Source organism: Solitalea canadensis DSM 3403, assembly GCF_000242635.2.
GTDB lineage: Bacteria > Bacteroidota > Bacteroidia > Sphingobacteriales > Sphingobacteriaceae > Solitalea > Solitalea canadensis.
The window spans coordinates 1614801-1672471 of sequence record NC_017770.1; the positions used below are offsets into that span (position 1 = coordinate 1614801).

49 protein-coding genes and 1 tRNA gene (2 of these 50 cut by a window edge) are annotated in these 57671 nt (G+C 37.2%); 21 read left to right on the forward strand and 29 right to left on the reverse strand.

Annotated elements, in window-relative coordinates; translation table 11 throughout:
• Window positions 1–215, forward strand: partial view of a 3'-5' exonuclease gene (locus SOLCA_RS06535; protein ID WP_014679656.1) — the 3' portion only. It extends 598 nt beyond the left edge of the window; only the last 215 of its 813 coding nucleotides appear in the window; the start codon falls outside the window, past its left edge; it ends in the stop codon at window positions 213–215.
• 200 nt (window positions 216–415) lie between these two features.
• On the opposite strand, the gene SOLCA_RS06540 is transcribed toward SOLCA_RS06535, so the two are convergent.
• The 3 genes from SOLCA_RS06540 to queG form a co-directional block, all read right to left on the reverse strand.
• On the reverse strand, window positions 416–820 hold the full coding sequence (locus tag SOLCA_RS06540; protein ID WP_014679657.1) for a response regulator: 405 nt from the start codon (window positions 818–820) through the stop codon (window positions 416–418).
• Window positions 807–1952, reverse strand: coding sequence for a PAS domain S-box protein (locus SOLCA_RS06545; protein ID WP_014679658.1), 1146 nt, complete (start codon window positions 1950–1952; stop codon window positions 807–809). The genes SOLCA_RS06540 and SOLCA_RS06545 overlap by 14 nt, the downstream gene beginning before the upstream one ends.
• A 92-nt stretch (window positions 1953–2044) precedes the next feature.
• Window positions 2045–2977, reverse strand: a complete 933-nt coding sequence (gene queG, locus SOLCA_RS06550; protein WP_042479446.1) for a tRNA epoxyqueuosine(34) reductase QueG — start codon at window positions 2975–2977, stop codon at window positions 2045–2047.
• 156 nt (window positions 2978–3133) lie between these two features.
• Here queG and SOLCA_RS06555 point away from each other — a divergent pair, with 156 nt between their 5' ends.
• Window positions 3134–3667 carry a phosphoglycerate mutase family protein gene (locus tag SOLCA_RS06555; protein ID WP_014679660.1) on the forward strand — a complete coding sequence of 178 codons (534 nt, stop codon included), beginning with the start codon at window positions 3134–3136 and terminating at the stop codon, window positions 3665–3667.
• Window positions 3668–3676: 9 nt separating this feature from the next.
• Window positions 3677–3749: transfer RNA gene (locus SOLCA_RS06560), tRNA-Thr, on the forward strand.
• A 412-nt stretch (window positions 3750–4161) separates the two neighbouring features.
• On the opposite strand, the gene SOLCA_RS06565 is transcribed toward SOLCA_RS06560, so the two are convergent.
• From SOLCA_RS06565 to ndhC, 3 genes are all read right to left on the reverse strand, one after another.
• Window positions 4162–5310: a BamA/TamA family outer membrane protein gene (locus SOLCA_RS06565; protein ID WP_014679661.1), complete on the reverse strand. Its 1149-nt coding sequence runs from the start codon at window positions 5308–5310 to the stop codon at window positions 4162–4164.
• Window positions 5311–5424: 114 nt separating this feature from the next.
• On the reverse strand, window positions 5425–5910 hold the full coding sequence (locus tag SOLCA_RS06570) for an NADH-quinone oxidoreductase subunit B (RefSeq protein WP_014679662.1): 486 nt from the start codon (window positions 5908–5910) through the stop codon (window positions 5425–5427).
• A gap of 21 nt (window positions 5911–5931) precedes the next feature.
• On the reverse strand, window positions 5932–7239 hold the full coding sequence (gene ndhC / locus SOLCA_RS22740) for an NADH-quinone oxidoreductase subunit A (protein ID WP_014679663.1): 1308 nt from the start codon (window positions 7237–7239) through the stop codon (window positions 5932–5934).
• 89 nt (window positions 7240–7328) lie between these two features.
• On the opposite strand from ndhC, the gene SOLCA_RS06580 reads away from it, so the two are divergent.
• The gene (locus SOLCA_RS06580) at window positions 7329–8552 is read left to right on the forward strand and encodes a BaiN/RdsA family NAD(P)/FAD-dependent oxidoreductase (protein WP_014679664.1); all 1224 of its coding nucleotides are present in this window, start codon (window positions 7329–7331) and stop codon (window positions 8550–8552) included.
• Here the strand turns inward: SOLCA_RS06580 and SOLCA_RS06585 are convergent.
• A complete protein-coding gene (locus SOLCA_RS06585; RefSeq protein WP_014679665.1) occupies window positions 8549–9427 on the reverse strand; it encodes a TraB/GumN family protein in 879 nt (292 codons plus the stop codon). The two genes, SOLCA_RS06580 and SOLCA_RS06585, sit on opposite strands and share 4 nt — an antisense overlap.
• 86 nt (window positions 9428–9513) lie before the next feature.
• Here SOLCA_RS06585 and SOLCA_RS06590 point away from each other — a divergent pair, with 86 nt between their 5' ends.
• The 4 genes from SOLCA_RS06590 (at window position 9514) to SOLCA_RS06605 (ending at window position 13605) form a co-directional block, all read left to right on the forward strand.
• On the forward strand, window positions 9514–10194 hold the full coding sequence (locus tag SOLCA_RS06590) for a TatD family hydrolase (protein WP_014679666.1): 681 nt from the start codon (window positions 9514–9516) through the stop codon (window positions 10192–10194).
• Window positions 10195–10253: 59 nt separating this feature from the next.
• A complete protein-coding gene (locus tag SOLCA_RS06595; protein WP_014679667.1) occupies window positions 10254–10976 on the forward strand; it encodes a tRNA threonylcarbamoyladenosine dehydratase in 723 nt (240 codons plus the stop codon).
• A 66-nt stretch (window positions 10977–11042) separates the two neighbouring features.
• Entirely contained in the window at window positions 11043–11405 is a 363-nt protein-coding gene (locus tag SOLCA_RS06600) for a cupin domain-containing protein (RefSeq protein ID WP_014679668.1), read from the forward strand.
• Between the two features lie 169 nt (window positions 11406–11574).
• On the forward strand, window positions 11575–13605 hold the full coding sequence (locus SOLCA_RS06605; protein ID WP_014679669.1) for a S9 family peptidase: 2031 nt from the start codon (window positions 11575–11577) through the stop codon (window positions 13603–13605).
• 298 nt (window positions 13606–13903) lie between these two features.
• On the opposite strand, the gene SOLCA_RS06610 is transcribed toward SOLCA_RS06605, so the two are convergent.
• On the reverse strand, window positions 13904–14659 hold the full coding sequence (locus SOLCA_RS06610) for a DUF3307 domain-containing protein (RefSeq protein ID WP_014679670.1): 756 nt from the start codon (window positions 14657–14659) through the stop codon (window positions 13904–13906).
• Window positions 14652–15284, reverse strand: a complete 633-nt coding sequence (locus SOLCA_RS06615) for a hypothetical protein (RefSeq protein ID WP_014679671.1) — start codon at window positions 15282–15284, stop codon at window positions 14652–14654. Before SOLCA_RS06615 ends, SOLCA_RS06610 begins: the two co-directional genes overlap by 8 nt.
• A 233-nt stretch (window positions 15285–15517) precedes the next feature.
• On the opposite strand from SOLCA_RS06615, the gene SOLCA_RS06620 reads away from it, so the two are divergent.
• The 3 genes from SOLCA_RS06620 (at window position 15518) to SOLCA_RS06630 (ending at window position 20435) form a co-directional block, all read left to right on the forward strand.
• Window positions 15518–17551 (forward strand): M13 family metallopeptidase, encoded by a 2034-nt coding sequence (locus SOLCA_RS06620; protein ID WP_014679672.1) that lies wholly within the window; start codon window positions 15518–15520, stop codon window positions 17549–17551.
• Window positions 17552–17724: 173 nt separating this feature from the next.
• The gene (locus SOLCA_RS06625; RefSeq protein ID WP_014679673.1) at window positions 17725–19758 is read left to right on the forward strand and encodes a M13 family metallopeptidase; all 2034 of its coding nucleotides are present in this window, start codon (window positions 17725–17727) and stop codon (window positions 19756–19758) included.
• Between the two features lie 185 nt (window positions 19759–19943).
• Window positions 19944–20435, forward strand: coding sequence for a DUF4399 domain-containing protein (locus SOLCA_RS06630; RefSeq protein WP_014679674.1), 492 nt, complete (start codon window positions 19944–19946; stop codon window positions 20433–20435).
• 75 nt (window positions 20436–20510) lie between these two features.
• Here SOLCA_RS06630 and SOLCA_RS06635 read toward each other — a convergent pair whose 3' ends face one another.
• From SOLCA_RS06635 to SOLCA_RS06675, 9 genes are all read right to left on the reverse strand, one after another.
• Window positions 20511–21521: a hypothetical protein gene (locus SOLCA_RS06635; RefSeq protein ID WP_014679675.1), complete on the reverse strand. Its 1011-nt coding sequence runs from the start codon at window positions 21519–21521 to the stop codon at window positions 20511–20513.
• Window positions 21522–21555: 34 nt separating this feature from the next.
• Window positions 21556–22665, reverse strand: a complete 1110-nt coding sequence (locus SOLCA_RS06640) for a hypothetical protein (protein ID WP_014679676.1) — start codon at window positions 22663–22665, stop codon at window positions 21556–21558.
• 14 nt (window positions 22666–22679) lie between these two features.
• Window positions 22680–23342, reverse strand: a complete 663-nt coding sequence (locus SOLCA_RS06645) for a hypothetical protein (protein ID WP_014679677.1) — start codon at window positions 23340–23342, stop codon at window positions 22680–22682.
• 68 nt (window positions 23343–23410) lie between these two features.
• Entirely contained in the window at window positions 23411–24463 is a 1053-nt protein-coding gene (locus SOLCA_RS06650) for a nucleoid-associated protein (protein WP_014679678.1), read from the reverse strand.
• Window positions 24464–24564: 101 nt separating this feature from the next.
• On the reverse strand, window positions 24565–25020 hold the full coding sequence (locus tag SOLCA_RS06655; RefSeq protein WP_014679679.1) for a DinB family protein: 456 nt from the start codon (window positions 25018–25020) through the stop codon (window positions 24565–24567).
• 43 nt (window positions 25021–25063) lie between these two features.
• Entirely contained in the window at window positions 25064–26464 is a 1401-nt protein-coding gene (locus tag SOLCA_RS06660) for a carbohydrate porin (RefSeq protein WP_014679680.1), read from the reverse strand.
• A 139-nt stretch (window positions 26465–26603) separates the two neighbouring features.
• Window positions 26604–28052, reverse strand: coding sequence for a M20 family peptidase (locus tag SOLCA_RS06665; protein WP_014679681.1), 1449 nt, complete (start codon window positions 28050–28052; stop codon window positions 26604–26606).
• Window positions 28053–28078: 26 nt separating this feature from the next.
• Window positions 28079–29392, reverse strand: a complete 1314-nt coding sequence (locus SOLCA_RS06670; RefSeq protein WP_014679682.1) for a D-arabinono-1,4-lactone oxidase — start codon at window positions 29390–29392, stop codon at window positions 28079–28081.
• A gap of 80 nt (window positions 29393–29472) precedes the next feature.
• The gene (locus SOLCA_RS06675; RefSeq protein ID WP_042480831.1) at window positions 29473–30666 is read right to left on the reverse strand and encodes an amino acid deaminase/aldolase; all 1194 of its coding nucleotides are present in this window, start codon (window positions 30664–30666) and stop codon (window positions 29473–29475) included.
• A 170-nt stretch (window positions 30667–30836) separates the two neighbouring features.
• Between SOLCA_RS06675 and SOLCA_RS06680 the strand changes: the two genes are divergently transcribed.
• On the forward strand, window positions 30837–31157 hold the full coding sequence (locus SOLCA_RS06680; RefSeq protein ID WP_042479452.1) for an ArsR/SmtB family transcription factor: 321 nt from the start codon (window positions 30837–30839) through the stop codon (window positions 31155–31157).
• 24 nt (window positions 31158–31181) lie between these two features.
• Window positions 31182–32036, forward strand: coding sequence for an SRPBCC family protein (locus tag SOLCA_RS23080; RefSeq protein WP_014679685.1), 855 nt, complete (start codon window positions 31182–31184; stop codon window positions 32034–32036).
• Window positions 32037–32600: 564 nt separating this feature from the next.
• Here SOLCA_RS23080 and SOLCA_RS06690 read toward each other — a convergent pair.
• The 4 genes from SOLCA_RS06690 to SOLCA_RS06705 all read right to left on the reverse strand — a co-directional run bounded on the left by SOLCA_RS06690 (window position 32601) and on the right by SOLCA_RS06705 (window position 40969).
• Window positions 32601–34058: a glutamate synthase subunit beta gene (locus SOLCA_RS06690; RefSeq protein WP_014679686.1), complete on the reverse strand. Its 1458-nt coding sequence runs from the start codon at window positions 34056–34058 to the stop codon at window positions 32601–32603.
• A 91-nt stretch (window positions 34059–34149) separates the two neighbouring features.
• Entirely contained in the window at window positions 34150–38706 is a 4557-nt protein-coding gene (gene gltB, locus SOLCA_RS06695) for a glutamate synthase large subunit (RefSeq protein WP_014679687.1), read from the reverse strand.
• 450 nt (window positions 38707–39156) lie between these two features.
• Complete coding sequence (locus SOLCA_RS06700) at window positions 39157–39834, reverse strand: carbonic anhydrase (protein WP_014679688.1); 678 nt, start codon at window positions 39832–39834, stop codon at window positions 39157–39159.
• 235 nt (window positions 39835–40069) lie between these two features.
• Window positions 40070–40969 carry a 3-hydroxybutyryl-CoA dehydrogenase gene (locus tag SOLCA_RS06705; protein WP_014679689.1) on the reverse strand — a complete coding sequence of 300 codons (900 nt, stop codon included), beginning with the start codon at window positions 40967–40969 and terminating at the stop codon, window positions 40070–40072.
• A 96-nt stretch (window positions 40970–41065) separates the two neighbouring features.
• Here SOLCA_RS06705 and SOLCA_RS06710 point away from each other — a divergent pair, with 96 nt between their 5' ends.
• Both SOLCA_RS06710 and SOLCA_RS06715 read left to right on the forward strand, forming a co-directional pair.
• Entirely contained in the window at window positions 41066–41572 is a 507-nt protein-coding gene (locus tag SOLCA_RS06710; RefSeq protein ID WP_014679690.1) for a ferritin, read from the forward strand.
• Window positions 41573–41805: 233 nt separating this feature from the next.
• Window positions 41806–43209 carry an FAD-binding oxidoreductase gene (locus SOLCA_RS06715; protein ID WP_014679691.1) on the forward strand — a complete coding sequence of 468 codons (1404 nt, stop codon included), beginning with the start codon at window positions 41806–41808 and terminating at the stop codon, window positions 43207–43209.
• 35 nt (window positions 43210–43244) lie between these two features.
• On the opposite strand, the gene SOLCA_RS06720 is transcribed toward SOLCA_RS06715, so the two are convergent.
• From SOLCA_RS06720 to SOLCA_RS06750, 7 genes are all read right to left on the reverse strand, one after another.
• Window positions 43245–45431 carry a S9 family peptidase gene (locus tag SOLCA_RS06720; protein ID WP_014679692.1) on the reverse strand — a complete coding sequence of 729 codons (2187 nt, stop codon included), beginning with the start codon at window positions 45429–45431 and terminating at the stop codon, window positions 43245–43247.
• 126 nt (window positions 45432–45557) lie between these two features.
• On the reverse strand, window positions 45558–46169 hold the full coding sequence (bioD, locus tag SOLCA_RS06725) for a dethiobiotin synthase (protein WP_014679693.1): 612 nt from the start codon (window positions 46167–46169) through the stop codon (window positions 45558–45560).
• A gap of 82 nt (window positions 46170–46251) precedes the next feature.
• Window positions 46252–47388 (reverse strand): N-acetylglucosamine-6-phosphate deacetylase, encoded by a 1137-nt coding sequence (nagA, locus tag SOLCA_RS06730; RefSeq protein ID WP_014679694.1) that lies wholly within the window; start codon window positions 47386–47388, stop codon window positions 46252–46254.
• A 76-nt stretch (window positions 47389–47464) separates the two neighbouring features.
• Window positions 47465–48589, reverse strand: coding sequence for an aminotransferase class I/II-fold pyridoxal phosphate-dependent enzyme (locus SOLCA_RS06735; protein ID WP_014679695.1), 1125 nt, complete (start codon window positions 48587–48589; stop codon window positions 47465–47467).
• A 137-nt stretch (window positions 48590–48726) separates the two neighbouring features.
• On the reverse strand, window positions 48727–49134 hold the full coding sequence (locus SOLCA_RS22205) for a hypothetical protein (RefSeq protein WP_052308559.1): 408 nt from the start codon (window positions 49132–49134) through the stop codon (window positions 48727–48729).
• Between the two features lie 65 nt (window positions 49135–49199).
• Window positions 49200–49766, reverse strand: a complete 567-nt coding sequence (locus SOLCA_RS06745) for a GNAT family N-acetyltransferase (RefSeq protein ID WP_014679697.1) — start codon at window positions 49764–49766, stop codon at window positions 49200–49202.
• A 26-nt stretch (window positions 49767–49792) separates the two neighbouring features.
• Complete coding sequence (locus SOLCA_RS06750) at window positions 49793–50590, reverse strand: XRE family transcriptional regulator (protein ID WP_014679698.1); 798 nt, start codon at window positions 50588–50590, stop codon at window positions 49793–49795.
• Window positions 50591–50690: 100 nt separating this feature from the next.
• On the opposite strand from SOLCA_RS06750, the gene dinB reads away from it, so the two are divergent.
• From dinB to ccoN, 6 genes are all read left to right on the forward strand, one after another.
• Window positions 50691–51836, forward strand: a complete 1146-nt coding sequence (gene dinB / locus SOLCA_RS06755) for a DNA polymerase IV (RefSeq protein ID WP_014679699.1) — start codon at window positions 50691–50693, stop codon at window positions 51834–51836.
• 31 nt (window positions 51837–51867) lie between these two features.
• Window positions 51868–52254: a GIY-YIG nuclease family protein gene (locus SOLCA_RS06760; RefSeq protein ID WP_014679700.1), complete on the forward strand. Its 387-nt coding sequence runs from the start codon at window positions 51868–51870 to the stop codon at window positions 52252–52254.
• 159 nt (window positions 52255–52413) lie between these two features.
• Window positions 52414–53127, forward strand: coding sequence for a Crp/Fnr family transcriptional regulator (locus SOLCA_RS06765; RefSeq protein WP_042480848.1), 714 nt, complete (start codon window positions 52414–52416; stop codon window positions 53125–53127).
• A gap of 92 nt (window positions 53128–53219) precedes the next feature.
• Window positions 53220–55619, forward strand: a complete 2400-nt coding sequence (locus tag SOLCA_RS06770) for a heavy metal translocating P-type ATPase (protein WP_014679702.1) — start codon at window positions 53220–53222, stop codon at window positions 55617–55619.
• Between the two features lie 204 nt (window positions 55620–55823).
• On the forward strand, window positions 55824–55988 hold the full coding sequence (gene ccoS / locus SOLCA_RS06775; RefSeq protein WP_014679703.1) for a cbb3-type cytochrome oxidase assembly protein CcoS: 165 nt from the start codon (window positions 55824–55826) through the stop codon (window positions 55986–55988).
• 39 nt (window positions 55989–56027) lie between these two features.
• Window positions 56028–57671, forward strand: partial view of a cytochrome-c oxidase, cbb3-type subunit I gene (gene ccoN / locus SOLCA_RS06780; RefSeq protein ID WP_014679704.1) — the 5' portion only. 492 nt of this gene lie beyond the right edge of the window; 1644 of the gene's 2136 nt are visible here — the first part of the coding sequence; its start codon is at window positions 56028–56030; its stop codon lies off the right edge, out of view.

The following is a 57671-nucleotide window of genomic DNA, read 5'->3' on the forward strand; positions in this document are numbered from 1 at the left end:
ACGTTCGTGATGTTGTCGACTTTGCGGGTAGAATGATTTACAACGAGCAAGGTGTCGAAGTATTCAACTTCGGTAAGCACAAAGGAAAAGCTGTTGAAGAGGTGTTTTCTTTTGAACCAACTTATTACGATTGGATGATGAATGGTGATTTTCCACTATATACTAAGAAGAAGTTAACAGAAATCCGTTTAAGGAGTGCGTTTAAGAAGAGATAGTTTAGTCTGAAGTCGAGAGTCGTGAGTATCGAGTACATAGTTATGGGTCATGGGTTAGTCCACAGACCATAGTCGATAGTCCATAGTAATGTTGTAGGAAACTGCATATTTCTATGGACTGTTTTGTTTAATATAAATTAATTGAATAAATCATTACTCGAGATTCTGGACTATGAACTATGGTCTATTGACCTCCTTCACTAATTAGGCAAGCGATTAAAAATATTCATAATCAGTTCCTCATTGATCGGTTTGATATAGAACCCAGATACGGCGCTATATTGGCGGGCTTTTATTTTATCTTCTTCCTGAATGGAGGAAGTGATCAAAAAAATGGGTATATCTTTGTTGATCCACGGACTAAGTTTTTGGAATTCATCCAGAAAGCTCCAGCCATCCATAACAGGCATATTGATATCCAGCATAATCAGGTCGGGAAGATGAGAAACATCGCCTGAAAAGCTTTTCAGGTGTTCCAAAGCGCTATTTGCATCCGCAAAAATTTGCGTATTACGTGCTAACGACCTCGCTTTAGCGTAAGTTTTGATGATAAATTGGCAAATTCTATCGTCGTCTATTATGCATAGATTTTCAATGATTTTCATGGTAATTGAAGATGAGCGTAAATTTGATTCCGTAAATTGGATTGCTTTCTGCAAATATTTTACCACCCATTGCTTCGATATGTTTACGGGTTAAGAATAATCCTACTCCCTTGGCGTCTTTATGCTTATGAAATGTCTTGTGAAGTCCAAATAAATTACGATTGTTTTGTTCAAGGTTGATGCCTAATCCATTGTCAATGAACTCCATAATTTCTTGTTCATTAGATATATATGTTCTTACTGTGACGGACAGTTTTCGCTCAGGAGAACGATATTTCATCGAATTAGAAAGCAAATTTTGCAAAATGCTTTTCATGTAAGATTTGGAATAGTAGATTTCCTTTAGTTTAAAATCTGTTTGTAGGTCGAAGTCCAGATCACATTTTTTTCCTGTTAAGCTCAGTACAACTGAGCTAAATACTTCTTCAAAATTTACCTTATCTTTTCTTACATCCGAACGCTCTTTAATATCTAAGGCAGCTCCGATAGTATTTATAGTATCTAAAAGACTATACGTTAAGTTTTGATACTGTTCGGAAAAAACGCCAATTTCTTTTTTATCTTTTACAACTCCTGATTTATAAAGTTCAATTAATCCGATCATGCTCCCAACTGGTGCACGCAAATTATGTGAAATTAAATTGGCAAATTCTTTTAACTGCTCGTTCTGAAATTTTAGCTTATTAATTAGCGATTCATTATACTTTAGTTCGTCTTCTAATTGTTTTATTGCCGTCATCCGCAGATTAATATTTTTTGCGATAACGAAGAAGTACTCCACCTCATTATTTTCATCTCGTTTTGCTTGTGCAGATAGTTCAACCCAAATTCTTGATCCGTTTTTGTGAATATATTGCTTTTCATAAGTGAAACAATTAAAATCGCCCTGAAGCATTTTGCGATAATATCTGCGCGTAATTTCTCGGGATTCGGGGGCCGAAAATTCATCCCAAAAAACACCAACCAGCTCTGATCGCTTATATCCCAACATATTGGCAAATTGCTTATTCATTTCAAGAATATATCCTTGTCGTGAAATAAATGAAATTCCGATAAGTGGAGTGGCAAATAGCGTATTTAGTTTATTTTCTTCCCAAACAGCTTGAATAAATGGGGTTCCGTCCGACTTCATGTTACTATTTTGGTAAATAGTAATGTACTGAAAATTAGCGAATAATAAGATTTTTATTTGTATACATTTGTTGGATAATGAACGAATGTTGCTCAGGATTCGTTCATCAGAAAACGGATATTTCGGTTTAAACCTTCGAATTTGGTTCGCTTAACAGCTGATTTTTTAAATAGTGATTTAAATACCTCGTTGGTTATTTCCTGCCAATCGGTTTTCTTTAGTTTCAACAGATCAGGGTGAGGATTAAAAGATGGTTCATTGTGCACTATTGAAAACCTGTTCCATGGGCAAACATCCTGGCAAACATCACAACCGAACATCCAATTATCCATTTTGCTTTTAAACGCAGTGGGAATCTCGTTTTTTAACTCAATAGTAAGGTAAGAAATGCACTTACTACCGTCAACAATATAGGAAGAGGTAATTGCCTGAGTTGGACAAGCATCGATACAGCGTGTGCATTCGCCGCAATGATCGGCAACAGGGTGATCGTATTTTAATTCAAGATCGATTACCAATTCAGCTAAAAAGAAGAAAGATCCTCTTTTCTTACTTAAAATATTACTGTGTTTACCCATCCAACCTAACCCTGCACGTTGTGCCCATGCTTTATCCATAATAGGAGCCGAATCAACAAAAGCACGACCATTAACGTCTCCGATATTTTCCCGGATGAAATGTAAGAGTTCCTTTAATTTGTCTTTGATAACAAAATGGTAATCGGTTCCATAGGCATATTTAGAGATTTTAGGAGCTTGAAAATCCTCTGGTACCTCATCAGTGTAATAATTTAAGGCTAATGAAATAACCGATTTAGCCCCATCAACTAATTTTCTCGGATCAAGCCGCATATCGAAATAGTTTTCCATATACTTCATTTCTCCGTTATTATTATTCATTAACCACTTTTCAAGCCGAGGTGCTTCATTTTCCAAAAAGGTTGCTTGCGCAATGCCACAATGCAAAAAGCCAAGTCGTAGGGCCTCAGCTTTAATTAATTGGGTGTTTTTTTCGATTAGTGCCATTTTAGAAACAGACCTCAAAAATACACAATTATAAATGGTTCTACTTAATTGCATTAGAGGTAATAATATTGCCTTATAACTAATTAGTATTAGTATTAATTCATTGATAATGAGAGATATTGTTTCTAAATTAGACTGATATCCTTAATAAGTAACATGAAAAAAACGCTCTACAAAATCATTTTATGTGCATTACTATTTACAGCAATTACCTCTTGCAACAGTGATGACACTGCAAAGATCAACCCTAAACTTACCACTATTATCTTAGTAAGGCACGCCGAACAGCTTAACCTGGATCCCGATAGCCCGTTAGCTCCCAAGGGTGTTCAAAGAGCAAAGGATCTGGCTGCTTTATTATCGAGCACATCTATAGATGCTGTGTATACAACCCCGCTCCCCAGAAGTCTGAGTACGGTTCAACCTGTATGTACGCAAAAAAGCTTAATACCCATCACTTATTCACGAGGAGAGTATTTAATGGCATTGCAACAAATAATTAGCAATTATCAGGGTAAAACAGTCCTGATTTGTGGCCATCCGGAAACCGTTCCGGCAATGTTAAACTTGTTGATTGGTGAAGAGAAATATGCTCAATCGGCAGATAACGATTACAACCATATTTATTATTCGATTACAGAACGTTTGGGTAAATCGGAAGTTTTGGTTAAAACCTACGGGGAAGAATAATATTAATCAGCCTCTTTAGCTCAGCTGGTAGAGCAATTCATTCGTAACGAATAGGTCGCAGGTTCGAATCCCGTAAGAGGCTCGGGGAACCATATAATTTAATTAAACCATATAAGACATATAAGGAAATATAAGTACTAATCGGTGAGCCTTTAAAAGTTACTTCAATAGAAAATGTATTACATTACACCTTATATTCTCTTATATACCTTATATGGTTTAAAATATTTGAACCATATAAGACATATAAGGAAATATAAGTACTAACCGGTTAATCTTTAAAAAATTACTTCGATAGAAAGGTATTACGTTATACCTTATATTCTCTTATATGCCTTATATGGTTTTAAATAATATTCTTCTGAACTATATAAGACATAATGAAATACAAGCACTAATCGGTGAACCTTTAAAAATTACTTCGATAGAAAGGTATTGCGTTATACCTTATATTCTCTTATATGCCTTATATGGTTTTAAATAATTAGTACGATTTAAAAGGCCTCATTTAAGGAAATATAGAACCCTGTCGATCGCTTTTCTCCTGCATTTTTGCTTCCCACACCATAGTCAAAGCGAAGAGTCATCCTAGAAGTCGGTTCGAACATATAACGGAAACCACCCCCATAGTTTGGTTTAAAATCTCCAAAGTTAAAATCACCACTTTCAAACACTAATCCCGTTCCTAAGAAGCCCGCAAAGCTTAACCTTGATAACGAAAACCAGCCCTGATCTTTTCGTTTCCCCCAGGGGCGATACCTGAACTCCCCCTGTAAAACCATCATGTTTTCATCGCGATATCGGCCCACATAATACCCACGCATATTGGTGTCACCCCCAATGTAGGGCAGGTAGTAAAATGGAGCAGTACTTCCTCTTGTAGTTTGATATAAAAATTGTGCTCCTGCAACTTTCGTTTTGTCAATTGAGTAAAATTGTCTTGCGTCAAGATTGATCATACTAAACTTATAACCACTAACACCTAAGCTTGTCCATCCAACTAATTGTATAAAAGTACCTTTCGTAGATGAATTTTCAACATCGCGCGTGTCATAGGCACCACCATAACCAATCAATAAACTATTGCCAGCATCTTTTCCATAATAATCACCTGTTGTATAAATACCGGTAGAGTCATCGTCAACAAAAGTGTCATTCTGATACCATAGACCCATACCAGCGTACAGTTTATCAATAATTTTATGTTTCGCCAGCATCATAAACCGATAACGGGTAGAAGTGATTAGATCTTTATCAGCCTCTTTAGTATCGTTTCCAAGTCCATAGAAATAAATTGGATAATTAGTATAACTTCCAACTCCTGTGAGATTCCACATGTTGTTTTTCGTCCAAACGCTTCCCTGCAAAATCAATTGCGTTTGTTTTTTGACTGTCCACATGTTGAAACTATACAAATAAGAGCTCCGGGTAGTTTTGACATCAGGATACAGGTAGAACGTATAAATAACTCCAAAACCATATTGGAAGCCAGTTTCGGGCGCATTGCCAATTACTGGAAAAGGAACAAGTTGCCTGGGAATTTTTGCAGGAACGCTATCTGTTGCCGTAGAATCGAGAGTTTGACCTACCGCATTGAAAATAAAAATGATAAGAAATAATACTGATAGTAAGAAACGCATCATTAGATTAATGTTACTATAAGATAGTACTTTTTATCCAAATGATAACAATTTGCAAGCTTGACGGGGGAATATTTTGGAAACAAAAAAGACTGTTTTTGAAACAGTCTTTTAATATTACATAGTAAGAATACTTTCGTTCCTAACCTTTTTCTGCAGTTCGATAATGCCTCCGATCAATGCTTCCGGACGGGGAGGGCAACCCTGTACGTATACATCCACGGGAATAATACGATCGACACCCTTTACAACATGATAACCATGCTCCCAATAAGGGCCGCCGCAATTTGAACAAGAACCCATTGAAATAACATATCGGGGTTCCGGCATTTGTTCATACAAACGTTTAATACGTTCAGCCATTTTAAAAGTAACAGTTCCGGCAACGATCATCACATCCGATTGACGTGGAGAAGGGCGTGGAAATACACCTAAACGATCTAAATCATAATTGGCAGCCATAGAACCCATCATTTCAATCGCACAGCAAGCCAAACCAAAGCTCATTGGCCAAAGAGAGGATAACCTTGCCCAGCTCAATAAATCATCGAGTTTGGTGATCACCACACCATTACTTTCTACATTTTTAATCAATTGATCCATGATAAGAATACTATATGCTGATTATTGATCTTCTGTATTAGTTGTTGAATTATCTTCTTCTTTCTTAACCATTGTAGGTTTAAAACGCGGTTTGTAGGCAGAAGGTTTTGAAGTTTCCTCAGAAACTGGATTTTCCGTAGCAGGAACATTGTTAGTAGTTGCTTCTGAAACAGAAGTTGAGGATTCACCGTTGTTGATATCTTCTGTTTTTTGAGCCATTCGAGGTTTAAACTTTGGAACATACGCTTGTTTAACGGGTTCTCCAGCTTTTATCTCTTGGGGTTCACTTACTGATTCGATATTTTCCGCTCTATTTGCCTCCGTCGTATTCGCCGAAGCCATACGAGGTTTAAATTTAGGCACGTAGGCTTGTTTAACCGTTTCTTCCTGTTTATTTTCTTGTATTTCGTTTGATGCTTCCGGTTTTTCTTCTGCTTTTATCTCATTTGTTGAAGCAGAAGTGAGTTTTGGTTTAAACTTAGGGACATATGCAGGTTTTGCTTCACTTGTTTCTTCTGTTGAAGCAGTTTTTGATGCTTGGGTAGCCTCTGTAACTTGAGGTTTAAAACGTGGTTTATAAGCAGGTTTCTCTCCGGCATTTTCAGCAGTTTTTTCTACTGTTCCTTGATCAGAAGATGTCGTTTCTGCAGGAGTAGTTTTAGGTTTGAATTTTGGTTGATAAGCTGGTTTAGCTTGTGTTTCAGTTTCAGTAGCGTTTACGGATTCTGCAACAGTTGACTGTTCTGTATTTTCCGTTACCGTTTTAGGTGCATACTGTCTGCGTTCCGACTTTTCAACCGATAAAGTTTCTTTTTTATCTTCAGGTATTGGCACCTGAACAAATGCACGTACCCGATAATTTTCGAGGTTTAACTGTTGATATAATGATGAAGGAATTTTGGTATCGACAACAGGAATTACCGGTTGTGGTTTCACCCAGTTTAAGTCGCCTTTCTTCCAAACGTACACAAGTCCAACCAATAAGATACTAATGAAAATGGTCATCTCAAAAAAGCTTAACCAACCCCAACTTGGTACAGCGGCAATCAATTCTTTATTACCAAAAACTGTTGACCAAGGGAATAAGAATATCAATTCAACATCAAACAATAAAAACACCAAAGCAATTACATAAAATCGCATGTTAAATTGAATCCACGATGATCCCATGGGCTCTTCACCGCATTCATAGGTGGTCAGTTTCTCAAAATTTGGTTTCTTAGGGCTGATGATCTTCGACATCAACAGCGTAACCAATACGAAAGCCGTTCCTAAAACAAGGAACAACAATATCGATCCGAATGCTGATATTTGCGTGCTTTGCTGCATAAGAACAAAGTTAACAGAAGATATTAGATTTGCGGCAGTAGATTTAACAAAACCATTATTACAAGATCCTTTTATATTTATTAGTATTTATGTCGGGAAATTCGGCTTCAACATATAAAGATTTAGATGCAATTGTCTTAGGAGCCGGCGCTTGCGGGTTGATGTGTGCCGTTCAGGCTGGCTATTTAGGTAAAAAAGTACTGGTCTTAGAAAAAAATGATAAACCGGGAGCCAAGATTTTGATTTCGGGTGGGGGACGCTGTAATTACACGAATTTATACGCTTCTCATCAGAATTTTATTTCTGAAAATGAGCATTTTAGTAAATCGGCATTTGCACAATGGACGGTTCAGGATACCATCAGTTTTTTTGAAACCTATGGGATAAGTGGACAAGAAAAAACATTGGGCCAACTATTTCCGACAACTAACAAAGCAAAGGACATTATTAAGGTGTTTACAGATATATGTGAGGACTTTGGTCAGTCAATTCGTTGTAATTCGGAAGTTCAGAAAGTAATCTCTGTTGAGAATGGCTTCGAGGTTACTTTTAAGGATTCGGTTACCGGAAACGAGCACCAAGTGTATGCTCCAAATGTGGTGGTTGCTACCGGTGGACTCCCTATTGCAAAAATGGGGGCAACTGATTTTGCATTACGTTTGGCCAGACAATTTGGTTTAAATCTTACATCAACTGCTCCGGCATTAGTTCCCTTAACGGTTACCGGAAAAGATCATGATTGGTACGAACAGTTATCTGGAACAAGTATTTTCAGCCGGGTGAGTAATCATAAGATAAGTTTTGATGAGAATATTTTATTTACGCATTGGGGTTTAAGCGGACCTGCAATTCTTCAGATATCGTCGTACTGGCGCCCGGGCGAAAAAATAACAATTGATCTACTACCGGATAGCAATATTGTAGACCTAATCGAAGAAGAACGAAATCATTCCGGAAAGAAACTTTTGGCTTCATTCCTGGAAAAATTCTATTCGAAGAAGTTTGTAGAAGCCATGAAAAAATACCTTCCGGTTGATAAAAATCTAGCTTCACTCAGCAAGGACGACCTTCTTTCTATTGAAGAGCTTATTCATCAGTTTTCTGTTAAACCAGCAGGAGATAAGGGATACGATAAAGCTGAAGTAATGCGTGGGGGTATTGATACCTCCGAGCTTTCATCCAAAACACTTGAAGCTAAAAAAGTTCCCGGATTGTTTTTTGGAGGTGAATGTGTGGATGTAACCGGATGGCTGGGAGGTTATAATTTTCAATGGGCATGGGCCTCCGGATTTGTAATTGCTCAAAATATTTAAAGTACAGGTTCAACGCTGTAGCCTCTTTTACGTAATAACGCGATTACTCCTTGCGGACCACCTAAATGGCCAATGCCTACAGCAAAAAATGTAGGTTTTTCAGCTACGATTTTTACAATTTTAGCTACCCATCTTTTGTTTCGGCTGTTGATCAATATTTCATTATCTCTGGCAGTTGATGCAAATTCTCCTTCGGTACTTAACTGATAAATTTTATCCGGATCATGTGCTTTATAAGCATCGATTAATTGTTGGAAATAAATCTTGTAGCTAGCATATTCCTTTACAGATTTGAGTAATTCATCTGCTTGTTGTTTTACCGGCATCAATTCTAAAATATTCATTTGCTCTTTAACCGTTTCAAGACCTAAAACTTCTTTTTGTTGTTCTTTAGCCATCTTAACAAAATTCATTTCATAAGACTCCGTTTTGCAACCATTCATCATTTTAATAATTATCATTGATGAAAGTAAAACAGGTTTTGTAGTATTAAAGAAATTAAGGCTTATCCCTAACGAGTCTTTGAAAAAAGAGTTAACTACTTGGTAATCGGCAGTATCCATTATGTCGGATAATGATTGTCCGTTTGACATGGCCATCTGTTCCTGCATTTCTGTCATCATATTTGGATCGTCCATATCGAGTTCCAGGTAAACTTGTTCGGTTTGCTCAAAGGAGTGATTCAACGAGTCGGGGTGCTGATAATCGTTTTCACAGATCAGGTGAATTGTTCCAAAAAGGTAAGATGGAGCTTTTAAATTTTTACCACTGATTTTCCATAAAAGTGATGAATTACCTTGCGCAAAAAGTGATGTGCTTTGTGTGAAAGATATAATCGCAATCAGTGCACTAATAATTAATCGTCTTATTAACATGGAAACAGGATAGTTTAAATAATATCAGAAAGCAAAATTATTCTGTTTAGATTTAACCAGCGAATATTTAAACAGTTTTTAACCGAATGATATTTCCGACGTCAGCATCCTACATTAATATTCATACACATCATAAACCAAAAGAGCCTGCGGAGTGGGTATTGCGAAATGCTTTTCATTGTTTAACGCCGGAAAGTATTCAGCAGCTAAATTATGCGGTTTCAGTGGGAGCTCATCCCTGGTTTTTGGAAAACATTGAATGGGATGCTTATTTCTTTCGCTTACATTCTTATTTGCAACAGCTGAATGTATTGGCTTTAGGGGAGATTGGGCTTGACAGGGCCATAAAAACACCTCTGGAAATTCAGCATAAATATTTAAAGTCGCAATTAAGCTTCGCTGAAAAGTTTAAGAAACCGGTGATTATTCATGCAGTAAGAACCTATACCGAATTTATTCCTTACTTAAAGGAATTTTCAGTGCCTTTTATTTTTCATCATTTTAGCGGAAATCAATACGAAGCTGAACAGCTTTTAAAATATAATGCTTATTTATCTTTTGGGAAAACAGTACTATTAAGGCAAAAAAAAAGTATAGAAATACTGAAAAATATGCCTGCGGATCGTTTTTTTCTTGAGACGGATACAATGAGTGCTTCGGTCTCAGCTATTTACCAACAGGTTGCTGAAATAAAGAATATGAAAGAGATAGACTTAAAAGAGAATGTTTTTCATAATTTTGCGGCCGTTTTTGGAATAATTAGTTGATCCTGATTAACTATCGGGTCGGTGTAATCATTCGATAATCATCGAAATCAAAAGAAAAAATGGAAGTACCTTATTGGATGAGCCGCACCAATTTGTTGTTGGGCGAAGAAAAAATTGAAAAATTAGTTAACTCTCACGTTTTGGTTGTTGGCTTAGGAGGTGTTGGTGGTATTTGTGCAGAAATGATTGCACGTGCCGGCGTAGGTAAAATGACCATTGTTGACGCTGATACTGTCGATCCAAGCAACAGAAATCGTCAGATTCCTGCTACCAAAAGCACTGAAGGTAAATTAAAAGCCGAAGTGTTAGCTGATCGTATCAGGGATATTAATCCTGAAATCGATCTTACCGTTTTATGCGAATATTTGAGAGATGAACGGATGTTTGAAGTACTGGATAGTAATAACTTTGATTACGCAGTAGACTGTATTGATACACTCGCACCTAAATTGTTTTTCATTAAAGGATGCAAAGAACGTGGTTTGCCATTAATCAGCTCAATGGGGGCAGGAGGAAAGGTTGATCCAACACGAGTGAGGGTTGTTGATCTTTTTGATACCTACAACTGTACACTGTCAAAACATGTTCGTAAACGCCTGCGTCAAATGGGAGTTAAGGAAGATATAAAAGTAGTTTGGTCGCCGGAAGATATTGATCCAACTCGTGTAGTACCAATGCAGGGAACAAATAAAAGTTCAATTATAGGTACTATTTCCTATATGCCAGCCGTTTTTGGTTGCACAGTAGCATCTGTAGTGATAAGAGATTTGTATAACCGCTAAGTCGCCGAGACACAAAGTTTAACAATAACTTAGCTTCTCTGCGTCTTTGCAGCAAAATTAGAAACTATGCCTACACTTATTAAAAAACCTTCGGTAATAGAAGCCGCCGGAAATAAACCTAAGATCATTAAAGAGTTTATCGGCCGCGTTAATTCTGAAACTTCAGCGTTAAGCATTGCAAAGATGGAAAGTCCTTCAGGTTGGGTTGAGCCAGGACAAACGCCAGATTTTGATGAATATACGCTGGTATTAAAAGGGATGATTCGTATAACTACTAAAACAGAAGTTATTGATCTGAATGAAGGAGAAGCGATCATTACTCATAAAGGTGAATGGGTACAATACAGCACTCCCGGACCTATCGGTGCAGAGTATATTGCTGTTTGTTTGCCTGCATTTTCAATAGATACTGTTCACAGAGACGAATAATAACTCTCACGCAAAGCCGTAAGACTGCTAAGATTTCTTAGCGACTTTGTGGCTTTACGGTTTTTTTGAGGTCTGTATCTACTTATACTCAAAATAAATTCTTAGCAACTTTGCGGCTTTGCGAAAAATACAATTCTTATATTCGCCGTAAATCATTTTTTAAGGTCTTATGAAGAAGATATTAATAGCTGTGGCACTGCTTGTTTCAACACAAGTGATGGCACAGACTCGTTTAACGCCTGAAACATTGATGAAGTTTGGGCGAGTTGCTGAGCCACGGGTTTCTCCTGATGGCAAAAAAGTGGTCTACAATGTCAGAAATATGGATATTGCTGCAAACAAAGGCAATTCAGATATTTTCATTGTAGATATCAACGGTCAGAATGCTACTGCGATTGCTAATGAAGTAGGGGATGAGGCAAGCGCTAAATGGCGTCCTGATGGTAAAAAGATCGGTTATTTGAAAGACGGGCAGGTTTGGGAAATGAATCCTGATGGTACCGGAAAAGTTCAGGTAACAGATGTTAAAGATGGTATTTCAGGATTCGGATATTCTCCTAAAATGAGTTATATCTGGTTCCTTGCTGATGTTAAATTAGATAAAAATCCTGCCGAAATCTACCCTGATCTTCCAAAAGTAGAAGGGGCACGTATCATTGATGGTTTATTTTACCGTCACTGGACTGCTTGGCATGATTATGCATACAGTCATGTTTTTATTGCGAACTATGCTGATGGTAAAGTAAGCAATATCAAAGACATTATGTCAAATGAGCGTTTTGATGCTCCTTTGCAACCTAATGGCGGTGAAGAACAATTTGCATTTAGTCCGGATGATAAAAAGATCGCTTATACCTGCCGTAAGTTAAACGGTACTTCAGAGGCGGTTAGTACTAACTCAGATATTTATGTTTATGACGTTACTGCCGGTACTACCGAAAATATAAGTGAGTTTAACAAAGGCTATGATACTAATCCGCGTTTCGCTCCGGATGGAAAGAAAATGCTTTGGTTGAGTATGGAACGCGATGGTTACGAAGCCGACAAAAACCGTATTTTGGTTTATGACATTGCTGCAAAAACTCATAATGACGTTACCAAACATTTTGATAATAGCGTAGGTAAAGCAGAGTGGGATATGGACAGCCAGCGTATCTTTTTCTTAGCTGGTATTCAGGCTACGGAGCAGATCATGATGTTTGATCCAAAACTGCGTTCAATGAGTCAGGTAGTTCCTTTAACGGATGTGGTTGCTGATATTACCGACTTCGATTTTACGTATGTAAACAAGAAACCTGTAATGGTTGCTGCTATGATGAATATCTCTTTACCTACCGAAGTATTTACGCTGGAAGTAGGGAAGAAGCAGTTAACTCAAATTACACAGGTAAACACACAGTTGCTTTCAACTTTAAAAATGGGTAAGGTGGAGAAACGTATGGTGAAAACCACCGACGGTAAAGATATGTTGGTATGGGTTATTCTTCCTCCTGATTTTGACCCTAATAAAAAGTATCCGGTGTTATTGTATTGTCAGGGCGGTCCGCAAAGTACTGTTAGTCAGTTTTTCTCTTATCGTTGGAATTTTCAGTTGATGGCTGCTAATGATTATGTGATCGTTGCTCCTAACCGTCGCGGTTTACCATCATTTGGTCAGGCTTGGAATGAAGAAATCTCTGGTGATTGGGGTGGACAATGCATGCGCGATTATTTAAGTGCTATTGATGAGGTTTCAAAAGAGTCTTATGTAAATAAAGATCGTTTGGGTGCTGTTGGAGCAAGTTTTGGTGGTTATTCGGTTTATTGGTTAGCTGGCCACCATGAGAAACGCTTTAAAGCATTTATTTCGCATTGTGGTGTGTTTGACTTAGAGTCAATGTACGGAACTACGGAAGAAACATGGTTCCCTAATTTTGATTTAGGTGGGCCTTATTGGAAAAATCCTGATTCATACCAGAAGTTTTCTCCTCATAAGTTTGTTCAAAATTGGGATACTCCAATTCTGGTTATTCATAATGAGAAAGATTTTCGTGTTCCACTTGGACAAGGGATGGAGGCGTTTTCTGCTGCTCAGTTACAAAATATTCCGAGCCGTTTCTTGTACTTCCCTGACGAAGGTCACTGGATCACCAAACCGCAAAATAGCATTCTTTGGAATCGCATTTTCTTCGATTGGTTAGATAAATACCTGAAAAAATAATACAGAAAACTCCGGGCAGCACGTCCGGAGTTTTTCTTTTATTGAAACCTGATGTTTTAGATGCAATTGTTTTACTACCTATACAGTTAGTTGATTTTTTTTACCCCATTGTTTGAAGAGATTTTTTACCCCTAACCCCTAAAGGGGAATTCTGACAGTGCTGGCGTTGTTGCTTTATAACTAATTCGGAACTTGTTGATTTAATGTTTTTCCGCTGTTTTTAATAAAGAGAGGAATCTTATCGACTACTATAATCCGATTTACAGAGAAAATCCCCCTTTAGGGGGTAGGGGGTATATTACTTAGCAATCAAAATATTCACCCCTAAGCCTACAAGAATACATAATGAAAAACTGATTAAAGTGCCAATTAAAACATATTCAGTTTGTTTACGGGCTTTATTAGGATCAGGGTCTTTATCACTGAAACGAAGAATTGATTTTGCAGCTATTAAAAAACCGATGCTGCCTAATTGTTGAGTTAATACGAATGTTAGTATCAGAATACGTTCAAAAATGCCAATCCATTTTCCTGCATTTTCCAGGCTTGTCGGATCTTCACCTAGTTTATCTCTCCAATATTTGGTAGCCATGCTAATAATAATTCCCATTGGCCAGATTACCAAAATATAAGCAGTAATGATCAATTGGATCTTAAGGTCGGTAAAGCTGTGGACGATGAAATTCCAAAAATTACCCCAGCTGTTAATAAGTGTAAGCCAGACGAACAATAAAACGATTAAATGGCTTACCTGATCGATTATAAAAAGAAGGAGGGTTTGATTTAGTTGGCGGATTTTCCATAAGTCAATAAGAAGATGACTAAAGGCGATTAAGAGAGATAATCCAAAACCTGCAAATGAAAAGGAGCCAATTGCAATCCAAGAGGTTAAAAAGCAAATTCCGGTATGAAAATACAAGTACTTTGATTTTCCCTTATTTACTAGCTTATCGTCCACCCATTTTTTAGGTTGAAATATAAAGTCGGTCAACAGATGAGCAATGATCAGGCGGATGAGTATTACGCCTTCTGCAGATGTGAAAAATTCATGCATTGTTTTTGAGCTTTAAATTTATGAGTTGTTGATAACGTTTAATAATCAATTGAAAATCGTCCCAATGAGCCAATTGGAGTCGCTTGTTAACAGATGCCTGACTAATGCCCAGTTTGTCAGCAGTTTCTGTTTGGTTTAAACCATTCATACGTTCCCATACTGCCTCTGATTGTTGTTGTGTCCAACCTTTTACCAGTAAATCCAACATTCGGCAATGTACCTCTAGTTCGTCATTTATTTGTTCCCATGGACCACGGAATAATAAATAATGAGTAGTTTTTTGTTCCAGTAGTTGCCCTGAGTTTCTAAATGCTTCACCATCACATTCATCAATATTATCGGTTAATAAACTAACCTCCCCTAAACCAATTGCAACCCTTGCATCAACTTGTTTTTCAAACTTCATTTTAATTAATAACCGGATTAGAATAGCCGTTTCTAACGCTTTTTCTGGCACTGATGTAATTCCCTGAAAACTGTCTCCTCTCAAAATTTTATAGGCAGGCAGTGATTTATCAGTGAATAATTTACCAGCCTCCTTTAAAGTTGAAAGTAATAATTTTCGCTGCTCAACAGCTAAACTACTTGAATTTACAATGTCTCCTGTTAATACTGAATAGATCATTATAGATTATTTGTTCTATAAAACATAAATATAGAATAAATAGTTTATAATTCACAAATTAAATTATAGACCAATTGAACTATAAAATAAATATATAGATTATTTGTTCTATAATTAGCATTTATTGAATTGATAATGAAATTAAACAAAACAAGTTGTTAGTTAATCGTTAGTAAGTAATGTTTGCATAAATGACAAAATAATTGAACTTTTATAACTATAAATAAGGTTATATGAAAAGAAATTATATTGTTTGCTCCGCACTGATTTTTACGGCTCTAACTACAGGAGCACAGGCGCAAACACAAGAGAGAAAGTTCATAGATAAGGCCAACATGGACACTCTTACCAAACCAAGCGACAATTTTTATGAGTATGCAAATGGAGGTTGGCTCAAAAACAACCCGATTCCTTCCACAGAAACCCGTTGGGGTACTTTTAATCAGTTAATTAGAAACACCAATGATGTATTAAAAAAGCTATTGGAAGAAGCTGCTGCAAAAAATGCAGCGTATGGCAGTAACAGTCAGTTAGCAGGAGATTTTTATGCAAGTGGCATGGATACCCTTGAGATTGAAAGTCTGGGCATTTCTCCAATATCGAATGAGTTAGCTACCATTACGGCTATTTCCAGTCAGAAGGATTTGGTAAGTGCTATCACTGCTTTCCATAAAAGCGGATATGCTCCGGGTTATAATTTTGTTATTTATCAAGACGATAAAAATAGTTCACAGGTAATATCACAATTATCACAGGGCGGTTTAGGATTGCCCGACCGCGAGTATTATTTCAATACGGATGAGCGCAGTGTAAAGATTCGTGCTGAATATGTAAAACACCTGGTAAATATGTTTAAAATACTAGGAGATGATAATAAAACAGCGAATAAAAATGCAGATGCGGTAATGAGGCTTGAGACTGCTTTGGCAGAGGTTTCAATGACTAAAGTAGAGCAACGTGATCCAAACAAGATCTATCGTAAAATGACTGTTAAAGATCTAAATGCTTTAACACCGATGACCGATTGGAAGGAAATTCTTAAAGATTACACCGGTAAAGACATCACAGAAGTTTTGGTTCGTCAGCCTAATTTCCTTAAAGAATTAGACAAACAATTTATTGCAACTCCATTGAATGAATGGAAAGCCTATTTGCGTTGGAATATTATCCGAACTGCAGCCCCTTACTTAAGTAATAAGGCTGTAGTCGAAAACTTTAATTTCTACGGAAAAGTACTTACGGGTCAGAAAGTATTGAAGCCACGTGAAAACAGGGTTGCCATAGAAATAGATCAGAACTTAGGTGAGGTTTTAGGCCGAATTTATGTAAACAATCATTTTAGACCAGAAGCAAAAGCTCGTATGATCGAGTTGATCAATAATTTATCAACCACCTACGAAGAGCGAATCAAACGTTTGGATTGGATGAGTGATGCTACCAAAGAAAAGGCACTGATTAAACTGCATGCCATTATACGGAAAATCGGTTATCCTGATAAATGGAGAGATTATTCACAGGTACATATCAGCCGCACTGCTTATTATGGTAATGTAGTTGAATGCCGGAAATTTGATTTCCAAACCATGATCGACAAATTAGGAAAGCCTGTTGATAAAACTGAGTGGTTAATGACTACTCCAACTATTAATGCTTACTATAATCCAACAGTAAACGAGATTGTTTTCCCTGCAGGAATTTTGCAGTTCCCATTCTTTGATTTCAATGCTGATGATGCCGTAAATTATGGAGGAATAGGAGCAGCAATCGGTCATGAAATGACGCATGGTTTTGACGATGAAGGTCGCCAGTATGATGCTGAAGGTAATTTAAAAGACTGGTGGACCAATGATGATGCAGAACGTTTTAAAGCACATGCTTTTAGAGTTGAAGAGCAGTATAGTGCTTATACAGTTTTAAATGGCACCATGCATGTAAATGGTAAACTTACTTTGGGTGAAAATCTTGCTGATTTAGGAGGACTTAATATTGCCTATGAAGCCTTCAAGAAAACACCGCAAGGAAAAAATAATGAATTAATTGACGGATTTACACCGGATCAGCGTTTCTTCCTTTCATGGGCGCAAGTTTGGAGGGCCAATATCAGAGATGAAGCTCAAGCTCAGCGCATTGTTACAGACCCTCATTCACCTGGAAAATACCGTTGTAACGGTCCAGTAAGCAATATGCCAGAGTTCTATAAGGCATTTAATGTGAAAGAAGGCGACCCAATGTGGAGAGCAACCGGCGACAGAGCTAAAGTTTGGTAGGAAGTAAATAAAGAATAAATGCAACGCAAAGCCGTAAAGACGCAAAGAGAATCCATAATTAACTTTGCGACTTTGCGGCTTTGCGTGCTTTTGACCTCTGTAATAGAACTTTTATTACATTAGTTTCTAAATTAGAATGAGGTTTATAAATTAGTTTCCATAAAAAAAGTTATATGAAGAAAAGAACTGTTTTTATTAATGCATTTGTTTTAAGCATACTGGCCACAACAGTATCTGCTCAAAACAGAACCCAATTCCTGGATCCCAAAAATATGGATCTTTCAGTTAAACCTGGCGACAATTTTTATAAGTATGCCAATGGTACCTGGTTAAAAAATACACCAATACCTGCTTCTGAAACTCGTTGGGGCAGTTTTAACCAGTTGCAGGAGTTTAATTACAATGCACTTTACAAGTTGCTAACAGATGCAGCAGGAGCTAAGAATCCTGCAAAAGGAAGTAATGTCCAGAAGGTAGGCGATTTCTATCTCAGCGGTATGGATTCTGCTGCTATTGAAAAGAAAGGTTTCGATCCGATTAAAGCTGATCTAAAGCGCATCGATGCGCTTACGGATACTAAAAGTGTTATAAACGAAATCATTCATTTAGCTAATAATGGCAGTGGAATGTTATTTGGCATTTTTGCATCACAGGATGCCAAAAAAAGCACCGACGTTGTTCCGCATTTGGGTAACAGCGGATTAGGATTGCCTGATCGTGATTATTACTTAAAAGAGGATGATCGTTCTAAAAAGATCCGGGAGGAGTATGTAAAGCATGTTAGTAATATGTTTCAGTTAATCGGCGACACTGAAAGTGGTGCCATTGCAAAGGCTGATAAAATTATGCAAATGGAAACCGCATTAGCAAAAGCTACGCTCTCACGTGTGGAAATGCGTGATCCTAACAAACGTTATAATAAGCTTTCATATGCTGATTTAAATGCAATTTGCCCTGTAGTCAACTGGAAAGAAACCGCAACTTCAATGGGAATTACCGGTTATGATACCCTGATTGTTGCTCAACCTAATTTCTACAAAGAGGTTAATACTCAGCTTACCAATACATCTATTGATACATGGAAGGCTTACATGAAATGGAATATCGTTCGTAATGCTGCTCAATATTTAAGCAGCAAGTTTGTAAAAGAGAATTTTAACTTTTACAGCACTGTATTGCAAGGACAAAAATCACCTAAACCGCGTTGGAAAAATGTGTTGAATGTGATTGATGGAAATGTAGGGGAGTTACTAGGTCAAATGTATGTAGATCAATACTTCAAACCGGAAGCGAAAGCTCGCATGTTGAGTTTAATCGATAATATGTCAAATACTTTTGCTGATCGTATTCAACGATTAGATTGGATGAGTGATGAGACTAAAAAACAAGCCTTGTTTAAACTAAGAGCATTTACCCGTAAGATTGGTTATCCGGATAAATGGAAAGACTACACGTCAATAACCATAACTCCTGATAATTACATGGCGAATGTTCGCGCTTGTGCAAAATGGGCTCGTCAGGAAAATCTGAAAAAATTAGGCAAACCTGTAGATAAAACAGAGTGGGGTATGACACCGCCGACTGTGAACGCTTATTACAGACCAACAAATAATGAAATTGTATTCCCTGCTGGTATCCTTCAGTTTCCTTTCTTCGATTTTGGTGCCGATGATGCGATCAACTATGGTGGTATTGGTGCTGTAATTGGTCATGAAATGACGCATGGATTTGATGACTCGGGAAGTAAGTTTGATGCGGAAGGAAACCTTAAAAACTGGTGGACTCCTCAAGATGCTGAACAATTTAAGAAACGTACGCAAATGGTAGTGGACCAATATAATGGGTATACTGTTATTAACGGAACCATGCATGTAAACGGTCAGCTTACCTTAGGTGAAAACCTTGCCGACCTTGGTGGTCTTAATATTGCTTACGAAGCCTTTAAGAAAACTCCGGAAGGGAAAAGCTCTACTAAAACTGACGGATTTACCCCAGATCAACGATTCTTCCTTTCATGGGCCCAGGTTTGGAGAGCGAATATTACTGATGAGGCACAAGCTCAACGTATCTTAACTGATCCGCATTCGCCTGGTGAATATCGTTGTAATGGACCAATCTCTAACATGCCTGAATTCTATGAAGCTTTTGATGTAAAAGAAGGCGATAAATTATGGAAACCTGAGGCAGACAGAGCTAAGGTTTGGTAAAAAGAAAATAAAGAGTCGCGCAAAATCGCAAGGACGCAAAGATTAATAAAACGAGCTTTGCATCTATGCGACTTTGCGTGATTTATTACTATCTTTATTCTTGTATTACCTTTAGGTCGCACTCTCTTCTTGTGACTCATAGAAAGATATTAGTATCTTATTCAAAAATCAACATAAAAATAGTTATGAAAACAAAAATGCTTCTTTTGGCAGCTTGTAGCTTCGTTTTAGCTTCATGTGGTGGTGGTAATAAACCACAAAATACAGAAAGTGCTGATACTGCGGCGCATGATCATATGCATGATACTACAGTTGCTAAAACGGATACAACAGCAATAAAAGAAGGACAAGAAGTGTTCTTCGTTAATTTAAAAGACGGTCAAACGGTTAAAAATCCGGTTAAAGTAGAGATGGGAGTAAAAGGGATGACCGTTGAACCAATTGGTGCTATAAACCCTGATAAAGGACACCACCACATTATTATTGATGGTAGTTTTGAGCCAGCCGGAACTACCGTACCTGCAGACTCAACTCATATCCATTTTGGTAAGGGACAAACAGAGACTGAAGTAACCTTAACTCCAGGAAAACATACCTTAACATTGCAGTTTGCAGATGGTATGCACACGTCTTACGGTCAGCGAATGAGTAAAACGATCACGGTAGAAGTGAAGTAAAACGATAGTTTACATAAAAAGCCAGGGCTGATTTCACATAGAAATCAGCCCTGGCTTTTAAAATTTTATCGACGCTTAATAAGGTAAACCTAATAAGAAGCCAATTGTAAAGTTTGCATCCCAGTCGAATACAAAGGTATCACAACCTGTAGCATCTTCAATTGCCTTGTAAATGTTAATACCACATTTTACTTTTTGCTTATCTGAACTATAGGAAGCAGGAGCATTAAGTACAGTATATCTTTCTTCACCCTGACGAATTTGTTTAGCCAATTCAAAAGGAACTCCACCGATAATAAAGCATACGTCTTTATTGCCTTTTGGAAGATTGCTTAATTTCTGTTTTACTTCTTGATAAACCGCATCATCCTTAAGGTCTTTCTCATAGTATTTTGCACCAGGAGCCTCTAATGATTTTAAATTAGATCCTTCATACCATGAAATTTTAGTATTTCCTGAACCAATATCGGTTACAAATGAGTTGTTTTCATACGATGGTGGCTGAACAGATTTTAATGCCAACTGACCTTCTTGTTCTGCTGTTACCAGGTTAACAACATATCCCATTTTTTTCAATTCGGTTACAATAAGAGCCGTTTTAGGTTCTTTTTGTGCTCCTGAAGAAATTACAAAATGCATGTTCTTGCTAGTAACACCACGATCAAACATGCTTGCTAAGTATTTCTTTAAGCCACCGCGTATATCTTCGGTAGTCGCCAAGCCTTCATAAGCTAATGATTGTCCGAAATCTTTGGTAACAATTTCCCAACGTTTTTCTTTATCGATATTGATGACAAAAGAGTTAAATCCTGTAGCTCCAACTTCAACCACACCTTTTAACTTACCATTAACAGGTTTTTCCGGTTCGTAAGCAAAAGTACGGTGCTCAGCAGCAGTTGCATTTGATGGGTCACTTGCATTACCCTTAGCAGTTGTAGTTGCAACACTATCACTTGCAGCAGCGGAAGGAGAGGTTAAGACTCCTTTATTTGATGCAAACCAAATTATTGCGATAATTGGAATGGCAATTATAATAGCTTTAATTGGCCAACGTAAGCGGCTCCAGGTTGATTCGTTTGTTGACATAGTCTTATTTTATAGAATGTTATGTTTGAATTTATTAATCAAGGATAGAGAAACCTTTGTCTACTTTTTGTTCAGGTTTTAATTCATAATTCGCATCAGCAATATTGCTTACATTCAGCATTTTGAGGTTGCGCTCGTCCACTTTCTGAATGAAATTATTTAACTCCTCTTGTGTTGGAGTTCCGCCAACGGTAACAGAATTATTTTGATCCAGAAACTCTAAGTTAGAACGGATATCTGCAATGTTTTGGCTAATGGCCATAGTTGCGGCTCCCATTGCTTCCTGGAAAACCCAAGAGTCTTTAATGTTAAAAACTTCGGCAAGACCATCAGTGGCGTTTTTCATTTTATTGGTAGCCTCCATCTTCTTCTGAATAATGCTGATACTGCTATCTAATGTGCTTACATAAATGCGGGCAGCACTTTCATTATCCTTAAGAACTTCTAAAACCTTAGCAAACTGATTAGCATATTGCGCATAGCTTCTTGCGTTTAACTCTTCAGCTTCACCTTCTTTTCCTACCAAAAATGCCTTAGTGCGAGTTTCTTTTGCGTCGCGTTTAAAAGCATTTGATTTTTCCGTATCATGTGACGCATCAGCTTGTTGCGCTTTTTCATCTAATTCAGCAGATTGATTCGTAAAGCGTTTTGCCAGGTCATATTTTTGCTGAGCTGTTGTCTGCGCATTTTCACCACTTTGAATCATATCAATACGAACTCCATCAACAGAGGCAATTTTAGCTTTTACACGTTTTAAGGTGTCTTTAGCATCAATTAACAACAACTGTAAAGATTCAATAGGATTGCCACGTACGATGGCTTTTTCTCCTTTAAACAATAAAACAGTTCCTAAGCGGTGAAGCACGCTGATAATGCGTGGCATTAACAACAAAAGAACAATCAGGATAATAGAGAAAATTACCAGTAAAATACTCATTTGAGCATAATGCAACATCACAGGTAAATACTTTAAAAATGCTAAAGCCCCGCCAATAATTAGTGCCCAAAAGAAAATAGTGCTGATTGTTTTCTTAGCTTCCGGTGTTTTTAATTGAGCTGGTAGCTTATCGCCCAATACCTGAAAAATAGGTAATTGATTTTTGAGTTCTGCAGGAATAGTCTGCAGACTTGTAGGTGTGTTCATAGTTGGTTATTAGCTTAAAATTCCTTTTCAACGATAGTTATAATAGATTGCATTTGCTGCAATATAGTATTAATGGTTGTTTTGCCGATAGCCATTTTTTGATCTATATCTTTCAATTTCGGCTCATAATCAGCATCTATTTTGGATAACTCCTCTTTTGTTGACGCTAATTTTTCCTGTAAGTCTTTTAACTGAGCTTCTATGTCGCTTACCTTAGCGGACAGATTTTGACGCTTAGTTTGTTTTTCCTCTTCTAGTTGCTGTTTTTCAGTTTGTTTACTATTCAACTCACTGTCAATGGCTTTTGCCAACTCATCTTTGTAATAATTACCGGAAGTAATTATTTTCTCTTTCGTAAGAGATTTATCGACGTATTTTAACGTGTTGAACGTTGCTTTAAGAGAAGATGCTGTGGGTTCCCCATTCTCCTTAGTTGCATTCCAAAGCTCTAAAAAATCGCAACCTGGTTGGTTAAGTGATTCGAGTAACTTGTACACTTTTTCCTTCATACGCTCATCTGGAGACAAGGATGAAGATTCCATAGTTGCTGGAATTGTAACAGCAGGAGAGTTGCTTTTAGGTTGTTCAGATGTACTAGAAGCAGTTGTTTCGCTTACACTCTCATCTTTAAACAGGATCTTTTTTATGCCACCAAAAAAGCCATCTGATTCGCTCATAAAATAGAAATTAGGTATTGACTGAAGCAAATATATAAATTTTATGCGCTCCTCAATTTATACACTTTTTATGCCTCTTCTTTAAAGAATAGTTTGTAGAAATTCAGGCCGGTGGCATCATCAAAACCCTTCTCAATCATATCGGCTCTGCCATGAATGTACACATGGAAATTCTTATCCAGTTTTAAAATGCTCTTAAATATCTTGGCTTGTTTCTTAAAGGCCTGAGACGAAATATCAAAAGAATCTGGCAACGACATTTCATGGTTCGTTTCAAATTGTTGCTTAAATTCTTTGAACGATTCAATAACGGCGGGTTGTAAAATTACTTCCTCCGTAAATTCATCAAAGTCAAATTTCTCTTTTTCTTTAAAATAATTCGCAGATTTATTCAACAGATCGATCTGGTCGGCACGACTAACATCAAAATCTTCAGTCAGTTTTTTATTGATAAATGCTGAACACAGATCAACATAGTTCTCCGTTTGCAGATAAGTATCCTCGCGACGTTTAACTTTTAAAAAATCATCCTTCCAGTAAACTGCTTCGTTTTGTTTGCTCTGTGCATCAATAATACTAATCCGGTAGCCGTCTTCCTTTTCTATATTAAAGATCAGACAGCCTTTATCAAGTTTACTGATATTGATACCGTCTTCGTAATTGACCTCATAATTTTCATTGTGCAAATAAACCTTCAGATAAGTTTCGCGGGTTTCAGATTTGAAGATACCGATAGCTTCAACTTCTTCGCCATCAATCAAACACTTATCAAAATAAGCAAGGTATAACTCACCACCCTTTATTTTGGGATGCATGGAGTTATCATACAAATGCTGAGCAATATGGATGGATTGCTCCTGAAAAGTGCTTTTATCTTCAAAAATTCTGGATGCACAAACAAAGATTTCATTCAATGGCAATTCGATTGAATGAAATAAATGGTAATACTCTGAGTTATTAGCAAACGGATGAATAAAATAATTAAGCAATAGCTTGCCTATCTCTTCATTGCTAAGATCAATAGGTGATTTTGAAAACACTAATGGCTCATCTTTACCTGCGTTTCCTACTTTATGAATGGTTAAATACTGAAGATCTTTAACATCAGCAACATGTATCATCTGGTAATTTTTTTACTGCGAGTTGCGAAGATGCAAAGAAAATTTAGGTTTACTGCAAGTAAATTAGAAAAGGAGTTCTGTTAATAACAGCTAATTATTACTTATGGATTTCTTGAAAAAACAATAAAATCTGTTATGGGTAATGGCTCAATAACACCTTTTAATGAATCAATTATTTGTCCGCGGTGATAACTTGAATGATTAATTAAGTGAGTTAAAATATCGAACATCGGCGTATCATACTGCTCACCCTTAGATGTTTGATAATGAAAAGGAACATTTAGATCATCTTCCTGGATCGTTAGGAAGAAATGTCGCCATTCTTCACTGTTTTGATTATATAAACTCTCGCTTTGTTCAAGATCATATAATTCCCAGAATTTATTAGTAGTAGTTTTCTTTACAATTCGGTGAAGCCATTCGCGCTGAGAAATTAATAAGTGGGCTAATAACAGTAAAGATCGTTCGGGAGGGTTGCTAATTTGTTTAAGAGTGTTGATTACACGGCCATTGGCCCAGTTTTCATATTCATACAAACGCTGAAAATGTGATTTCATGAGCATTTTTGTTAAGGTGATGTAAAATTAACAAAGTATTAAACTAATACAACCACCACTCCGCTTTTACACCAATATAGTGTCCCCAGCTTTTATTTCCAATTTGTTGTAAATAGGGAGAATACAAATTGTTTTTTGCGAACTCGTTGTATTTAGCAATTGTATAAACCAACCTGAAATGAGGGCGTGCCCAAGGATCACGTTTAGCGGTTGGAACTAATGTGGGTATAATGCCGAACTTTACCATTTGAGCCGCATCCTGATTACCATCTTTTCTGGATGCAAAGGCAACTTCATTCATCAGGTGGAACCAGTCTGTTAAATAGACAAATGTGCGTACACCAACTGCAAAATCAGTTTTACGGTTAAAAACTTGTCGTCCGAGATAATCTGGAGAAGTATTTAAGCTATCAGATGCCCCTCTGCTTTTCGTATAAATGCCATAGCCATTAATACTAAACTTATTACTCATGTTCAGCAGAAAATGCTCAACAAACGTTATTGAATTAGCTTCACTAAATTTATTCGTTACGAGATTAGGAGCGCCATAAGTTAACCATGTTTTAGTTCCTCCACCATCACCGCCATTGGCGATTCCTTGCCCATATCTTACCGAAAACTGGTTAAAAGATCCCGGTAAAGTAGTATTCAAATCGATAATATGCTTAGCGCCCAAAACCCAACCATTATCGGCGGGATAATTAAAAGGAGTTGTTTGATCATCTAAAGTTGCATCAGCTAGTTGGTGATATTCAGCCAAGATTTTGAGCATGTTTTTATCGTTTAGCTTAAACTGTTGTTCACCAATTAACAATGTTCGTTGCCGCAATCCGAGGGTTGGGGTTCCATTAACAATATTTAAATAGAAATAGGGAGGAAGGGAACTTGTTGTGTCTACAGAACCTGGAAAAAGGACAGTGAAAGATGTTTTTTTCCATGTGACCCCAAATCCGGTCGAAGAATGATCATCGAAATAAAAGTAATCAGCAATGTGTATATCATTAGAACGCCATAATCTGGCTCCAATCCAAGCCGACCAGTTGCTGCCCATAATATTGGTGACTTCGGCATAAATTTCTGGTAGAGAAAATGTTATGCCGCCAAAGCTTTTACTGGTTACATTGCCAAGAAATTGCCCTTGAGTAGTGTACAAAGCTAAGCGGGTTTGAATGTTTATATTGGTCTTCTTTTCATCAATTGCAGGAGTAAAATGCAATGCAGCAATCATTTCTAAATAATCTTGTTCCTCCATCCGCCCTCCAATACTTCCCATCCCGTTCAAGTTCAGCGAGCGACCTAGGCTACCTTTTATAGCGGGAGCAAACCCAACGCCAACTCTGCCATAACCACCAAATGAAAATAATTTATTATTAACAGTTTGTGATAAACCTGTTTGTATAAAGTAGAAAAATATAAAGAGGGAGCAGATAAAGTGTTTATGCATTGTAGAGAGCATTTACTTTAAATATAACTATTTGTAAAACAGGATAAAAGAGTTTTGGAGAAGAAAAATATGTAAATGACTGGAAAATAAAAACGGTATTTCTGTGCAGAAATACCGTTTTACTAAAGTGAATAGAAAATTATTTTATTTCATTCAGGTTTTTGATCATCTGATAGTAAAAAGCGATTGCTCCTTTATAATCTTTAACCGCAATCCGCTCATTCACATCATGGTAACCTACTAATTTTGACGGTACATACCGATAGATATTATCAGTAATATCAGCATAGTATCTTGAATCGGTAACAGCGATCAATAAAAACGGACTAACTGGAATATCCGGATTTAACTGTTTATTGGTTTTTGCAATGGCAAGAAATCCTTTGGCTTGCGACGAAGATATTTTAGAAGGATTTGCCTGCGATTCTGTACGAGGAGTAATTTTTACTCTTGGATCATTCACCGCTTTTTTTACATGCTCTAAAACTGTTTCAGGTGTTTCTCCCGGTAATATCCTGAAGTTTATGGTAGCGGTGGCTACAGTCGGTAAAACGTTGTCTTTAAAACCACTCTTTAAAATAGTAGGGGCAATAGTTGTATGGAACTGGGCCGCTCCGCGGTCGGTTTTTTCATATTCTTTCTGGATCAATGGTTTAGTGATCCATTTGTTTGCAAAGACAGCTTTTAAAAATCCCGGCATTTCCGGACCTAAGTATTCAACTAATTCTAATGTAGGAGTGGTAAATGAGCTCTTAAACGGATTAGTTCTGATTTTGGTAATGGTGGATGTTAAAATATCGATTGCTGTTTCTTTTCCCGGAGCAGAAGAGTGGCCTCCGCTTGCGTTAACTTCCAAATCAATAGTTAAATAGCCTTTTTCAGCCGTTCCAACAAGGGCGATTGATTTGTCAGGAATAATACCATCAATAATTAAACCTCCTTCGTCCATTACAAATTCGGCCTTAACACCACGACTTTTCAATAAAGCAGCAATCTTAGAGGCACCTTCCTTTCCACTGATTTCCTCATCATGTCCGAAAGCTAAATAAATCGTTTGTTCCGGTTGAAATCCTTCTGAAACCAATTTCTCAATAGCCTCCATAACGGTGATTACGGTAATTTTATCATCTACAGAACCGCGTCCCCAAATTGTATCTTGCTTAATTTCTCCGCCAAAAGGATCTGCTTTCCATTTTCCCAATGAAGCTTCTTCCACAGGAACCACATCCATGTGTCCCATTAATACAACCGGCTTTAGCGAGGGGTTTTTGCCAGGCCAGGTATAAAGCAGGCTATATTTACTGATAACCTCGCGTTTGAGCGTTTTATTGAGGTTAGGATAGGTAGTTTCCATGAATTTCAGGTTGGCACTAAACTGAGTAGTATCTACTTGAGACGTATCTTCAAACGATACTGTTTTAATGCGAATGGCATTTTGGAAATTAATAACAGATTGCTGTCCAATTTCAATAGGTTTAATTGCTGCTACCTGTGGTTGTTTTGATTTAAAAGTAAGCGTGTTAAATACAAATATGCCAATGAATACTACTAGCAAGAGCAATACAAAGAATAGAATTTTTTTTATCATGGATTAAGTTAATTACTGAGTTGTTGTTATTGGTAAATTGTTGATGTTTCACAGATACGCTCCATATAGCTGGTCATAAAAATGCCATTTGGGTCCATTTGAGCTCTAATTTTATGAAAATCATTCCATTTAGGATAAAGGTGCTCAAAATCTTTGCTTGTACGCGTATGCATTTTGCCCCAATGCGGCCTTCCTCCAGCTGCTGTGCAGATATCCTCCATTACTTTAAAATAGTCCTTGTAAGGATTTAGTTTATAAACATGAAAAGCAATATAAGCTGAATCTCGTTCATACGCCGGACTTAACCAGATGTCGTCTCCTTTTACGAAGCGATTTTCTGTTGGGAAGTGAACATCAAACTTATTTTTTTCAAAAGCTTTTTGTACATCTCTTTTCACTTCTTTAAATGCTTCGATAGGGATATTATATTCCATTTCATGGAATTTTACCAATCTCGGTAGTGCGTACACTTTATGGCTCCAATTTATTTTATGACTTGTTGAAACAGCTTTCGCGGAGATCTGGGCTATGGTTTTACTGGATTTTGGAAACCAATTAGTCAATTTTGACAAAGCACCAAAGGCATGGTTTTCCAACAGCATGTCGGTCATGTAATTGGCTGTTCCATAATCTTTAGCAGGAAGATCGGTTACATTGCTGAATTTAGTTTGAACAATGTTAGTATGCGGAAACCAATAAAACTCAAAATTTCGATGCGCTCTATTGTAGCGATTATAGTTTTCTAAAACATCATCCAGCGATTCTTTAGCAGAAGTGAACTCCAGTTTGTAAGCGGGTAAAGCCTTAAATGTTAACTCTGTAATGATTCCTAGCGTTCCTAGTCCAATCTGAGCAGCTTTAAAAATGTCAGCATTTTCTGTTGCTGAACAGGTAATAATATCACCCTTGCCATTGATAAAACGAATAGCGGTTAATTGAGTTGATAAATTGCCAAAAGCAGTACCTGTTCCATGAGTACCTGTTGAAATCGCTCCAGCTAATGACTGCACATCAATATCACCTAAATTTTCTTGAGCTAAACCCTGCTCAAAAAGTAGAGCACCAAACTCCTTGATCTTCGTTCCGGCTTTAACACGAACCCGCATATTGACTTTGTCAACCTCAATTAGGCCTCTAAACTTATCCAGACTTAAAATATAATCATTGGTTTCAATCAAGTGCGAAAATGAATGACCAGAACCTACAACTCTTATCTTTTTGCCCTGTTCATTGGCCATATGCACAATGCTGATGATTTCATCTTCATTTTCCGGAAATAAAACTTCAATAGGAGAGCACTGTACACTTCCACTCCAGTTACTCCAGTTAACGGTTTTCATATGATATTTTGGTTTTAGGTTGATCAAGTCTATTTATCTCGAACTAAATCTCACGTACCACATCTCAAATCCCATATCTATTATAAGAAACACATTCCTTCACCTCTATAAGTCTTCTCAACGCTTACAATTTCTCCATTCGAAATCAGGTAAAGCTCGTTAAATCGTTCACATAATTCACCTGCTTTGCTATGTCTGAAAAACACAGGATCACCAATTGATAATTCTTCTTTCAAATCAATCAAAGGAGTTTGAACTTCGCCTGCACCTTCATTTTGTGTAAGTTTTAATCCTTCAGGAAGATAGGGTAGCGGTTGTTTTTCATTTCCTGTTCCACCTGAAGCAATATAACCACCTCCCAAGCAAGTTGCCAATCCCTTTTTGGGAATTCGTACTACTTCAACCGCAAAACATGCTGCGGGCTTATGTTTAAAGAGGGTGTAATTATCGAAAAGATGAGAATTGAAAAATCCGGAGCCAATGGTTACTTCAGTAACTGCATTTTCTTCGCGTGTACTTTCCAAACTTCCGGTGCCACCTCCATTTACCAGCTTTAGCTCAATTCCAAGATTTTTTATTTTTTCGATGCTTTCTTTCCTTCGTTTGCATAATTCATGAATGGACGACTTTTTTAGTTGACGGACAAAAAAACTTTTTAGTTTTTGTTCCTTTTGTGCATCAACTAATCCTGCAATTTGAGCCTCATAACCCATTAAACCAATAATAGATATGTATTCATAATTGAATGATTGCTTTACAATGTTTTCAACCGCTAATGAGGTCCTTAAGTTAGAGCGCCAAACGCCAAAATGTAAACCGGGAAAATCAGACGACATGTCAACATCAATACAAACTGGCATCTTAACGGAGAGCTTTAGTCCAATTGCATTAATCCTTTTCAAATGCTCTTCATCATCGATCATTAGGTAAATAATCTTACCATTTTTGATCTCATTACCTAACGCTTCAATTTGTTGGATGTCTGAAGTAGGGTAACCAATTAATAAATTGTCATAACCTAAGTCACTTAACCATAGCGCCTCTTCTGCAGAATAGCACATGACTCCTTCAAATTGTTTATCAGTTTCAAAGATCCTGTCAATGATTGTCCGGCACCTGATCGATTTAGAAGCTATTCTTATTTTCTTACTTCCAGCTCTGTTTTTCAAGTCCCTGATGTTCTCATCCAAAAGATCAAGGTCGACAAAGGCAAATGGCTTTGTGGTGTTTTTAAAGATTTCCTTGTAATAGTTGTAACTATATTTGTTATGCATACATTGCAATTGGTTGCCTAACATAAGAAATTGTTTTTAGAAAAATATTATCCTGTCTAACTGTATCTCTTTCATCTTCATTTATAAAAAAAATAGGTAACCGTTTGGTTTTGTATTTTAAAATTCGTTATATTTATGTAATCGAATGGTTACATATTAAAATTACTGTTATGCGAAGAGATGTTTTTCAGGCAATAGCTGATCCCACAAGACGAGAGATTGTTAATTTACTCGCCGAACAAACATTAAATCTTAATGCCATCGTTGAAAATTTTAAGGTGAGTCGCCCGGCGATCTCTAAGCATATCAAAATTTTAGCAGAGTGTGGTTTGGTTGAAATAAAGCAGCAGGGGAGAGAACGTTTTTGCATGGTTAATTTGCAAAAGCTCCAGGAGGTTGCCGAATGGACTGAAAGATATAAATCATTCTGGATTGATAAATTAAATCGTTTGGACGATCTTTTTCCAAATGAAAAAACTAATAAACTATAATCCTAACTATTAAAAAGTATTGTTATGAAACCAGCACCTATTGTTTTAGAAAAGGTTTATGATGCTCCTGTTTCAAAAGTATGGGAAGCGATAACCGATAAAGACAAAATGAAGCTTTGGTATTTTGATTTGGAGGAGTTTAAACCTGAAGTGGGATTTGAATTTCAATTTTATGGTGGGACCGAGGAGAAAAGATACCTTCATTTATGTAAAGTAAAAGAGGTGATTACCGGAAAGAAGATTGCTTATTCATGGAGGTATGATGGGTATGAAGGTGATTCGTTGGTTTCTTTTGAGTTATTCGATGAAAACAGTAAAACAAGATTAAAGCTTACTCATGAAGGTTTGGAAACGTTCCCTGTTGCCAAAGATCCAAATTTGGCCAGAGAAAATTTTATGGGAGGTTGGACTTATTTTGTGGAGACAGGTTTGAAAGATTACCTGGAGAAAGATTTATACTTTATCGATACCTCCTTCAAAATTGCTGCGCCTGAGTCAAAAGTTTGGGATGTGCTTTTGAAACCCGAGTATGCAAAACAATGGGGTAATGAATTTTCGGAAGGTGCGTATGTTGAATCTGAATATAAATTGAATGACCTGGTTGTTTGGTACGATAAAACCGGAACGCCAGGAACAAAAGGGATTGTTACATCTGTATCTCCTCAAAAACACATTAAAATTGAATTTTACGACGATATAAATAGTAGACCGGACGATAAACCCGGGCAGTATTATGAGGATTATAAACTCTATCCCGAAAATGGACAAACGGTGTTTGCATTCAGAGCAGGAGCATTACCGAAAAAAGATTATGAAATGATTGCTCCACTTTGGGAAAAAGCAGCTAAAAAGATTAAGGAGTTGGCAGAGAGTAATTAAAAAACAAATCTCTTTAAGGGTAAAGGTCTAAAATTAGAATAGATCATATTAACTGGTGTTTTCGGATATCGATCCTTTTGTCCATCAAGTGAACTTGGAGCTAGGCAGTCCTATTGAATTGACCATTTGTGCGATTTGATTTTACATTTGTAAATGTAAAGCATAAATTATCATATAAACAAAAATCGCCTTGTACAGTTCGGAAGAGATGATTTAAGTATTGGCACCAACCGCAGGAGAACTGTACGAAGTCTCGGCTCAGCCGAGAGCATTTTTTGCTTACTTTTTTTGCTGAAGAAAAACATGCAAGGCATTCTTGAGTACCATTAAAGTAAAACACTGCATGAAAAAAGTAAGTCCCGCTGAAGGCGACGGTAGAAAATAATTTACCAAATCGTGTTTTTTGCGCTATTAGGTCTTTTTAGAGCCCAATTGAATCAGTCAACAATTATACTAAGCAAAAGTCCCGGATAAACCGGGACGTTGCTAGTAAGCTATGAGAAAATTGGTTGATGAATGATTGTACGCAGCACTTTCAGTTCATCAACTTATAATATCTCATTTTTATATAGCCGATTGTTGTGCCTTGATGAATTTTTTCAAAGTACTCGCCATCTGACGACCGCTGTTTATTGCAGTTACAATCAGGTTTGCACCTTCAACCATGTCTCCGGCAGCCCATATCTGAGCATCTGAAGTACGGTAGTTTTCAATTTTTACGTTTCCGCGTTTATCTTTCTCTAAGCCTAAGTATTCAACTAAACCTTCGTGAATAGTATGCTCAAAACCCAAAGAAATCAGCAGTAGATCGCATGGGATATCATATTTATCACCCGAAATCTCATAATTACGCTGACCCGATTTAATTTCACCTTCCGGCCAAAGAATATTTTGTAGTTCTAGCGCTTCGATTTTATCACCACCTTTCACAGCAGTTGTTAATGCAGAGAAAATTCGTTCACAACCTTCTGCTTGAGAAGAAGAGGTAGCGAAAGTTTTTGGCCAAAGTGGCCAAGGGTTAGTTTCGTAACGCTCTTCAGGCAATGCCTTGTGAATTTGAATTTGCGTAACACTTTTAGCTCCCTGACGAATCGATGTTCCGATACAGTCTGAACCGGTATCACCTCCACCTAATATTACCACGTGTTTATCTTTTGCGCTGATCTTAACTTCAGGATGTAGTTGATCACCGTGGTTTTCTTTATTCTGTTGAGAAAGGAACTCCATCGCAAAGTAAATCCCTTTTTTGTCGGCTCCTTCGATATTACCTAAACCGCGAGGTTTTTCAGCGCCGCAACATAAACAGATATAATCAAACTCTGCCTTAAGTTCATCGATGGAAATAGTTACGCCCACATGTGCATTCGTCTTGAAGGTAATACCTTCTTCTTCCATTAATGCAACACGACGATCGATTACCCATTTCTCCAGTTTGAAGTCAGGAATCCCGTAACGTAGCAGTCCGCCTAAGCGATCATTTTTTTCAAAAACAGTTACAGAGTGACCAACCAAATTTAACTGCTGTGCGGCTGATAATCCGGCTGGGCCAGAACCTATAACGGCAATTTTTACACCTGTACGGTAAGGAACATTGTTAGGCTTAACCCAACCTTCAGCAAACGCTTTTTCGATAATCGAAAGCTCAATTTGCTTAATACTGATTGGCTTTTCAACAAGCGATGCGGTACAAGCAGGTTCACAAGGGGCCGGACAAACTCTTCCTGTAAACTCAGGAAAGTTATTAGTGCTCATTAATGTTCCGTAAGCATTTTTCCACTGACCTTTGTACACGAAATCGTTAAACTCTGGTATCAGGTTTGAAACCGGACATCCCCAGTTACAAAACGGAATACCGCATCCCATACAGCGGGCAGCCTGAGTTTTTACTCGTTGTTCACTTTGTGGCTTCTCAAATTCATTATAGTGTTGAACGCGCTCGGTAACCGGCGCCTTCTGCATATCTTCTCTTGGATATTCAATAAATCCTGTAGGTTTTCCCATGTCTTTAGTGTTCTGTGTCATCCTGAGGCACGAAGGATCTGTTTGTTTTTTGCATTGTTGTTACAGATGCTTCCTGCGTCAGCATGACAAGTTTTGGATTACTTCTTCTCAATTATGCTTGCGGTGTAAACACTGCAGCTGCCTGACTGAAAATTGCCGCTTGGTTCTTTGTCCTGTCTAGTTGTACCTGTATTTTGCGGTATTCGAATGGAATAACCATCACAAAGTCTTCCACACGACGAGCCCAGTTATTCAGTATAACTTTTGCTTTAGGGCTTCCGGTATACTCGTAATGCTCTTTGATCAGGTCATAAAGCTCCTGTTGACGGGCTTCATCCGTAACTTTTTCAACGGCAACCATACTTAGGTTACAATTTTTCTTAAAGGTTTTATCCTGATCAAAAACATAAGCGATACCACCGCTCATTCCTGCCGCAAAGTTTTTACCTGTAGAACCTAGCACGGTTACAATTCCTCCGGTCATGTATTCACAACCGTGGTCTCCTAAACCTTCAACAACAGCTTTAGCTCCTGAGTTACGAACCGCAAAACGCTGGCCGGCCATACCCGAGAAGAATGCCTTACCTGAAGTAGCACCGTATAAACAAGTGTTTCCAACAATTACATTCTTGTGAGGTTCTAATGATGATTTTTGAGGAGGACTAACAATGATTTTGCCTCCCGACAACCCTTTACCAACGTAATCGTTCGCGTCGCCTCTAAGATTTAGCGTTAATCCACTTGGAATAAAGGCACCGAAACTTTGTCCTGCTGTTCCTGTTAAATTCAGCACAACGTGATCTTCCGGTAAACCTTTCGAACCATGACGAAGGGTAATTTCACTACCCAGCATAGTTCCGAAAGTCCGGTATACATTATAGATCTTTTTCTGAATTGTTATAGATTCTTTGCCGTCTAATGCTGATCTTACTTCTTCAATCAGTTCATTGTCAATAGCTTCGCCAATTGCATGGACTTGTTTTTTAACGTTTCTGTAAACGTTATCTGCCGAAGCAGGTTTTACAAACAACGGACTGAAGTCTAATCCTTGTGCTTTATAATGATTTACGGCTTTATGAGTTTTTAAGCGTTGAACCTGTCCGATCATTTCTTCAAACTTACGGTATCCGAGTTTTGCCATGATCTGACGAACTTCTTCGGCTACAAACAATAAGTAATTCTGAACATATTCAGGTTTGCCATGATATTTACTGCGTAAGTATTTATCCTGAGTTGCAATACCAACCGGACATGTATTCATGTGACATTTACGCATCATAATACAACCTGTGGCAATTAATACTGAAGTAGCGAAACCAAATTCTTCAGCACCAAGTAAAGCACCAATTACCACGTCGCGACCAGTTTTTAATTGTCCATCAACTTGTAAGCGTACTTGTCCGCGAAGTTTGTTTAACACTAAGGTCTGTTGTGCTTCCGCTAAACCAAGTTCCCAAGGCATACCTGCGTGTTTAATAGAGGTAGCCGGAGATGCTCCTGTACCACCATCATAACCCGCAATGGTAATAGAATCAGCCAAAGCTTTTGCCACACCCGCAGCTACGGTACCTACACCTGTTGATGAAACCAGCTTAACACTGATGTCGGCCCAACGATTAGCATTTTTAAGGTCGAAGATCAATTGTGATAAATCTTCGATTGAATAAATATCGTGGTGCGGAGGAGGAGAGATCAACGATACTCCGGGAATTGTATGACGAAGTTTGGCAATATAATTATCTACCTTATAACCTGGTAATTGTCCGCCTTCGCCTGGTTTTGCACCCTGAGCCATTTTAATCTGTAACTCATCTGCATTTACCAGGTAATTTGAAGTTACCCCAAAACGACCAGAAGCAACTTGTTTAATAGCTGAGCGGCGCAAGTTTCCGTTTGCGTCTGGCTTAAAGCGGACTTCATCTTCACCACCTTCGCCTGTATTACTTTTTCCACCAATATTATTCATCGCGATCGCCAATGTTTCGTGCGCCTCACGTGAAATAGAACCAATAGACATTGCTCCGGTGGTAAAGCGCTTTACAATATCTTTTGCCGGCTCAACTTCATCTATCGAAACCGGAGGTAATTCGCTTTCGTCAATATCAAATAAGCCACGTAGGAAACTTAATTCCTCGGTACGGTCATTTACAAGCTTAGAAAACTTTGAATAGGTTTCCGGGTCGTTTTTCCATGCAGCCTGTTGCAGTAAGTGAACAGTTTCAGGGTTGTAAGCATGGTATTCGCCTTGTTGGCGCCAGTGATACTCTCCACCTGTAGAGAGCTTGTCAAAATAGTGCTTTTCAACTTTGTATGCATTTTCGTGACGGGTTTTTAATTCTTGCTCTAATTGTTCGATTCCCACACCCCCGATTACAGAGAAGGTGCCCTCAAAATAATTATCAATTACATTTTGATTAATACCGATAGCTTCAAAGATCTGCCCGCCCTGGTAACTCACTAATGTAGAGATACCCATTTTAGCCATGATCTTTAATAAGCCTTTTTTGAGAGCGCTTATATAGTTTTTATGGGCTTTACTTTCGTTGATACCTTTTTCTAACTGGCCGCTCATTTCCATGTCGGTCAATGATTCAAAAGCCAGGTAAGGGTTAACTCCACCTGCACCAAATGCAAGCAGAAGCGCTAAATGATGTACCTCACGAACCTCACCACTTTCAACAACGATCCCTATTTTACCGCGTTTGTTCGTACGGATAAGGTAATGGTGAACAGCTGAAACTGCCAACAAAGTTGGAATAGGAGCATTCTGACGTGAATGACATCTGTCGGAAAGGATAACTAAACGATATCCCTGGTCAACAATATTTTCTACTTTTTTGCATAGTTCCTCAAGAGCTTGCGCTAATGATTGCTCATAGATTGGGTAGCAAACATTTAAAACTTTAGAGCGGAAGCCTGCAGTTTTTAACTGTTTTAATTGCTCTAATTCGTCATTGGTAAATACCGGTTGACTAATTTCAAGCATTTTACAGTTAATCGGGCTGTCTTCCAGAATGTTGTTAGCGCCACCAATTTCAATACGAAGTGACATTACCAAATCCTCGCGAATAGAATCGATAGGAGGGTTGGTAACCTGTGCAAAACGTTGTTTAAAGTAGTTATACAATAACTTCGGACGTTCAGAGAGAACGGCTAACGGAGTATCATTACCCATGGAGTAAGTAGCTTCCTGACCCTCATCGGCCATTGGCTTCATCAGCATGTGTAATTCTTCGTACGTATAACCAAATACACGTTGCGCCAAACGTAAATTCTCATGATTAGGCTGGTTTACGTGTGCAGGTGCAGGAAGGTCTTTCAAGCGAATACGATGCTCATCGATCCATTGTTTATACGGAGCTTTTTCAGAAACGCGTTTTTTGATCGCCTTATCATCAAAGATATCACCTGTTGTCGTATCGATCAATAACATACGGCCCGAACCCAAATTGCCTTTGCGTTTGATCTTATCTTCAGGAATTGGTAATACGCCACTTTCTGAAGCCATGATGAAATAACCATCATACGTTTCAGTAAAACGAACCGGACGTAAACCGTTTCTGTCTAAACAAGCACCTACTTGTAAACCATTGGTAAACATCATCGCTGCCGGTCCATCCCAAGGTTCAAGGATGGAATTGGCATATTCATAAAAACCTCTTAAGTCAGGATGAAGTTGGTCATCATTTTCCCAGGCTTGAGGCATCATCAACATCATGGCATGATCCATATCACGACCACATTGAATTAATAACTCCAAATAGTTATCAAAAGATGCCGAGTCTGAATTGCCTTTTTGTATGGTAGGGAACAATCGATCAAGGTCGTTTCCGAATAAACTTGATTCAAGATTTTTCTCACGTGATTTCGCCCAGTTAACATTTCCCTGCAGTGTATTAATCTCACCATTATGCGCAACATAGCGGAACGGCTGAGCTAAACTCCATGTAGGGAAGGTATTGGTTGAATAGCGCTGGTGCACCAATGCCAATGAACTTTCAAAAGCTTCATCTTGGAAATCGGGGAAATAATCTTCAAGCTGCCATGCATTGAACATACCTTTGTAAACAATAACACGAGAAGAAAGACTTGTTATATAAAAGAATTTCTTTTGTTCTATAGAGCTGTCGATGATCTTTTTCTCAATCTGACGACGGATCAGGTAAAGCTTACGTTCAAAAGCATCAGAGTCTGCTTCGTTACGTTGAACAAAAAACTGGAAAATTGTCGGTTCTAAATGCAGCAGATTTTTAGATAAGCAGGAGTTTAAACAAGGAACCAGTCGCCAACCTAAGAAAACTTCTTTTTCTTCAGCAACGGTTTCCTCAATAATTTTTTTGCAAGCGGCGGCATCTTGCTCATCGCGAGGAAGAAAAGTCATACCTACAGCATACTCTTCTTCATCAGGAATAGCGAAATCGGCACCTGCTAAAATCTTTTTAAAGAAAGCGTGAGGTAATTGAGTTAAAATACCAGCACCATCACCTGCATATGGATCTTCACCTGAAGCTCCGCGATGCTGAAGGTTTTTTAAAATCTGTAAACCGTTGTATACAATTTCATGAGAACGCTCTCCGTTCTTTTGCACAATACATCCAACTCCGCAAGCATCCTTCTCATGAGCCGGGTCGTATAATCCCTGCTTCTCTGGTAATCCGTGGTTGATCATTATGGGTTCTCCTAACTTACTTTTCTAAATCTTGTCCGAGAACTCCAAAAGGTTATTGTAAAATTGGTTTCTAAAAATAGCAATGATTGTTATTATTTCAAAATAATATCTTAAAAATTATTTAATTTTCAAATTATACTATCAAAATAAGAGTATTTATTAATTGATACCAAGTAAAATAGCATTTGTATTGATAAAATTAAAATTTTAGAATTAAGTTCTGAAATATAAAACTAATTCAAAATAAATGGTTGAGTTTTATATTTCAGAAGAATTAAATTTTATTTAATATTTATTATTCTGAAATTTCAGTGTGTAAAATATACACTATTGGTTAAAAATCAAAATTTGAAATAATACTAAATGAATAAAAAAATGATATTTTTCATGAAAACATAACCGAAGTATCTTTTATGATTAATAATAAAAAACAATAATTTTCATTGATTATCAGTTTGTTAATTGTTTTATTTTACCGTTTTCAAGATTATATATGCCTCCAAAAATCTGAGTTTCCTTTTTATTAAACTTTTCCTTTAGTATTGGTTCTGATGTCCTAATTTGATTAATAGCAAATTTTACATTAGCCTCCACTGCATCTTCTGTAATATTTTTTGATTGTGCCTTATTTTTTATAGCAGCCTGTATTTCCGGTTCATTCTTTAATCCTTCTATAATTGAATGTATATGACCTGGAACTGGATGTCCATTATCTTCACCAAGCATAGCTTTAACTGCTCCACAGTTTGTATGTCCCATTACATAAATTGTTTTTACATTAAGGTGTTCAACAGCATATTCAATACTCCCTAATTCATAGTCATGCAATACATTACCAGCAGTTCTGATAATAAATAAATCTCCAAGTCCCTGATCAAAAACAATTTCAGGTGAAACACGGGAATCGGAACATGAAACGATAATGGCAAACGGTTTTTGTGTGTCTTTGATTTCTTTTACTCTCAAAAGTGTCTGATTTTTATGAATGCTCTTTCCGTTAATAAATCGTTCATTACCTGATATTAAACGCTCAATATCCGTCTGTTGATCATTGTTTGAAAGTGTGCCTTTGGTGCAACTGGCTAATAATAAGCACAATAAAAAAAGTTTGATGATTTTTGATTTCATGTTATAATAATTGATGAGGGACTACTTATACCCTGATTAATGGAATATTTCGGGCAGAGTTATTCTATTATTAATTGAAGTCAAATGATAAAGATCAGGATTTTGCCTGACAGTAGCTAATGTTTTAACTGAGGGCCTATTAGATCGAAATGGTTTTTCGAAAGATGCAGAGGGAGAGAGAAAATAGATTAAATACAGTACGGTTATCCACTGGGCGATAACCGTACTAATGCTATTATTTTTTGAATTTGGCAGAAACAACCAAGTCTTTGCTTCCAGCTGTATATTTATAAAATCCTTCGCCAGATTTTGCTCCCTTGTAACCGGCAGTTACCATGTTAACTAATAATGGACACGGAGCATATTTAGGATTGCCAAAGCCATCATACAACACATTCAAGATCGATAGGCATACATCTAAACCAATAAAGTCGGCTAGTTGTAACGGTCCCATTGGATGTGCCATACCTAATTTCATCACTGTATCAATTTCTTCAACGCCTGCAACTCCTTCATATAGTGAATAAATGGCTTCATTGATCATTGGCATTAAAATGCGGTTAGCTACAAACCCCGGATAATCGTTTACCTCTGTAGGTGTTTTTCCGAGTTTTTTAGAAAGTTCCATTGTTAGTGCAGCAACCTCATCACTGGTAGCATATCCTCTGATTACTTCAACCAATTTCATAATAGGAACCGGATTCATAAAATGCATACCGATAACTTTATCAGCTTTGCTGGTAACAGCAGCTATTTTAGTAATAGATATAGAAGAGGTATTGGTTGCAAGAATGGTTTCGGGTGAAGTGAATGCATCAAGATCTTTAAAGATTTTCAACTTAAGATCTACATTTTCTGTAGCAGCCTCAACTACTAAATCTACATTTGCAACACCTGTTTTCATGTCTGTGAAACTGGTAATGTTTGTTAGTGTATTTTGCTTATCGCTTTCGGTTATTGAGCCTTTTGCAACCTGGCGATCTAAGTTTTTAGTAATGGTGGCAATACCGCGGTCAAGTGCTTCCTGAGAGATATCAACCAAAGCCACTTTAAAGCCAAATTGAGCAAAAGTGTGCGCAATACCATTTCCCATGGTTCCGGAACCAATTATTGCAACGTTTTGAATATTAGTCATATAGGTTATTGATTGTTTTAGAAATATATTCTAAATGATTGTTGAAATAGGATAAATAAAAATCAGAAGGTAAATTTGGTAAAATTTAAGGAAATTATGATTAGTAAAAACATGGAAAACATGCTCAATGAGCAAATTAATAAAGAACTTTTTTCTGCCAATTTATACCTTTCTATTTGTTCTTATTTCCAGGATCAGGATCTTGATGGTTTTGCTAACTTCTTCCGTATTCAATCTAAAGAAGAATTGTTTCATGCCAGCAAGCAATTTGATTATGTGCATGATGTTGGTGGCAAAGTAACCATAAAGGCTGTTGATGCTCCAGAAACGGAGTTTAACTCTACCATTCATGCATTTGAAGTAACATTGGCGCATGAGAAAAAGGTTACTGCTAGTATTAATGAGCTGGTAAAACAAGCTTTGGCAGAAAGCGATTACGCTACTCACAACTTTTTACAATGGTTTATTGCCGAGCAAGTGGAGGAAGAATCGTTGGTAAATAATCTCTTGAGTAAACTTCGTATGATCGGTGACAATAGCTCAGCATTATATCTTTTAAATGCAGAACTAGCTCAACGTACATTTGTTGAACCTGCTAAATAAATAGCCTAATTATATTCGTTCATGCTGACAAATGGGTTTGTCAGCATGATAATTTTTCTGAAATTATTCCTTTCCTTTTTTTCTTATTATTTTCAAATAATCTATTTTACTAACTTCATTATTAGTAACTTAGATTTTAGTTTTGCCATATACCATACCAAACGTAAACTTTTCATTATTCCTCTTCTGATAATTTCAATGCAATTTCAATTAACCTAAAAAAGGAGGTTGTTATGATTTCTGAAACTGTTATTCAGGACTTTAAGCAAGGCTTGAGAGGAGCGCTTATTGCTCCGTCAGATCCCACTTATGATACTGCCAGAAAAGTATATAACGGAATGATTGATAAGAAGCCTGCTTTGATTGTTAAATGCGCTGATGTGTCGGATGTAATGAGTGCTGTTAATTTTGCCAGGGAACATAATTTATTGTTGGCAGTTAGGGGAGGAGGTCATAATGGTGGAGGTTTAGGTATTTGTGATGGGGGGATGGTCATCGATCTGTCAATGATAAAATATACCAGGGTTGACCCTGTAAAGAAAATTGCTGTTGTTGGTGGTGGATGTACATGGGGGGATGTGGATCACGCGACTCATGCATTTGGTATGGCTACGCCAAGCGGCATTATTTCAACAACTGGAGTTGGAGGTCTTACGTTAGGAGGCGGGTTAGGTCACCTTACCCGTAAATACGGACTTTCAATTGATAATTTGTTGGCGGTAGATGTGGTTTTAGCTGATGGAGAATTTGTTACTGCTGATAAGGATAATAATAGTGAGTTATTTTGGGCCATTAGAGGTGGTGGTGGCAATTTTGGTGTGGTAACTTCATTTACCTTTAAGTTGCACCCAGTAGATATGGTTTATGCCGGTCCAATCTTATGGGAAATGGAAAAGGCGGAGAAAGTGATGAAATGGTACAGAGAGTTTATTACCTCTGCTCCGGATGATATTAATGGCTTTTTTGCTTTTCTGACGGTTCCACCGGGACCTCCATTCCCTGCGCATCTGCATATGAAGAAAATGTGTGGCGTTGTGTGGGCCTATACAGGTCCGTTAGATATGGCCGAGAATGTTTTTAAACCTATTAGAGCATTTGAAAAACCCGCATTAGATTTAGTAGGTTCGCTTCCGCAACCTGTTTTACAAAGTATGTTTGATGCTTTATATGTGCCTGGTTACCAATGGTACTGGCGGGCAGATTTCGTTAAAGAATTAAGTGATGCAGCTATAGAACAGCATCTTAAATTCGGACCTGAAATGCCTACTATGCATTCGACTATGCACCTGTATCCAATTAACGGAGCTGCTAGCCGAATTGGAAATTCGGATACTGCATGGAGTTATAGAGATTCCGTTTGGGCAGAAGTTATTGTTGGTGTAGATCCCGATCCTGCAAATAAGGATAAAATAACGGAATGGACGAAAAAATATTGGGAGGCGCTGCATCCATTCTCTGCTGGTGGTGCTTATGTTAATTTTTTAATGGATGAAGGAGAAGAACGGGTAAAGGCAACTTATAAGGAAAATTATGAACGATTGGTTGCAGTTAAGAATAAATACGATCCTGAAAACCTGTTCAGGGTAAATCAAAATATAAAACCCAGTGTCAAAGAGCGAAAACCCATCGCTTTATAACTTAAAGGGCTCCAGAATCTGGAGCCCTTTAAATTTTATCTGTTTTCTGCTTTTGCTGTATTAGCAGGTTTGTTTAACTTCTCGTCAATGTATTCAATCACTTTGTTATATAAGTGAATTCTGTCTTTACCATTAACATTGTGTTCATGACCCGGGTAAACAAAGTAATCTACCGGAACACCGTTTTCAATACATTTTTTAATAAAATCCTGGCTATGTTGCCAAACAACTACCGGATCCATTGTGCCATGAATCAATAGCAAATCGCCTTTCAGGTTTTTAGCTTTATCCAATAATGAAGTTTGTGCAAATCCTTCGGCATTAGTTTGGGGAGTATCCATATATCTCTCTGTGTACATGATCTCATAATAACTCCAATCGATAACCGGACCACCGGCAACACCCACTTTAAATACATCAGGATATTGAGTCATTAAACTGGTTGTCATAAAACCACCATAACTCCATCCATGTACAGCCATTTTATCAGCATTTACATAAGGCAACGATTTCAGGTAGTTAACACCAACCAATTGGTCTTTCATTTCATTTTGCCCTAAGTGACGGAATGTTGCCTGCTCAAATGCTTGTCCACGATTTTTACTTCCACGACCATCAACAGTAAATACAATGTAGCCTTTGTTCGCAAGGTAATACATCCAATAAGATGCACCTGTAGTCCAAGTGTTAGTCACCATCTGTACATTCGGGCCGTTATAAACATACACAACAACCGGGTATTTTTTACTGGCATCAAAATCGAAAGGTTTAATCATTCTTCCATATAATAAGGAGCCATCGTCTGCTTTTAAACGAACTAATTCATTAGATCCGAATTTATATTCAGTTAACGGATTTTTAGCGTTCAGCAATGTTGTTGAAGTCTTTCCGTCTATTGAGAACAAATTAACTTTTTGAGGAATAATAGGACTGCTGAATGGATCAAGAATGAATTTTGCATCCGATGATAAAATTGCCTGATCATGGAAACCGTTTTCTTTACTTAATTTAATGGCATCAAACTCACCTTTTTTATTGGCTTTTTTTGTCAAATCAACCATATAAACCTGCATGTCGATGCTATCCGCATTGTTTCCGGTGAAGAATAGTTTGCTTTCTGTAGCATCAACACCTAAATACTTGCGAACAATGACTTTGCCCGTATTGATGTGTTTGATAAGCTTACCATTAAAGTCATATTGATAAAATTGGTTATATCCTTTGTTTTCACTTCGCCACAAAAATGAGTTTTTCAGGTTGATGGCTTCGTGTTCAGGGTGTACGTATTTAGGATGCGTTTCAGTAAATAGTGTTTTTACAAATTTTCCGGAAACAGCGTCATATTCATTGTATTTCAGTTCATTCTGATCGCGGTTTACTACAGCGATATAGATTGATTTTTCATCATTGCTCCAATGAATATTTGTTAAGTATTGTTCTTTGGGTTCGCCGGTTTGCAAGTAAATAGTTTTTCCAGTTGAAGGACTATAAACACCAAGTGTTACCTCATGGCTTTTCATTCCGGCCATTGGATATTTTATATTCTCTAATTTTGCAGGACGAACATCTGTATTTACCAGTGGGTAATCCGTTACCATTGTAGCATCTTCGCGATAAAATGCTAATAAACTTCCTTTTGGCGACCAGAAGGTACCTTTAGAAATACCAAACTCCTCACGGTGGGTACTTTTTCCATTTTTAATACCCCATTGTGTATCGTTGGTAACTTGCGTTTCCTTACCATCTATACTAACAAAAAGGTTGTCGCCTTTAGTGTAGGCAACTTTGTTTGTTGTTGGCTCAATATCAAGGTTTTCGCCCTCTTTGTTAAATGTAGTTAATGTTTTGGCAGATTTTGATTGTATGTCAAACAGGAATAATTTGCCTTCTGCTGAAAAACGGATATGGTTTGCATCAACCCAAGTAAATTGAGGCCAACCTCTTAATTGAGTACTTGTTGCAGCAGAAACATCCTCAATTGATAATGCGGTGTTAACTGTTGTATTGGTAACAGAACCAATCATCAGGCTTTTACCATTAATGTAAGAATAACTGTTGGTTCCGGTTATCCATTGCAGACCACGTAAACGCTCTTCTCCAAATTTGCTGAAACGCCCTAAAATGGCATCCTGCAAAGTGACTTCCTTTGTTTGTGCAAAACTTACCGATGTCCCTGTTGTAAATAACAAGGCGATGGCAATAAATCTGTGCTTAATATTCATTAATAAAGTGATTATGCTTTGGGCCAAAAATATTCATTATCTGAACTTTACAGCAGGTAATTGAAGTTTAAGCCTGTATTTTTTTTGTGACGGAATAAATACCTGATTCTAAAATGAATAGGTGCGTTAAATGGAGAGAAAATTTCCTATACCAATTATAATCGATCGGTCAATTTCGGGAATATCAGGTATTCTGCCAAGACACGCTAATTTAGAATGATTCAGTATGTAGTCTTCTGAATCATGATCTTCGTTTCCATTAAAGATCAGTCCTTTAATTGGTATATTTCTGTTTTTTAAACTCTCAATGGATAGAAGTGTATGATTAATACTACCTAAATAATTCCTTGAAACAAGAATAACTTCAGCCTCAAGTTTTTCAATCAAATCTATTATTAATGCTTTATCATTTAATGGTACCATCAAACCTCCGGCGCCTTCAATAATCAATTGATTGTTAGTTTCAGGAAGGATGAATTTTTCAAGTTGAATAGTCACATTATCGATTCTGGCTGATTTATGAGGAGAAAACGGCTGACTTAGTCGATACGTTTCAGGATGAAAAACAGTTTTTGAATTACTGATCAGCGATTGAATAGTAATCGTGTCAGACTGGTGCAAATCTCCCGACTGGATCGGCTTCCAGTAGTCTGCATTTAATTTTTCTACAATAATCGCTGAAATAAGAGTTTTACCAACCCCGGTTCCAATTCCGGTTATAAAGAGAGGTTTCTTCATCTATCCAATTATTAATTTAAACAGAAACCCCACGCCAAAAAGCGCAGGGTTCTTAATTTTTTGAGAGATGTAATGTATAAGTTTATTCAATAACTTCTTCCTTTATTTCAATTATTTTACCATCATAAATAACATTTATTACGTTGTAATCATCGTCGAATACAACAAAGTCGGCAGCAAAACCAGCTGATATTTGTCCCAGGTGATGCTCCATAGCAATCACTTTAGCAGGATAAGCTGTGGCCATTTTTAATGCCTCTGCTACATCAATATCTGCCTTTTCAACGCAATTTTTTACAGCCCTCATCATGGTTAATGATGATCCGGCTAATGTACCACCTGGATTAACAAATTTTCCGGTATCCGCCTGGTAAATGTAATCACCTTCCAGGTTCTCAACCACGGCATCCGTAATGATAAATAGACGGTCCTGCAATATTTTTTTACTAATTCTGATAGCCGCATAGTCGCAATGAAAACCATCCGGAATAATGCTCGAATATACATCACTAGCATCATAAATGGCTCCAACCATGCCCGGAGATCTGTGCTGAAATGTCGACATAGCATTGAAAAGATGAGTGCAGGCCTTTACTCCTTTATTAAACACATCTTTAGCTTGCTCATAAGTAGCATTACTATGCCCTGCAGAAATAACAATGCCCAGGTCATTCAGCAAGTCGATACACTCTTCAGTGAGTTGCTCAGGAGCGATGGTGATCATTTTCACAACGCCTTCAGCATCCTTCAATAACTCTTTAAGCTTATCTAAGGTAAGTTCCTGAACATACTGCTCAAGATGAGCCCCTTTCTTTTCCGCATTAATAAAAGGTCCTTCTAAATGAAGACCCAATAATCCGGATCCTCCTGCTTCAAGATACTCTTTGGTTGCTTTAATACATTTTTTAACAGTTTCGGGTGAACTCGTAGGAATTGTGATCATAAACCGGGTAGTTCCAACCCGTTGAAAACTCTCGTTGATCTTATACAGCGCTTCAACTGTTGATTCAACTGAAAATAAAGTGTTTCCGCCTCCGTAAACCTGCAGATCAATAAATCCGGGGGCCACGTTAAATCCGTTTAGATCGATGCATTTAATTTCAGCAGGCAGATCATTTTCGTCGATAATATCAACTATTGTACTTTCATCAATTAAAATAGCCTTGCGATGCTCAATGCTTTTTCCTGTGTAAATGGTAGAATTTGTTAACGCATACATACTAAAAGGTTTGGTTTATTTATTGGGATAAATAGAGCAAATAGAATTCTGATTACCAACTACCAATAGTTATATTTTATAAATATTGATTGATTTCTTTAGCCAATTCATTAATTTCTTCGACCGAATTATATAAATGTAAACAAACTCGTAATCGTTCGGCTCCTTCAGCCACGGCAGGAGAGCGTACAGCACCCAAACTAAAGCCTTTATTCTTTAAATAGGCGCCTGCTCGCATTACTTCTTCGTTACCTGTTATTACAATGGATTGGATAGATGTATTGCTCCTGATTAAATTGATGTCTTTCCGTAAGCGGTATTTAAATAGATCGATTTTATGGATCAAATGCTTTTGCAATTCGGGGTGTTGATTCAGGTAATCATAAGCAACTTTGATGCTTGCTAAAGTATGAAAAGGAGCCGCTGTGGTAAAAATGAAACTTCTTGAAGTATTAATTAAATAATCTCTTAGGTTTTTTGATCCTAATATTACAGCCCCATGTGAACCTATGGCTTTGCCAAAGGTGTGGATACGTGCAAATATTTTATCCTCAAGTCCTAATGAAGAGACTAAACCTTTACCATTTTCTCCTAAAACGCCAGCACTGTGTGCTTCATCAATTATAATATTGGCATTATACTTCTCTGCCAAAGTAACAATTCCTAACAAATCAGGAGAGTCGCCATCCATTGAGTAAACGCTTTCAATGCCTATAAAAATTCTTCCTTTAGCAACTTTTAATTTCTTCTCCAGGCTATCAAGGTCATTATGCCTGAACTTAAAACGGTTTGCATAGCTCAATCTAGATCCATCAATTATACATGCATGAATTTTTTCATCCAGAATGATAGTATCACCTTTTTGGGGTATGCTTGAAAAGAAACCGAGATTGGCATCATAACCCGAGTTATATAATAATCCGGCTTCTGCCTTATGAAATTGGGCAAGTCGATCTTCCAATGCTTCAGCATAGGCTGTATTTCCGGAGATAAGACGAGATCCGGTAGAACCAATAAGGGAATGTGGGTGGTTGTCAAGTTCAGTAGCAAGTAGGTGTTTGAGTTCTGTTGAGCGCGATAAACCTAAATAATCATTGGATGAAAAATCAATCAGGTTATCCTCAGTTTTTAATTGTCTGAACGCATGAGTTTCTTTTAAATGACCGATACGATCATCTAAATATTTTTCAATAGAAGGCATGTGTGTGTTTGGTTTTGTGGATGACAAATATAAAGCTTTGGGATATATCCTTTCAATAAATCAGAAAAAAGAAAAGCATCTGATTGATACCAGATGCTTTTCTTTTTCAGCATTAATAATTAATGGCTATATTATAATTATATTGAATCTTTCTTACTCTTATCCCAGCCACCTTTTCGCTGCTGCATGCGTTCTTTCATTTTCTTTTCGCGTTCAGCTTTTAAAGTCATATAATCAGCCATTTGTTTTTCTGTTAACACTCCTTTATAAGCAGTTTCTTTATCTTCTTCAATTTTTTTTGCTCCTTTAAAAGCTTCGGCTCTATCGCCTTCACTTTGAGCACGCAATTCATCCATGTTCTTAGCAGAGGTCAAATTGATCTCTTGGATCTTCTTTTGCTGGTCTTCCGATAAACTTAGCTTTTTAGATAATTGTTGTGTTTGCATTGAAGCACGCTCTTCAGCTGTGCGTTGAACCCTCTGTTGTGCATTGGCTGCTACAGACGATATTACTGTGGCTGCCATTATAAGAATCAGTTTTTTCATGTTATTTGCTGTTTTCTTACTTTGAATAAAAGAAAGCAAAATGGTTTAAACAGTAAAAACAATTCTTACAAAGACGAATGGTAAGGGTTTATAAGTGAATAGATCTCCGTATCGTAAAATTTACCTTCAAAATAGAAGTTGTCCTTGTGAAAAGCCTCCTTTGTAAACCCAGTTTTCTCTAAAAGCTTTCCAGAAGCAATATTTTCAGGGTCAATATGGGCTTCAATCGAATGGAAGTTAAGTTGCTTGAAACCATATTCAATTGTGGCCTCTGTGGCTTCCTTTATAATTCCTTTACCCCAATAATCAGCATGTAGCATATAACCGATTTCTGCGCGATGATGTTCCTTGATGATGCGCCAAAAACCTACAGAACCTATAAAAATATCGGGTGCATCTTTTAGAGTAATAGCCCAAGTGATACCTTCATTATTCTTAAAAGAATTAAGAATCGTATCAATCCATGTTTTTGCATCATTAACAGTTTTAGCACGCGGTCTTTTGATGAATCGCATAATAGCCTCGTTGCTTCTGAGCTCAAAAACTTTATCAGCATCTGTATGGCTAAATTGTCGCAAAATTAATTGAGTAGTATTAATAACAGGAAATTCCTGAAAGTTTATGTCCAACATTCTAACGGTAGATATTAAAATTAGGGTTAATCGTTTGTCTTTAATTTGATAACGGTTTTTTGTAGTTGTTCCACCATTTCAGTCAATTTTTCTAATGAAGGTTCAACCGAAGGGGTAGGAAAGGAGGTACTTATAAATGCCTTAGCTTTCCAAACTTCAAGAACATCTTCCGCCTGAATGCTGTATGTTTCGTAAATCTTATTATCAGAGGCAAGCATCAGTCGTTTGTTTTCTTTTATTTTATTGGTAACTCTCTTATAAACAATACCCTCGTCTTTACTCAGAACTACGTATGTTTCGCCTGATTTAATATCGTTGAAATTTTCCACATACTCACCCACTACAATAGTTCCAGGTTCAAGCGGTAACATAGAATCACCTTTTAGCTCAAATGCCCTGAATGTACCACCTTTTAAAAAAGGAAGATGAAATTTTGGAAGTTCAGCGACGTATTGAGGATCTGCGTAACCATTCATATATCCTGCACTTGCTTTTGCCGGTACAAGCTCAATGTTTTCATTGGAATCACTATCGACCGTAATACTTAATATGCGTAATCCTCCCGTCGGATTATTCTTTTCTTCTTCTGATGCTTTTTCTTTTTTAGCGAACCATTTATCATTTATACGTTCCCCGATAAATTCATCTACAGAAATGCTAAATAAGTTAGCCATTTTGATGAGTAGTTCAGTTTTCGGTTCTGCACGGTCTTCTTCATAAGCACCTATAACTGCGCGTTTAACATTAAGATTATCAGCTAATTGTTGTTGTGTAAGGTTTTGTTTCTTACGTAAGTATTTTAGATTTTGAGAAATGATACCCATAAAATATTTTGCGAAAAATTTTATAATACTAAATATAATAGCATATATTTGCTAATAAAGTTAGTGACTATTTTTGAAATAGCAAGAATAAAATTTAAAAATGCACCGAGCAATCTTACATATGGACCTTGATACGTTCTTCGTTTCGGTAGAACGATTAAAAAATCCACAGTTAGTGGGGAAGCCGGTTATTGTTGGAGGCCGGGAGAGAGGAGTTGTTGCAGCCTGTAGTTATGAAGCCAGAAAATTCGGCGTTCATTCTGCAATGGCATCTGTTAAGGCCCGTAAACTTTGTCCGCAGGCCATTTGGTTAAAAGGGGATGGGGCTTCTTATAGCTATTATTCTAATAAAGTTACGCAAATCATTGCGGATGCAGTTCCTGTATTCGAAAAGGCCTCTGTGGATGAATTTTATATCGACCTCACAGGCATGGATCGTTTTTTCGATGTATATGAGTACGCAACCAAATTGCGATCGAAAATAATTAATGAAACTGGCCTTCCTATTTCAATGGCGCTTTCTACTAGTAAAACCGTATCTAAAATCGCTACCGATGAAGCAAAGCCGTGTGGGCAATTATTTATTGAAGAAGGAAAAGAAAAAGAATTTCTTGCTCCTTTAGCTATAAATAAATTGCCCATGGTGGGTGATAATACCTACGCCTTTCTTGTTAAAAGAGGAATAAAGACAGTTGGAGATTTGGCTGCTGTTCCTGTGGAGATATTGGAAAATTTGCTGGGCAAACACGGGACTTCATTATGGGAAAAAGCTAACGGTATCTGTAATCGCCAGGTTGAGTCATCATATAGTCGTAAATCTATTTCACAGGAAACAACATTTTTTGATGACGTTAGCGACAAGGAGCATCTTTTAGGTGTTTTGTCTGCTATGACGGAAAAATTATGTTATAAAATCCGAAGTACTAACATGGTAAGTTCATGCGTTGCCATTAAATTTCGTTATCCAGATTTTACTACACATACTCAACAACTCGCAATAGACCCGACTAACTCCGATACAATTATTTCAGAAGCTGTTAGAAAGCTTTTTTATTTGATTCATAGAAATGAGAAACTGCGCTTGATAGGCGTTCGTCTGGGCAATCTTTCTAATGAAAAATCGCAGCTAAATTTATTTGGCAATGCTGAAAAAGAACTTCAGAAGTTAAAGGCAATTGATTCGATAAGAAATAAATACGGATGGAAATCGGTGGTAAACGCCTCTTCAGCAACTGATTTCCGATAAAAAGATTTTAGAATAATTAAACTTTATAATCATGGCAACATTCAACCGCTCAAATGTTCATCAATTAGTTGAAAAGCGTTACATCTATTTTATGACTGACAGAAACCGTTCTGCTATAACAATTGGTATTTCCAATGATTTAATACATACAATAAATGCTTATCGCAATTCTCCATCTATGTTTTTTGATTATTCAACCAGTCATATGCGGTTGGTGTATTTTGAAGAATTTACCAATGAAACACTATTACATAAGCGTTACGAATTTTTAAAGATGCTCACAAAAGCACAGAAAGAGAAGCTGATAAGGTCAGTTAATGCGGATTGGGTTGATCTGTCAATAGGGGTAGATTTTGAGGAAATCTTAGATATTAATTATTCGTTAAGAAAAATAAAAATTAATATAGCTGCATGTTAATAGCTTGCTTTTTAGAGCTGTATGGGCATTAATTGATGAAGAACGACAATATTGTATGCTTTTTGATACTAATCAATTGGCTTTGTATTAATATTAATCATATTTTTGCAGAATTCTGTTAGTGTTTCATTACTTGACAACGTAAAAGCGTCTCTAATTATGGCTAAAAAGCACACCGACCATTTCAGCTGCATCACCTGTCAGTATCGTAAGGATTCTGTTTTTTGTGGGTTACGGGAAAACGAACTGGCTAAAATTGACTCACATAAAGGTCATATTACTTATAACAAAGGTGAAGAGATTTTTATTGAAGGAGACCGTCCACACGGTATCTACTGTATTCATGGTGGCAAAGTAAAACTATCTAAACATGGTGAATTTGGGAAGGAACAAATTGTTCGTTTCGCAAAAGAAAGTGATGTTATAGGCTACAGGGCGTTGCTTGGTAATGAAATGTATGATTGTTCAGCGGTTGCACTTGAGCAAACAGAAGTTTGTTTTGTTCCTAAGTCTGACTTCTTCGAAATATTTGATAATAGTGCATCGTTATCAGGTAACATGGTTAAGCTTCTTACGCTTGATTTAAAACGAGCTGAGAACAAACTTACCGATATTGCACAGAAACCGGTTCGCGAACGTATTGCAGAAACTATCTTGGTTTTGAAAGAAACGTTTGGAGAAGATATAGAAACCGGTTGTATTAAAGTTGTTTTAAGTAGAGAGGAAATTGCTAATATGGCAGGTACTGCTACCGAAACAGCTATTCGATTATTATCTGAACTCAAAACTGACGCGTTAATTGAGTTCGTTGGCAAAAAAATTAAAATCGTTAATAAAAAAGAACTGCTTCGAAGAGCAAATCTTTATAATTAATAATGCATGACTTTTGTCATGTTTTTCTTAAATTTTCGGGATTAATTTTGTCCTGACCTGGACTGTGTTCCGGGTTCTAATTAACCGGGCACATGCAATTAACCGATATTAATACTACTTGCTTTCACTGCGGACTTGAGTGTGAAGAGGAAACCGTCCTTTTTCAACAGAAAACTTTTTGCTGTAATGGCTGTAAAGTTGTGTACGAGATCTTATCAGAAAATGAATTGTGTGATTATTATGATATTTCTCAAACACCAGGGGTTTCACAGCGTTTAAAAAGTTCAGCTTCCCAAAAGTTTTCTGTTCTTGACACACCTGATATTAAGCATAAATTAATCCGCTTTACCGATGGAGAACAGACGCATATTGTATTTTTCCTCCCTCAAATTCATTGTAGCTCATGTATTTGGTTATTAGAAAATTTAAATAGAATCAATCCCGCAGTAATTAGTTCACGAGTTGACTTTACTACAAAGGAAATTACCGTTGTTTATAAGGAAGAAAAGATAACCCTTAAAGAAATAGCCGAGATTCTTACCAGTGTAGGCTATGAACCTTATCTCAACCTAAATGATGTTACTAATAAAAAGCCTGAATCAACTGACAGGGGATTGATTTATAAACTTGGAATTGCAGGTTTTTGCTTTGGTAATATTATGATGCTCAGTTTTCCTGAGTATTTTTCAGATGGGACTGTTGATATTCAGCTTCAGAAATTATTCAGTACCCTTAATCTGATCTTAGCACTACCTGTATTTTTTTATAGCGCATCTGTGTTTTATAAATCAGCATGGGCAGGTTTGAAAAAGAAATTCCTCAATATTGATGCTCCGATTGTACTAGCAATCTGGATTACCTTTGCTCGTAGTGTTTATGAGATTTTGAGTGGCACTGGTGCCGGATACCTTGATTCAATGGCAGGAATTGTATTTTTCATGCTCATTGGTCGTTATCTTCAGGACAGAACTTATAAGAAGTTATCTTTTGAACGCGATTACAGATCCTATTTTCCAATTGCTGTAACAGTAAAAAGAGATAAAGACAAAGAGGTAAATATCCCTGTAACCGATTTAAAAGTAGGAGACAGGATGATTGTCAGAAATAATGAATTAATCCCTGCCGATTCAATACTATTTTATGGCGATGCTAATATCGATTACAGTTTTGTTACCGGTGAGTCTGCTCCAATAAAAAAATCAACTGGTGAAATTATCTATGCCGGTGGAAAGCAAAAGGGAAGCTCAATTGAAATGGAAGTAGTTAAGGAAGTTTCCAATAGTTATTTAACTGAACTATGGAACAAGGATGTTTTCAGAAGTTATGAAGATAAAAAGCTTTCATTTATTCATAAATTAAGCCAGTATTTTACATTAATATTATTCTCCATTGCAGCAATCACTGCAGTCTATTGGGGCTTCAATGATCAATCACGAATTTTAAATGCAGTATCAGCTATATTGATCATTGCTTGTCCGTGTGCATTGCTGTTATCTGCCACATTTACCAACGGAAATGTTTTGCGCATTTTTGGTCAGAACGGACTTTACCTGAAGAATGCAACCGTCATAGAAATGATTGCGGAAGCAGATTCTATAGTTTTTGATAAAACTGGAACCATAACCCAAAATGGGGCAATGAAAGTTAGTTTCAGTGGAAATCCATTGTCGGATGAACAAGAAGTAATTATTCGTTCATTATCGGTTCAGTCTACACATCCCTATAGCAAAGCTATTACTTATTACCTTCCAAAATCAAAGTTGTTGAAGGTTCATAATTTAAAGGAAACTGCAGGATTAGGCCTTGAGGGTGATATAGATGGGAATTTGGTAAAACTTGGATCTGCCTTATTTACAGGAGCCATTGACACTTCTGGCATTAATACGGGTAAGGTGTACGTAACAATCAATGAACAAGTGGTTGGTTGTTTTACCATTACTAATAAGTATCGCGAAGGAATGGAAAAATTAATCCATAATTTGGATAAAAGCTATGAGCTTTCAGTTATTTCCGGCGATAATGATGCTGAGCAACCATATCTCGAAAAGCTGTTTATAGGTGAAAGCACATTGCTATTTAATCAAACACCTGAAGGCAAATTAAAATACATAAATGATTTACGAACCAAGCATAAAAAGGTGATGATGGTAGGGGATGGATTGAATGATGCGGGAGCGTTAAGGCAAAGTAATATTGGCATTGCTGTTTCCGATGAAGTCAATAATTTTTCTCCTGCTTGTGATGCGATCTTAGATGGAACTCAGTTAAATAGACTGGGAACATTTATAAGATATGCAAAAGCTGGAAAAGCAATTGTGGTTGCTAGCTTTATCATATCAATTTTATACAATTTCGTAGGATTATCTTTTGCTGTTCAGGGAATCTTATCACCTGTTATTGCTGCTATTCTAATGCCTGCAAGTTCCCTCACTATCATCTTGTTTACAATGGGCACCAGTAGTTTTATTGCCAAGTTATGGGGAATGCGATAAGTGAAAAATAAAGTTATTATTAACTATTTATTTGGTAAATTAAGTGGTTAATGGTAACGCGATAATGTATTTATTGAAATGCATTAGTTGTGCTTTTAAATACTTTAAAAGCCAATTTATTGTTTTTTATGTCTAAAAAAACATGACGGATATCATGTTTTTTTAGACATATCAATGGTACTTTTGTGACTTTCAATTGACAATATGAGTGCAATAATAATACTCCTGATCATAAGCCTCTTTGTTGCAGGCGGTTTTCTGTTTGCTTTTATATGGTCTGTAAAAAGTGGTCAGTTTGACGATGACTACACACCCTCTGTCCGAATTCTTTTTGATTCCAAAGAATCTTCTGAAGAAGAAAATAACTAATAAAAACTATACGAAACATTAACTACTTACTTAATTTATATGGAAATTGAAAAGTTCTCCTATGACAACCGGATAGTTAAGCAATTTGCAAATGCTACTATTTTTTGGGGAATAGTAGGAATGACCGCTGGTCTGTATGCTGCTTTACAATTAGTATTTCCGGTACTTAATCTCGGGCAATACTTTGAGTATGCAACTTTCGGCCGTTTACGTCCGGTACATACAAATGCTGTTATTTTTGCATTTGTTGGTAACGGTATCTTCATGGGCGTTTATTACTCGTTGCAACGACTTTGTAAAGCCCGCATGTTTAGCGATACGCTAAGTAAAATTCATTTTTGGGTTTGGCAATTAATCATTGTTGCTGCGGCAGTTACCCTTCTTCTTGGATACACTACAGGAAAAGAGTACGCAGAGCTTGAATGGCCTATCGACATTGCAATTACTTTGATCTGGGTTGTATTTGGTATCAACATGTTTGGAACCATTATTAAACGCAGAGAAAAGCATATTTATGTGGCGATTTGGTTCTACATCGCAACTTTGGTAACGGTTGCAGTTCTGCACATCGTTAACTCTGTTGAGATTCCAGTATCTGCATTTAAAAGTTATTCATGGTATGCAGGGGTACAGGATGCTTTAGTTCAGTGGTGGTACGGACATAATGCTGTTGCATTTTTCCTTACAACACCATATTTAGGTTTGATGTATTATTTCTTACCTAAAGCGGCTAACAGACCTGTTTACTCTTACAAACTATCTATTGTACACTTTTGGGCCCTTATTTTTATCTATATCTGGGCTGGCCCTCACCACTTATTATATACGGCTTTGCCTGACTGGGCTCAATCATTAGGCGTAGTATTCTCCGTTATGCTGATTGCTCCATCATGGGGTGGTATGTTAAACGGTTTATTAACATTACGTGGTGCTTGGGATAAAGTACGTGAAGAACCTGTTCTTAAGTTCATGGTTGTTGCTTTAACTGCTTACGGTATGGCAACTTTTGAAGGTCCGATGCTTTCTCTTAAAAACGTAAATGCAATCAGTCACTTTACAGATTGGACAGTTGCTCACGTTCACGTTGGGGCATTAGGTTGGAATGGCTTTTTAACATTCTCTGTATTATACTGGTTATTCCCTAAGTTGTTCAAAACTCAACTATACTCTAAAAAATTAGCGAACTGGCACTTCTGGATTGGTACTTTAGGTATTATCTTCTATGCGGTTCCATTATATTGGGCTGGGTTCTTACAGGCTTCAATGTGGAAAGAGTTTACTGCAGAGGGTGTATTGAAATATGCTAACTTCTTAGAAACGGTAAAAGAGATCATTCCAATGTACGCTACTCGTGCATTAGGCGGTGTGCTATATTTAGCAGGTGTTATAATAATGACTTATAACCTTATTAAAACAGCAAAATCCGGTTCTTTTGTAGCCGAGGAAGCAGCAGAAGCGCCTGCATTAGCTAAACATGAGGCACATGAGCATGAGCACTGGCACCGTGTACTTGAACGTAAACCTATGTTAATGTTGGTAGGTAGCCTTGTTGTAATTCTTATCGGAGGTTTAGTTGAAATGATTCCTACCTTCCTGATTAAATCAAATGTGCCTACAATTTCAAGTGTAAAACCTTATACACCACTTGAGCTTCAAGGTCGTGATATTTATTTGCGCGAAGGT

Bases quoted from the DNA above. Each gene is read 5' to 3' on its own strand.
- SOLCA_RS06540 (WP_014679657.1), bottom strand. From the start codon at position 820: ATGAAAATCATTGAAAATCTATGCATAATAGACGACGATAGAATTTGC.
- SOLCA_RS06545 (WP_014679658.1), bottom strand. From the start codon at position 1,952: ATGAAGTCGGACGGAACCCCATTTATTCAAGCTGTTTGGGAAGAAAAT.
- queG (WP_042479446.1), bottom strand. From the start codon at position 2,977: ATGGCACTAATCGAAAAAAACACCCAATTAATTAAAGCTGAGGCCCTA.
- SOLCA_RS06555 (WP_014679660.1), top strand. From the start codon at position 3,134: ATGAAAAAAACGCTCTACAAAATCATTTTATGTGCATTACTATTTACA.
- SOLCA_RS06565 (WP_014679661.1), bottom strand. From the start codon at position 5,310: ATGATGCGTTTCTTACTATCAGTATTATTTCTTATCATTTTTATTTTC.
- SOLCA_RS06570 (WP_014679662.1), bottom strand. From the start codon at position 5,910: ATGGATCAATTGATTAAAAATGTAGAAAGTAATGGTGTGGTGATCACC.
- ndhC (WP_014679663.1), bottom strand. From the start codon at position 7,239: ATGCAGCAAAGCACGCAAATATCAGCATTCGGATCGATATTGTTGTTC.
- SOLCA_RS06580 (WP_014679664.1), top strand. From the start codon at position 7,329: ATGTCGGGAAATTCGGCTTCAACATATAAAGATTTAGATGCAATTGTC.
- SOLCA_RS06585 (WP_014679665.1), bottom strand. From the start codon at position 9,427: ATGTTAATAAGACGATTAATTATTAGTGCACTGATTGCGATTATATCT.
- SOLCA_RS06590 (WP_014679666.1), top strand. From the start codon at position 9,514: ATGATATTTCCGACGTCAGCATCCTACATTAATATTCATACACATCAT.
- SOLCA_RS06595 (WP_014679667.1), top strand. From the start codon at position 10,254: ATGGAAGTACCTTATTGGATGAGCCGCACCAATTTGTTGTTGGGCGAA.
- SOLCA_RS06600 (WP_014679668.1), top strand. From the start codon at position 11,043: ATGCCTACACTTATTAAAAAACCTTCGGTAATAGAAGCCGCCGGAAAT.
- SOLCA_RS06605 (WP_014679669.1), top strand. From the start codon at position 11,575: ATGAAGAAGATATTAATAGCTGTGGCACTGCTTGTTTCAACACAAGTG.
- SOLCA_RS06610 (WP_014679670.1), bottom strand. From the start codon at position 14,659: ATGCATGAATTTTTCACATCTGCAGAAGGCGTAATACTCATCCGCCTG.
- SOLCA_RS06615 (WP_014679671.1), bottom strand. From the start codon at position 15,284: ATGATCTATTCAGTATTAACAGGAGACATTGTAAATTCAAGTAGTTTA.
- SOLCA_RS06620 (WP_014679672.1), top strand. From the start codon at position 15,518: ATGAAAAGAAATTATATTGTTTGCTCCGCACTGATTTTTACGGCTCTA.
- SOLCA_RS06625 (WP_014679673.1), top strand. From the start codon at position 17,725: ATGAAGAAAAGAACTGTTTTTATTAATGCATTTGTTTTAAGCATACTG.
- SOLCA_RS06630 (WP_014679674.1), top strand. From the start codon at position 19,944: ATGAAAACAAAAATGCTTCTTTTGGCAGCTTGTAGCTTCGTTTTAGCT.
- SOLCA_RS06635 (WP_014679675.1), bottom strand. From the start codon at position 21,521: ATGTCAACAAACGAATCAACCTGGAGCCGCTTACGTTGGCCAATTAAA.
- SOLCA_RS06640 (WP_014679676.1), bottom strand. From the start codon at position 22,665: ATGAACACACCTACAAGTCTGCAGACTATTCCTGCAGAACTCAAAAAT.
- SOLCA_RS06645 (WP_014679677.1), bottom strand. From the start codon at position 23,342: ATGAGCGAATCAGATGGCTTTTTTGGTGGCATAAAAAAGATCCTGTTT.
- SOLCA_RS06650 (WP_014679678.1), bottom strand. From the start codon at position 24,463: ATGATACATGTTGCTGATGTTAAAGATCTTCAGTATTTAACCATTCAT.
- SOLCA_RS06655 (WP_014679679.1), bottom strand. From the start codon at position 25,020: ATGAAATCACATTTTCAGCGTTTGTATGAATATGAAAACTGGGCCAAT.
- SOLCA_RS06660 (WP_014679680.1), bottom strand. From the start codon at position 26,464: ATGCATAAACACTTTATCTGCTCCCTCTTTATATTTTTCTACTTTATA.
- SOLCA_RS06665 (WP_014679681.1), bottom strand. From the start codon at position 28,052: ATGATAAAAAAAATTCTATTCTTTGTATTGCTCTTGCTAGTAGTATTC.
- SOLCA_RS06670 (WP_014679682.1), bottom strand. From the start codon at position 29,392: ATGAAAACCGTTAACTGGAGTAACTGGAGTGGAAGTGTACAGTGCTCT.
- SOLCA_RS06675 (WP_042480831.1), bottom strand. From the start codon at position 30,666: ATGCATAACAAATATAGTTACAACTATTACAAGGAAATCTTTAAAAAC.
- SOLCA_RS06680 (WP_042479452.1), top strand. From the start codon at position 30,837: ATGCGAAGAGATGTTTTTCAGGCAATAGCTGATCCCACAAGACGAGAG.
- SOLCA_RS23080 (WP_014679685.1), top strand. From the start codon at position 31,182: ATGAAACCAGCACCTATTGTTTTAGAAAAGGTTTATGATGCTCCTGTT.
- SOLCA_RS06690 (WP_014679686.1), bottom strand. From the start codon at position 34,058: ATGACACAGAACACTAAAGACATGGGAAAACCTACAGGATTTATTGAA.
- gltB (WP_014679687.1), bottom strand. From the start codon at position 38,706: ATGATCAACCACGGATTACCAGAGAAGCAGGGATTATACGACCCGGCT.
- SOLCA_RS06700 (WP_014679688.1), bottom strand. From the start codon at position 39,834: ATGAAATCAAAAATCATCAAACTTTTTTTATTGTGCTTATTATTAGCC.
- SOLCA_RS06705 (WP_014679689.1), bottom strand. From the start codon at position 40,969: ATGACTAATATTCAAAACGTTGCAATAATTGGTTCCGGAACCATGGGA.
- SOLCA_RS06710 (WP_014679690.1), top strand. From the start codon at position 41,066: ATGATTAGTAAAAACATGGAAAACATGCTCAATGAGCAAATTAATAAA.
- SOLCA_RS06715 (WP_014679691.1), top strand. From the start codon at position 41,806: ATGATTTCTGAAACTGTTATTCAGGACTTTAAGCAAGGCTTGAGAGGA.
- SOLCA_RS06720 (WP_014679692.1), bottom strand. From the start codon at position 45,431: ATGAATATTAAGCACAGATTTATTGCCATCGCCTTGTTATTTACAACA.
- bioD (WP_014679693.1), bottom strand. From the start codon at position 46,169: ATGAAGAAACCTCTCTTTATAACCGGAATTGGAACCGGGGTTGGTAAA.
- nagA (WP_014679694.1), bottom strand. From the start codon at position 47,388: ATGTATGCGTTAACAAATTCTACCATTTACACAGGAAAAAGCATTGAG.
- SOLCA_RS06735 (WP_014679695.1), bottom strand. From the start codon at position 48,589: ATGCCTTCTATTGAAAAATATTTAGATGATCGTATCGGTCATTTAAAA.
- SOLCA_RS22205 (WP_052308559.1), bottom strand. From the start codon at position 49,134: ATGAAAAAACTGATTCTTATAATGGCAGCCACAGTAATATCGTCTGTA.
- SOLCA_RS06745 (WP_014679697.1), bottom strand. From the start codon at position 49,766: ATGTTGGACATAAACTTTCAGGAATTTCCTGTTATTAATACTACTCAA.
- SOLCA_RS06750 (WP_014679698.1), bottom strand. From the start codon at position 50,590: ATGGGTATCATTTCTCAAAATCTAAAATACTTACGTAAGAAACAAAAC.
- dinB (WP_014679699.1), top strand. From the start codon at position 50,691: ATGCACCGAGCAATCTTACATATGGACCTTGATACGTTCTTCGTTTCG.
- SOLCA_RS06760 (WP_014679700.1), top strand. From the start codon at position 51,868: ATGGCAACATTCAACCGCTCAAATGTTCATCAATTAGTTGAAAAGCGT.
- SOLCA_RS06765 (WP_042480848.1), top strand. From the start codon at position 52,414: ATGGCTAAAAAGCACACCGACCATTTCAGCTGCATCACCTGTCAGTAT.
- SOLCA_RS06770 (WP_014679702.1), top strand. From the start codon at position 53,220: ATGCAATTAACCGATATTAATACTACTTGCTTTCACTGCGGACTTGAG.
- ccoS (WP_014679703.1), top strand. From the start codon at position 55,824: ATGAGTGCAATAATAATACTCCTGATCATAAGCCTCTTTGTTGCAGGC.